General features: G+C 40.9%; 40 protein-coding genes and 2 pseudogenes. 29 read left to right on the forward strand and 13 right to left on the reverse strand.

Features of this window, described 5'->3' with window-relative positions:
• Nucleotides 1-217: 217 nt before the first annotated feature.
• From I4V44_RS13030 to I4V44_RS13045, 4 genes are all read right to left on the reverse strand, one after another.
• Nucleotides 218-805 (reverse strand): hypothetical protein, encoded by a 588-nt coding sequence (locus tag I4V44_RS13030; protein ID WP_195284809.1) that lies wholly within the window; start codon nt 803-805, stop codon nt 218-220.
• A 208-nt stretch (nt 806-1,013) separates the two neighbouring features.
• Complete coding sequence (locus I4V44_RS13035) at nt 1,014-4,892, reverse strand: hypothetical protein (protein ID WP_196002818.1); 3,879 nt, start codon at nt 4,890-4,892, stop codon at nt 1,014-1,016.
• Between the two features lie 447 nt (nt 4,893-5,339).
• Nucleotides 5,340-5,999 carry a hypothetical protein gene (locus I4V44_RS17630; RefSeq protein ID WP_196002819.1) on the reverse strand — a complete coding sequence of 220 codons (660 nt, stop codon included), beginning with the start codon at nt 5,997-5,999 and terminating at the stop codon, nt 5,340-5,342.
• Nucleotides 5,999-7,198: an AAA family ATPase gene (locus tag I4V44_RS13045; protein WP_196002820.1), complete on the reverse strand. Its 1,200-nt coding sequence runs from the start codon at nt 7,196-7,198 to the stop codon at nt 5,999-6,001. Before I4V44_RS13045 ends, I4V44_RS17630 begins: the two co-directional genes overlap by 1 nt.
• A gap of 382 nt (nt 7,199-7,580) precedes the next feature.
• Here I4V44_RS13045 and I4V44_RS18575 point away from each other — a divergent pair.
• The 3 genes and pseudogenes from I4V44_RS18575 to I4V44_RS13055 all read left to right on the forward strand — a co-directional run.
• A pseudogene (locus I4V44_RS18575) lies at nt 7,581-7,721 on the forward strand (helix-turn-helix transcriptional regulator); the annotation flags it as partial.
• Nucleotides 7,722-7,724: 3 nt separating this feature from the next.
• A complete protein-coding gene (locus I4V44_RS13050) occupies nt 7,725-8,435 on the forward strand; it encodes a DUF3990 domain-containing protein (RefSeq protein ID WP_330610637.1) in 711 nt (236 codons plus the stop codon).
• A 15-nt stretch (nt 8,436-8,450) separates the two neighbouring features.
• A complete protein-coding gene (locus tag I4V44_RS13055; protein WP_055059010.1) occupies nt 8,451-8,939 on the forward strand; it encodes a hypothetical protein in 489 nt (162 codons plus the stop codon).
• 108 nt (nt 8,940-9,047) lie between these two features.
• Here the strand turns inward: I4V44_RS13055 and I4V44_RS13060 are convergent, their stop codons facing one another.
• Both I4V44_RS13060 and I4V44_RS13065 read right to left on the reverse strand, forming a co-directional pair.
• A complete protein-coding gene (locus tag I4V44_RS13060; protein ID WP_196002822.1) occupies nt 9,048-9,713 on the reverse strand; it encodes a hypothetical protein in 666 nt (221 codons plus the stop codon).
• Between the two features lie 94 nt (nt 9,714-9,807).
• Complete coding sequence (locus I4V44_RS13065) at nt 9,808-13,770, reverse strand: hypothetical protein (RefSeq protein WP_196002823.1); 3,963 nt, start codon at nt 13,768-13,770, stop codon at nt 9,808-9,810.
• 268 nt (nt 13,771-14,038) lie between these two features.
• Between I4V44_RS13065 and I4V44_RS13070 the strand changes: the two genes are divergently transcribed.
• Entirely contained in the window at nt 14,039-15,088 is a 1,050-nt protein-coding gene (locus tag I4V44_RS13070; protein ID WP_207744257.1) for an Rpn family recombination-promoting nuclease/putative transposase, read from the forward strand.
• Between the two features lie 345 nt (nt 15,089-15,433).
• Entirely contained in the window at nt 15,434-16,684 is a 1,251-nt protein-coding gene (locus I4V44_RS13075) for an ATP-binding protein (RefSeq protein ID WP_196002824.1), read from the forward strand.
• 227 nt (nt 16,685-16,911) lie between these two features.
• Here the strand turns inward: I4V44_RS13075 and I4V44_RS13080 are convergent, their stop codons facing one another.
• The gene (locus tag I4V44_RS13080) at nt 16,912-18,177 is read right to left on the reverse strand and encodes an ATP-binding protein (protein WP_196002825.1); all 1,266 of its coding nucleotides are present in this window, start codon (nt 18,175-18,177) and stop codon (nt 16,912-16,914) included.
• A gap of 297 nt (nt 18,178-18,474) precedes the next feature.
• Here I4V44_RS13080 and I4V44_RS13085 point away from each other — a divergent pair, with 297 nt between their 5' ends.
• Nucleotides 18,475-19,980, forward strand: coding sequence for a recombinase family protein (locus I4V44_RS13085; RefSeq protein ID WP_196002826.1), 1,506 nt, complete (start codon nt 18,475-18,477; stop codon nt 19,978-19,980).
• Here I4V44_RS13085 and I4V44_RS18325 read toward each other — a convergent pair.
• Nucleotides 19,937-20,092 carry a DUF6783 domain-containing protein gene (locus I4V44_RS18325; protein WP_008707738.1) on the reverse strand — a complete coding sequence of 52 codons (156 nt, stop codon included), beginning with the start codon at nt 20,090-20,092 and terminating at the stop codon, nt 19,937-19,939. The genes I4V44_RS13085 and I4V44_RS18325 overlap by 44 nt on opposite strands.
• Here I4V44_RS18325 and I4V44_RS18580 point away from each other — a divergent pair.
• On the forward strand, nt 20,063-20,305 hold the full coding sequence (locus I4V44_RS18580; protein ID WP_420314759.1) for a DUF6783 domain-containing protein: 243 nt from the start codon (nt 20,063-20,065) through the stop codon (nt 20,303-20,305). The genes I4V44_RS18325 and I4V44_RS18580 overlap by 30 nt on opposite strands.
• A gap of 15 nt (nt 20,306-20,320) precedes the next feature.
• Here the strand turns inward: I4V44_RS18580 and I4V44_RS13090 are convergent.
• A pseudogene (locus I4V44_RS13090) lies at nt 20,321-20,872 on the reverse strand (lysophospholipid acyltransferase family protein); the annotation flags it as partial.
• A gap of 253 nt (nt 20,873-21,125) precedes the next feature.
• On the opposite strand from I4V44_RS13090, the gene I4V44_RS13095 reads away from it, so the two are divergent.
• From I4V44_RS13095 to I4V44_RS13135, 9 genes are all read left to right on the forward strand, one after another.
• The gene (locus I4V44_RS13095) at nt 21,126-21,548 is read left to right on the forward strand and encodes a protease complex subunit PrcB family protein (protein WP_022379928.1); all 423 of its coding nucleotides are present in this window, start codon (nt 21,126-21,128) and stop codon (nt 21,546-21,548) included.
• Nucleotides 21,549-21,570: 22 nt separating this feature from the next.
• Nucleotides 21,571-23,121 carry a DUF3794 and LysM peptidoglycan-binding domain-containing protein gene (locus tag I4V44_RS13100; protein WP_196002827.1) on the forward strand — a complete coding sequence of 517 codons (1,551 nt, stop codon included), beginning with the start codon at nt 21,571-21,573 and terminating at the stop codon, nt 23,119-23,121.
• A gap of 159 nt (nt 23,122-23,280) precedes the next feature.
• Nucleotides 23,281-24,159 (forward strand): 4-(cytidine 5'-diphospho)-2-C-methyl-D-erythritol kinase, encoded by an 879-nt coding sequence (gene ispE, locus I4V44_RS13105; protein WP_196002828.1) that lies wholly within the window; start codon nt 23,281-23,283, stop codon nt 24,157-24,159.
• Nucleotides 24,149-24,868 (forward strand): GntR family transcriptional regulator, encoded by a 720-nt coding sequence (locus I4V44_RS13110; RefSeq protein ID WP_196002829.1) that lies wholly within the window; start codon nt 24,149-24,151, stop codon nt 24,866-24,868. The genes ispE and I4V44_RS13110 overlap by 11 nt, the downstream gene beginning before the upstream one ends.
• Before the next feature lie 176 nt (nt 24,869-25,044).
• Entirely contained in the window at nt 25,045-26,538 is a 1,494-nt protein-coding gene (locus I4V44_RS13115) for a spore germination protein (RefSeq protein ID WP_420314760.1), read from the forward strand.
• Nucleotides 26,535-28,220, forward strand: coding sequence for a GerAB/ArcD/ProY family transporter (locus I4V44_RS13120; RefSeq protein WP_196002831.1), 1,686 nt, complete (start codon nt 26,535-26,537; stop codon nt 28,218-28,220). The genes I4V44_RS13115 and I4V44_RS13120 overlap by 4 nt, the downstream gene beginning before the upstream one ends.
• Before the next feature lie 130 nt (nt 28,221-28,350).
• Nucleotides 28,351-28,626, forward strand: a complete 276-nt coding sequence (locus I4V44_RS13125; protein ID WP_118614739.1) for a hypothetical protein — start codon at nt 28,351-28,353, stop codon at nt 28,624-28,626.
• 42 nt (nt 28,627-28,668) lie between these two features.
• Entirely contained in the window at nt 28,669-29,490 is an 822-nt protein-coding gene (gene murI, locus I4V44_RS13130) for a glutamate racemase (RefSeq protein ID WP_008707727.1), read from the forward strand.
• An 81-nt stretch (nt 29,491-29,571) separates the two neighbouring features.
• A complete protein-coding gene (locus I4V44_RS13135; protein WP_020993305.1) occupies nt 29,572-30,018 on the forward strand; it encodes a DUF1934 domain-containing protein in 447 nt (148 codons plus the stop codon).
• Between the two features lie 123 nt (nt 30,019-30,141).
• Here I4V44_RS13135 and I4V44_RS13140 read toward each other — a convergent pair whose 3' ends face one another.
• Nucleotides 30,142-30,597, reverse strand: a complete 456-nt coding sequence (locus I4V44_RS13140; protein ID WP_022379933.1) for a hypothetical protein — start codon at nt 30,595-30,597, stop codon at nt 30,142-30,144.
• 349 nt (nt 30,598-30,946) lie between these two features.
• Here I4V44_RS13140 and I4V44_RS13145 point away from each other — a divergent pair, with 349 nt between their 5' ends.
• The 8 genes from I4V44_RS13145 (at nt 30,947) to I4V44_RS13180 (ending at nt 42,460) form a co-directional block, all read left to right on the forward strand.
• Complete coding sequence (locus I4V44_RS13145) at nt 30,947-32,710, forward strand: polysaccharide deacetylase family protein (protein WP_330610639.1); 1,764 nt, start codon at nt 30,947-30,949, stop codon at nt 32,708-32,710.
• A 36-nt stretch (nt 32,711-32,746) separates the two neighbouring features.
• Nucleotides 32,747-34,201: a polysaccharide deacetylase family protein gene (locus I4V44_RS13150; RefSeq protein WP_195383012.1), complete on the forward strand. Its 1,455-nt coding sequence runs from the start codon at nt 32,747-32,749 to the stop codon at nt 34,199-34,201.
• 18 nt (nt 34,202-34,219) lie between these two features.
• Nucleotides 34,220-35,500, forward strand: a complete 1,281-nt coding sequence (gene tig / locus I4V44_RS13155) for a trigger factor (protein WP_196002832.1) — start codon at nt 34,220-34,222, stop codon at nt 35,498-35,500.
• A gap of 116 nt (nt 35,501-35,616) precedes the next feature.
• Complete coding sequence (locus I4V44_RS13160; protein WP_195303412.1) at nt 35,617-36,969, forward strand: polysaccharide deacetylase family protein; 1,353 nt, start codon at nt 35,617-35,619, stop codon at nt 36,967-36,969.
• A gap of 413 nt (nt 36,970-37,382) precedes the next feature.
• Nucleotides 37,383-39,269: a 1,4-alpha-glucan branching protein GlgB gene (gene glgB, locus I4V44_RS13165; protein WP_195303689.1), complete on the forward strand. Its 1,887-nt coding sequence runs from the start codon at nt 37,383-37,385 to the stop codon at nt 39,267-39,269.
• Between the two features lie 213 nt (nt 39,270-39,482).
• On the forward strand, nt 39,483-39,716 hold the full coding sequence (locus I4V44_RS13170; RefSeq protein ID WP_020993301.1) for a hypothetical protein: 234 nt from the start codon (nt 39,483-39,485) through the stop codon (nt 39,714-39,716).
• Nucleotides 39,717-40,205: 489 nt separating this feature from the next.
• Nucleotides 40,206-41,354, forward strand: a complete 1,149-nt coding sequence (locus tag I4V44_RS13175) for a CobW family GTP-binding protein (protein WP_144136779.1) — start codon at nt 40,206-40,208, stop codon at nt 41,352-41,354.
• A gap of 155 nt (nt 41,355-41,509) precedes the next feature.
• Entirely contained in the window at nt 41,510-42,460 is a 951-nt protein-coding gene (locus I4V44_RS13180) for a TIGR03943 family putative permease subunit (protein WP_008707706.1), read from the forward strand.
• On the opposite strand, the gene I4V44_RS18585 is transcribed toward I4V44_RS13180, so the two are convergent.
• Nucleotides 42,453-42,560 (reverse strand): DUF6783 domain-containing protein, encoded by a 108-nt coding sequence (locus I4V44_RS18585; RefSeq protein WP_420314761.1) that lies wholly within the window; start codon nt 42,558-42,560, stop codon nt 42,453-42,455. The genes I4V44_RS13180 and I4V44_RS18585 overlap by 8 nt on opposite strands.
• 63 nt (nt 42,561-42,623) lie before the next feature.
• On the opposite strand from I4V44_RS18585, the gene pth reads away from it, so the two are divergent.
• The 3 genes from pth (at nt 42,624) to I4V44_RS13195 (ending at nt 47,986) form a co-directional block, all read left to right on the forward strand.
• Nucleotides 42,624-43,205 (forward strand): aminoacyl-tRNA hydrolase, encoded by a 582-nt coding sequence (gene pth, locus I4V44_RS13185; RefSeq protein WP_008707705.1) that lies wholly within the window; start codon nt 42,624-42,626, stop codon nt 43,203-43,205.
• Nucleotides 43,206-43,304: 99 nt separating this feature from the next.
• Entirely contained in the window at nt 43,305-46,622 is a 3,318-nt protein-coding gene (gene mfd / locus I4V44_RS13190; protein ID WP_055152781.1) for a transcription-repair coupling factor, read from the forward strand.
• A gap of 122 nt (nt 46,623-46,744) precedes the next feature.
• The gene (locus tag I4V44_RS13195) at nt 46,745-47,986 is read left to right on the forward strand and encodes a peptidylprolyl isomerase (protein ID WP_243280278.1); all 1,242 of its coding nucleotides are present in this window, start codon (nt 46,745-46,747) and stop codon (nt 47,984-47,986) included.
• A gap of 188 nt (nt 47,987-48,174) precedes the next feature.
• On the opposite strand, the gene I4V44_RS13200 is transcribed toward I4V44_RS13195, so the two are convergent.
• Together I4V44_RS13200 and I4V44_RS13205 are read right to left on the reverse strand one after the other, a co-directional pair.
• Complete coding sequence (locus I4V44_RS13200) at nt 48,175-48,975, reverse strand: HAD family hydrolase (protein ID WP_055058659.1); 801 nt, start codon at nt 48,973-48,975, stop codon at nt 48,175-48,177.
• Nucleotides 48,965-50,161: a DUF4317 domain-containing protein gene (locus I4V44_RS13205; RefSeq protein WP_022379957.1), complete on the reverse strand. Its 1,197-nt coding sequence runs from the start codon at nt 50,159-50,161 to the stop codon at nt 48,965-48,967. Before I4V44_RS13205 ends, I4V44_RS13200 begins: the two co-directional genes overlap by 11 nt.
• A gap of 218 nt (nt 50,162-50,379) precedes the next feature.
• Between I4V44_RS13205 and I4V44_RS13210 the strand changes: the two genes are divergently transcribed.
• Together I4V44_RS13210 and I4V44_RS13215 are read left to right on the forward strand one after the other, a co-directional pair.
• Entirely contained in the window at nt 50,380-50,898 is a 519-nt protein-coding gene (locus I4V44_RS13210) for a nitroreductase family protein (RefSeq protein WP_022379958.1), read from the forward strand.
• A gap of 247 nt (nt 50,899-51,145) precedes the next feature.
• Nucleotides 51,146-51,421 carry an acylphosphatase gene (locus I4V44_RS13215; RefSeq protein WP_196002835.1) on the forward strand — a complete coding sequence of 92 codons (276 nt, stop codon included), beginning with the start codon at nt 51,146-51,148 and terminating at the stop codon, nt 51,419-51,421.
• Nucleotides 51,422-52,367: the final 946 nt, after the last annotated feature.

The following is a 52,367-nucleotide window of genomic DNA, read 5'->3' on the forward strand; positions in this document are numbered from 1 at the left end:
AACCGATTTATTTTGTAGTTTGCATTGGAGGCTATTCGCTAATATGCCCCTAAGTTGACGCTAGGTTGACCACATTGCGGTCAGACCCCTTCAGCAACAGTGTGGCTTTTAGGGAGGGATTCTAAATAATTCAGCAGAAAACTACTGAATTGCCAAAAAGAACTAATGCCAAAAACAGAACAGCCTAGTCAATGCTAAACTAAGAAATTAACAACCTTCAAGAATTAGCAACGCATTTTAAAATTTTCCTCATAAAATCAGTATCCGTATATTCATCAGATGTATCTTTGGGGTTTCCCTCATAGTTTAATAATTCTAAATTTTTTAGTTCCATTTCTTTTTGCTGGCTTGCTAAATATTTATTTTCAATCCAGTTTCCTATAACTATCTCACAATTACTCTCAGATTCAATAACAATATTGTTTTCATTATCATGGTTAATGATTTTTTCATTAATTATATTATCAATGGTTTGAATAATTTTCTCATTGCTCTTATAAAACCAAATACAAGAGACTTTGCCTATCTTATATTTAGTATTTTTTATTGTAAAAATACGATAAAGATATGCTCCATTCAGTAGCTCAGTAATTGTAGTTAGAAGATTATTTATCTTTTCTAAAAGACTGTTAGTATGAAAAATTTCAAACTCAGAGTCTATGATTGCAGTTCTGAATTTAAAAAGAGTTTTTTTAATACTCTGTATTTTATCAACATTACTTCTTGAAAGATTATTATGCATATTATTTATAACACTTTCATAATTATTAATATTTTTTAAATAATACTCATAATCAAACATCATATAAATTCCTCCAGAAAATATTTGTAATGAATCACAATACAGTAATAGTTTGAGAAGAACAGAAAAACTATTGCTGTATAAATACAGTTCTCCCCCTTAGATGCTGGTTTGTTATTATATTCCCTCATCTAGGGGAAAGTACTGTATTTGGCTTATTTAAAAGCCTAGCAATAGTTTTTCTTATTTATATATTTCTTTACCCAAAGGATTACTTAACAGTAGCCTTTTTCAGGTTTGACCATGGGCTGAAGACTTTCTTTCCGTCTTCGGATGTTCTGTTGAATGCATGCATTCCAACTACCCATGTTCCCTTTGGTACGTTCTTGAATGTTGCTGTTACTGTACCTTCCTTGAGGTTCAGTTTCTTGTGAGCACCATAGTTGTATGGACGTGTCTCACCGTTTTCTTTCTTGGAGGATGTTCCAAGAACTACATCGTAACCAGTTGCGTTTGCAGCTGCTTTGTATGTTACTTTGATAGTAGATCCGCTTACTGTTACGTTTGTGATAACTGGAGCGTCCGGTGTGATTGCGGATACAACGAATGGATATGCGCTAGACCAGTCGCTGAATACTTTCTTACCGTTTGCGTCACGTTTCCAAGCGTGGCAGTATGCGTAGTAGGTTCCCTGCTGTACATATTTGAATGTAGTAGAAGTCTGAACCTGATTCTTGCTGATAGAATCATAGTTCTTGTTTGTGATGCAGTCACGGTCTGTAGAGATTACATAGTCGTAACCTGCAGCACCTTCTGTATCACCGGAAAGGATAGCAGTTGCTTTGTTGCCAACAACTTTAACGCTGCTGATCATTGGAGCACCTGGTTTTTCTGTCGGATCTGTCACTACAGCAGAAACAGTCTTAGAGCCTGTATAGTTCTTGTTACCTTTTGTTGCAGTTACAGTAACTTTATTTGCAGCAGCATCCTTTGTCACTGTATATTCATCAGCAGCAACTTCTACTTTTCCGCATTTAACAGTAACTTTGTCACCATTTACAGTAACGTCTGCATTTGTAAGGTCAAATTTGTCAATTCCCCATGAAAGATTTACTAATGTATTGTTTTGTTTTTTATAACCATTTTTAGGTTTAACTGTAACAAGAAGAGTTTGTTTTTCTGTTGCGTTGATCACATCCTTGTTTACAGATACATCTAAATCATAATCTGTACCTTCTACAAGTGTTCTGCCTTTTACAACAATTTTTACAGATGGTTTAACTGGAAGACCTGCTGCATATGTTCCGTTGGAAACAGAAACGCATTTGTCAGTAATCTCTTCCTGATTAATCTTGATTAACTGCATCTTGAATACATTTGTAATCTTGTTTCCAGCAGCATCTGTATAAATACCATCTTTTACATCGATACCTTCAGTTGTATTGGCAGTAGTCAGATTTCCACCAAATTTTCCTTTTGCAACTGCAAGTACGGCAGCATACTGACCATTGAGACCTTTTTTGCCATATACATTATCAACATACTTGATTTCGTAATCTCTACCTTCTTTTAATGCTTTTCCGTCATAAGATAAGATAGTTTTTGCATATGTATGTTCAGTACCATCATAATTGAAAGAAGGAGATGATACTGGGAATCCGTCTCCGTCAACAAATTTGAATGTTGCTTTGGAAGGATCAAGCATTTCACCACTGATCTGGAATGTTAATGTTTTTGTTCCAGTAAAGTTTTTATTCTTTGGTGTTAAAGTTACAGTTCCTTCACCAACTTCTTTATTTTCCCCATATGTTAAAGTAAAGTTGCTTTCAACATCAATCTTATCTCCATTTAAAGTAAGATCAATCTTATCTGCCGGAATTTCAAGAGTATAACCTTTATAATGCTGAGTACCGATTACACCATTTAATTTAGCTGCATCAGCAGACTGGATAGTGTATGTGATACTTGCAGTTCCTTCATAATCTTTACCAGAAACAGCAGTGATTGTTAAAGTTGCAGTTCCAGCATTCACATTATTAGTGTATTTAGTAGTATAGTTAGCCGGATCAATAGTATGTCCACCAATTACAACGTCAAAATCAGGTTTAACTGCCTGTCCATTGTATGTGAAAGAAGTTTCTTTCAGTTTAATATACTCAGATTTTAAAGTAGCATTAGAAATTTTTGAAGTTGCTATCATTTCTGTGGTGCCAGATTTAAATGTAAAGTTACTATTAGATTTAACTTTAACAGTTGCTTTAACAGATGATTTTGTAGCATCTACCCAATCATAATCTACAGTGTAGTCTTTTCCTTCTGTTAAAGTTAATACTTTATTTGTATTTGGAACTTTAGCTGTTACAACAACACCCATTGCTGCTTTATAATCTTCTGGTTTTGCGCCATTGATCTTTTCAACATATTTGCTTGCTGTTACATCTGAAACAGGTGTCTTGTTGATTGTAAAAGTATAATTTTTAATACTGTTTGCATAACTGTCTTTTCCAATTAAGAACATATTTGCAGTACCAGCATTTGTGTTATTTGCATATGTGATTTCATAATCAGTAGCATTTAATGGAGTATTCCCGATTGTCGGAACACCAATTTCATCAGTTGTAAATGTAACTGGTTCTCCAGTATAATATTTTTTTACAGTAGAATCTGGAATTCTATTATTATTATCTTCTTTTGGCGTTCCATTTAATTTAAATACAGCCTGCTTAATATCTGATGTAAAAATAGCTAATTCAGCAGTTGTATTACCTGTCAGTTTGTTACTAGATGTTGTTGCCTTAGGTGTGATTGTTACAGTATATGTTCCTTTAGAAACAGCATTATTTGGTATATCAATATCTACGTAACCATATAAATCATCCAATGGTTTTTTAGTGTCTTTATCGTAAAAATGATAATTTCCCTGAGCAGGTGCTGCCTTACTACCTGTTGCCTTAATTGGATCAATTGTAACTGCAACTGTGCTTAAGTCACGTGCTACAACTTCCGGAACATTTGTGGACTGAATTTTAGCATCCGTAGCAGTAGTATCAATTGTATAGTTTTTATTTCCATTTTCTGGAGTGGCAAGTTCAATCTCTCCACTTCTTGTGACATTTACATAGCCGTTTTTATCAACTTTAAGATAATCGGATAAGTCAATTGTTTTGGTAGCCTTATCAACTAATGTAATGTCTTCTTTTTTGATTTTCACATCACCATTTGTACTGCCATCAAATTTAAAGGATGTATTCTTTAATGTAGCAACCATTTCATCAGCAATCATACTTTTAGTATTTAATGATTTAGCTATGATTTCATAAGTAGCTGTAATAGAGCCCTTATATGCAGGTGACTTAGGTGTTAATGTAACTGTGATCTTTTTACCAGTTACGTTAACAAAATCAGTGTTTTCATCATAACCTAAGTTATAATCGCTAATATCATTTAATTCTTGCGGTAATGCTGCGCCAGAAACCTTTGCAGTAGGAGTGATTGTGTTTTCTGGATTCTGAATACTGCCATTATACACAACATTAGAAGCTGTTGCTTCAACAATATCTGCTGTGTTTTTCGCATTTACAGTAATTTCATCGGAAGTATCACTCCATACAATTTCTCCAGTTGTTTTGTTTTGTGCATATACATATAATGCAACTTTTTTTCCAACCATCCAAGATTTAATATTTTTTTGGCAATTCTTAGGTTGTCCTGCTGTAAGTGATGCAGGACTGCCAGCAACCACTCCATCAATTTTCCAATCTGCCTTTAAGTCAACAGTGCTTGGATCAATGATTCCATTATCAGTTACTGTAACTGATGTAGTTAAGTTTTTATTATCCCATACAACTGCGTTACCTGTTATATCTTTGCCGTCATACTGCATAGGTGTTAAAGTCATACTGTATTCGTTTCTATTAGAAACCTCAGCAACAGCAACATCTGTAGTATCATCCGCAACAGGTGCTGCTGCTTCTTCATCAGCAGTAAATGCTTCTGTAGCCGGAGCTTCTGTAGCAACTGGTGTTTCAGGACCATCGCTGAACTCAGCAGCCCATACCGGCACATTAGAAGTAGCAAGCATTGCAACAACAAGTGACATACTTAATGTCTTTTTTGCCATGCCCTTCTTTGTGTTTTTAATCTTTGTCATGATTATAGTTCCCCTTTGGGTGATGGACAGGTTGATTTTGGAGAAAATTTCGTATGGGGAATTGATTTCAGATTTGAGGAATATCCGGATATTATGATTTATAAGTGGATAATTGTTGATAATCATAGTAAAAACAGACAGTTATTGCAAATAAATCTGATGTTGTATTGAAAAATTCTTCTGGTTTTACGCTGATTGTAGCAAGCAAGTAACGATACATAATGAGACTCATAAAATATAAAATGCTCAGGGGATCTGTCTGAAAAATTGACGGTGTCGGATCAGCGAAAATAGATTTCAATGATTGTATCTATATTTTCTCTATTAGCACAATAAATCGGAACCCGGTTCTGTTTCTGGCGAATGACAAGCTGAGAAATCAGTAACAATTGCATATTTTCAATAAAAGGGGAAGAATAAAATAACTCCTGCCATATAAAACAGGAGCTATTCTATATAAGACTGCAATTGTGGGAATTCTTTACAGTTATCTCTTATGTAGTTTCTTTTAAAGGCGGCAAATGCAGATTCCCGACGGAGCAGTGCCTTTAGTTTTCGCTGTATATATCTGGAATCAGGATTTTTTCTATATGCTTCAAGATTGTCATATAGAAGGTTCATTTCCTTTGTTAGTTCATTGTAGCGCATTGCACTTTTATATGTCCGCATACCAGTGTTGAGAAGATTGAAGGATTCGTAAATGAGCAGAGCAGTTCTTACTGCCATGGAATTATGCTCATCTTTGGCTGAAATTTCAGTTTTTCCATCTTTTAATTTAAACGTCATCATAAGCTCTGGATCATTTTTACAACAGTCTATAATTCCGTCATCATACTTTTTCTGATTTTTTATTCCATTGCAGTGACTGCATGACCAAAACAAATTATTCCAGTCAAATTTTCGTTCAGGGTATTTTCCGTTTTTATGAGGCAAAAGGTGTTCTACCTGAGGATCCTGAAGATTTTTCAGTTCGCAAATGTAGCACTTATCGTGAAAATCTTTTCTCAACCGGGATACAACATCTGGCTGTTCATAGCTTCCGGAAACTTTTTTTGCTTCTGATTCCAAAGAGTCAGGAGCGGGAAAAGAACGTTCTATTTTTACCATCAGATATCCTCCCGTTGTGCCAGTTCTTCTTTTAATTGTTGATATTCTGTGGTGATGTCAAGAGCCAGGTAATCAGGGATTTCATCCAAAAACATTTCCAACTCTGCAATTTTTTCAAAGTCATCATCAGTAAGCTTCGGCTTCTGAACAAGGGTTTTATATTGCTGAAATTTATTTTTTAATGTATCGGATAAGGTATCAACCTGGAAATAACCTTTTACAATTCCATCATATGGTACATCTGACAATCCATTCTCAACAACGATATGATTCTCAAGATCGTAAATTACTACATTATCCAGGCTGTTAAGCACAAACGGAGAATGTGTTGAGACGATAAACTGAATATTTGGAAACAGGCAGGTTAGGATATGCATGATCTGTTTCTGCAGTTCAAGATGAAGATGCGTTTCGATCTCATCTATAAGTACAATTCCGGGAAGGTCAAATTCAAAAATACGTCCTTTTTTCTTGACCATACGAATCATGAGATCCAGAACAATATCCATGATGGCTGAAAATCCACTGGACATACAGTTGAAATCATAAGGTTCTTTTCCACTCTGGCAGATCATAAAGGAAAACGTATCTTCATTAAAATCTAATTTCAACGTAGTATCCTCAAATATTTGTTGCAAAAGCTTTTCAAACTGGATAAACCAATTATTTATAGAATCTGCTTTCGTGTTATTTGATTTTGCTCTTGCCAATGCTTCTGTCACTTTTAGATCTGCAAGATATTTAACAAACAAGTTTCTGGGAGCATCGTTTAGATCATAGGCATCATTTAGAGAAACTTTTTCTATATGTTCAGGTACTTCAGCCTGAAAGTTTCTGTCACATTTATAGTAAGCTAATAAAAAACTTCCATCGGCATATAGTTCTTTTAAATTTATGTCTGTCTCATTATTAAATGACAGTTTAACAGATGGATCCAGCATATTGAAATATGTTGAAAGACGTTTTGCTGAATCCAAAGTATAAGGATCCATCTCTTTTGTTTTTTCTAAATTTAAATCTGATACTTGGAATTTCATTTTCAGATAAGCGGCAATGGCATCTAATACACTTGTTTTACCACTTCCGTTTTTGCCGGTAAAAATCAGGTGTCGGGAAATAGTATCAGATAAATTGATAGTGATATCTTTTAAATGGCGTACTTTTTTAATTTCCAGTTTTGTAACAAATAATTTTTCCATATTTCTTTTTCTCCTGGAGCATTACAGATTAACATGAGTTCATTATAACAAATAACAGGAAGAGTTACTAGAAAAAACTATTGACAAATTAAGACAATCGCTGGATAGATTTTGATAATGTGTGGTACAATTCATTTAATTATCTTCGCAGCAACTGTAGATATACATACAGGGGATGGCAGTATAATTACCCAAATGGATTATTTCACTTTAGCTGTTTCAAGATTGGACCATGGGCTGAATACTTTCTTGTTATCAATGGATGTTCTGTTGAATGCATGCATTCCAACTATCCTAACACACAGGGATTACCAGTTGCAAATAAAATTTTTAATTGAACTTATTTAAGTAATATAATATAAATAAGTTTGAGGTGATGAATATGGAATATAATTTTTCAGAGGATCTGAAGTCTATACGAGAGATTCTGGGATTTTCTCAAAGTGAACTTGCAGAAAAAATCGGAGTAGAGCAGGTGACGATCTCAAGAACCGAGCTGAAAAAAACAGAACCATCGGCAAGGCTTTTGGAAGCAGTATATTCGTTTGCATTTGATAAAAACATAAAGATAAACAAATTAAAGGAAATGTTCTGGAGAGATGATTTAGGTGCAAATGAAAAATTGCTTTTTCATGGCGCTAAAACTGAAATTGACGGAGAGATTGATATTCATAAGGGAAGAAAAAATAATGATTTTGGGCAGGGATTTTATACAGGAGAAAGTTATGAGCAGGCAATATCATTTGTTTCAGGGTTTGGTAATTCTTCCGTATATTATATCAGATTTGATGACAGAGATCTGAAATGCAAGAGATATGAAGTAAATCAGGAATGGATGATGACGACTGCTTACTATAGGGGAACATTGGATGAGTATAAGGATCATCCGGCAGTAAAGGCACTTATAGAACAGTCACGGAACTGTGATTACATAATTGCTCCAATTGCAGATAACCGTATGTTTCAAATCATTAATTCATTTATTGCCGGAGACCTTACAGATAAACAGTGTAAACATTGTCTTGCTGCCACAAATCTTGGGATGCAGTATATTTTTCTGACTGAAAAGGCTGTATCCCAGATAAAATTAACAGAACGATGCTATATATCAAATAATGAAAGGGAATACTATAAAAATATAAGACTTGAAGAGTCAAAACTGGGTGATGACAAAGTTAAATTAGCTAAAAGGCAATATAGAGGGCAGGGAAGATATATTGATGAGATTCTGTCATAAAGGGGTGACCAATATATGAAAAGGATGAATAAGGATGGAGTGCTTTTATGTGAACTTCAGGCAACAGCATTTGAAAAGTCAATTGATAAAATGGAGTCAAGTTCAGAGATTTTTATCAGGCGATTTATGAGGAGTCGAATAGCTAAAAGGCTTGATGATGGATCAGTACTGGAAAGTAATATCCAGGCAGAGGATATCCTGCAGCTGGTTAATGAAGAATATGGGTTTTCTAATTATGGTTCTGTGAAATATACCCGTAACGAAATGTATTGGATTGGATATATTTACAGGTATTTTGTAATAACCTACGAATTAACTTCTATGCAAGTCTATAAGATCGTAAAGCCAAAGGAACTGAAAGGGCTGTTTTTGCCATATCATACAATGGATCCATCTCAGGCTATTGAGCGAATATTGGAAGCAAAAGGCCTGTTTACCGATGAAAAAATGGAATTGGAACGTCAGTATGAAATATTCAAAAGAATACGAAATAAAAAAATATAAGGGACTATCGGAAATTGTAACATACCTCTTTTCCTTCTAACTAAGATTAGATCTTATTAGATTGGTACGTTATAATTATAGTTTATCACAACACTTCCACCCACCGGTCTATATATCCTTTGCAGGACGCACAGCCATACCTTTCGGGCTGTCATCAGGAAATTCTTCAATTACACTTGTAAGCAGTGTAAGCTTAATTGTATTAATTATTTCTTTACATTCGTCCTTACTTTTGGGGACGTCATAATCCGGTTGAGTAACTGCAATAGATTCCATAATATCTTCAAAATAACTGTTATGACAATAATCAGATAAAACTTTATATAAATTATATAAAGAGGTCTCATCTTCAGGAATTTCAAAAATCTGAGATAATTCTCGAAAATTATTTCTATAAAGCGTCATTCGGTTTCCGCCAAGATTTTTTAAGACCTGTTGAGGATTATCATCTGTTGTATTAATCGATTCATAACAACCCAAGTCAACATATTTGCCCAGATAGTCTGCATAAATTTCTGGAACTGTAGAATGCTTTTTGTTAAGTGCCTTAAAAACAATAGTACTCTCTAAAGTATTTCTTAAAATAAGTAGTATATATCTAGGATGCTCTTGGAGGTTTAAATCATCAATAAAATCCATATCCTCTATAAAGTTTTTTAAAAAACCTGATTTAAAAAGCTTTTCATGCATATCTATAGTGGAACTTGTACACAATTGTTCATAAATTGTAAATAAGATATCATTTAATTTTTTGCAATCACTATTTTGGCACATTTTTTAATCCTCCTCTATCTTTTAACAAAGAACCTCCAATTATATTAATTGGAGGTTCTTTGTTTTAGGAATCTGTATTAATTACCCAAATGGATTATTTAACAGTAGCCTTTTTCAGGTTTGACCATGGGCTGAAGACTTTCTTTCCATCTTCGGATGTTCTGTTGAATGCATGCATTCCAACTACCCATGTTCCCTTTGGTACATTTTTGAATGTTGCTGTTACTGTACCTTCTTTGAGGTTCAGCTTCTTGTGATTTCCATAGTGGTATGGACGTGTCTCACCGTTTTCTTTCTTGGAATCTGTTCCAAGTACTACATCGTAACCAGTTGCGTTTGCAGCTGCTTTGTATGTTACTTTGATAGTAGATCCGCTTACTGTTACGTTTGTGATAACTGGAGCGTCCGGTGTGATTGCGGATACAACGAATGGATATGCATTAGACCAGTCGCTGAATACTTTCTTACCGTTCTCATCACGTTTCCAAGCGTGGCAGTATGCGTAGTAAGTTCCCTGCTGTACATATTTGAATGTAGTAGAGGTCTGAACCTGATTCTTGTTTACGGAATCATAATCTTTGTTTGTGATGCAGTCACGGTCTGTAGAGATTACATAGTCGTAACCTGCAGCACCTTCGGAATCACCGGAAAGGATAGCAGTTGCCTTGTTTCCAACAACTTTAACGCTAGTGATCATTGGAGCATCTGGTTTTTCATTTTCAGCTTTACCTTCTGCCTGTACAGTCTTTGAACCAGTATAGTTCTTAGATGTAGATTTGGCAGCTACTGTATAAGTATCATCACTATTCTTTGTAACTGTATATTCAGATACTGGAACTTTGATAGTACCATTAATTACAGTTGCTACACCATCTTTAACAGTAACATCACAATTAGCAATTGTCTGTTTGTCAATACCCCATTTATCCAGATCACTTGCATTAATTGTACCAGATGTTTTGTATCCATTAAGTCCAACAACAGAAACCGTATATTTCTTACCGGAAGTTACTTCTGTATGACTATCATATACTAATTTGTAATCCTTACCTTCTTCAAGAGTCTTTCCACCAAACTGAACGATTACTTCTGGTTTAACTGGAAGACCACCTGCATAGACACCATTTCTAACGGTAACATTTGTCTTATCAAATGTAAGAGAACCAATTGTAAAATCTGTCTTAGCTGCAACACCTGTAACTTTTGTATCATTTACATAATCTTTAACAGTATCTGCACCTGCAAAATTGCTACTATCTTTAGTTACAACAATAATAGAACCATTTCCAGCAGTATCACCGTAAATATTATTTACGTATCTGATCTCATAATCGTCTGCTGTAACTAAATCTGCATAAGTGCCTGTTGGAGCAAATTTTACAGAAGCAAATTCTTTTGCTGTTCCATCATATTTGAATACATTGTTAAGATTACTGATTACTTTTCCGTATTTGTCATATACAGTAATGGTACCTGTTAATGCGGCTTTTTTGATATCAAATGTTCCGGTTGTAGAAGTACCATTAAAGTTCTTGTTATTTCTCAGTTTAGAAATTGTAACACTACCAACGCCCTTACCAGCATTGACATTTGTACCATATGCAGTTACTTCAAACTGGGAAGAAACGGGATTATCGTTTAAAGTAACTGTCAGATTTCCGTTAACTCCGTTAGAAGTTCCAAAGTCTGGACGAACCTGTTTTCCGCCTTTGTATTCTGCACCAGATACAACAATTTTTACATCTTCGATATTAGCCGGTGTAATCTCAAATTTTGCCTTTGCTTCACATCCCTGATATTTTCCGCGTCCTTCAATCTTAAGTGTAGCAGTACCTACATCTACACCTTCATCTACGGCTTTAACAACATAATCTGTACCTTTTTCCAGTTCTAATGTACCAACCATAACTTTGAAGTCAGGAGTGATCTTTCCACCGGTATATACATAAGAAGTTTTATTCATAACAATGTTGCTGTCATTTAATAAGCCAGATACCAGTTCTGTTCCTTTTTCAGATGTAACAACATCTTTTTTCTTTCCTAATGTTCCAACAAAGTTCGGATTAGTAATGGTAACTGTTGCGTAAATCTTATGTCCCGGAGTATTTGAACCAGCTTTCTTTCCGTTCATAAATTTATAATTTACAGTATAGTCGGAACTTGTAAGAGTTGCAATAGTGGTTTTTCTGTCATTGCTCTTAGCAATTACAGTAACCGGCAATTCATATTCAGATGCTTTAGTAAAGCTCTTATCAAGAACGACTTTTTCCTGAAGAGTTACATCAGCACTAGTAATTGTCAGTGGTGTAATTGTATAGTAAAGGTTAAATGTCTGATCTTTTAACGGAGAGCCTTCTTTATTAACTTTGATTGTTGCATAATGTTTGTTTCCTGCGTTAGTTACATCTGCGCTATATCCTGTAATTTCCCACTCGCCACTCTGAAGTACTTCTGATGCAGGTGATGTACTAGTACCGTTATTCACAGTTGTTTTGTAAGAAACTGTAAGTTTTCCAAAGTCTGTAGAAACCGGTTTAATCTCTTTTCCTGTATATTCTTTTGAAACTGCTTTTTCTGCACTAACAGAACTAATTGTAATCACAGAAGTTTTAAAGCTGACAGATTTAACGCTTCCTTTTGTATTATTACCTTTGGCATAAACATCAGCAATAAAAGTTCCTGTAGTCGGAAGAGTATCTGTACCTTTGTATGTTTTACCCTTATCGTCAGTAATAACGAGTTCATAATCAACGTTGTTTCTTAAATTTAACAGAGTATCACCTTTATGGAAAATAGGTGTAATATCCTGTACTTCAGTACCACCAGTTACAGTTGGAACAGTAACTTTGCAATCTGCTAAATCTAACTGTACAATTTCAAATGCACCAGTAATATGTAAATCTGGTACTTTTGACTCAGTAAAGTTTGTTAATTTACTCTTGTCTAAAGTGATTGTGATGTTTTTCTTTCCAACTAAATAGTTGTTAGCTCCACCAGTATTGTCTGTTGTGGCATCTTCAATTGCATAAGATAAATCTGCACCACTTAATTTTCCGTTACCTGTTACCAGTGCTGGATCTTCAGATGCGTTAGATTCTGCAACAGTGATTTTTGAAATTTCAGGCTGAATCGGGTTACCTGTATATGTATATTTTACATCTTTTTCATATGTGGCAACCATATCATCCTTAACATAATCTCTTGTTACAATGTTGATTTTTCTTGTAGTTGTACCTACATATGGATTGTTTTTAACATCATCTCGAGCACTTACTGCAACAATTAAAGTATCTCCGGCATTTTTTGCTTTCTGCTCAGTAGTAACTTTAAAATATTTTTCAAAATCAACAGGACTTACAGCATATGTTCCATATAAACTTAATACTCCAAATTTGATATTTTTTCCATCTAAGGAAAATTCTTTGCCATTGTATCCAAGCTTATCACCGATAGCAGTATTTGATTTATCTATTAAAGTAAATGTAGCCTCTTCGATGGACTGTGCTTCTACTGCAACCTGACCAACAACAACATCATAGTCGTAATTATATGTTGCATCATTTCTCCAGATATGAAGTTCTAATGTTTTTCCAGCATAATCAGGAGCAACATTTGCTATATTAGCAGCTGATACAGATGTAGCAGCTGTTGTATCTGAAATTACATTTTCAGATGTACCAGCGATTCTCCATCCCCAATGGAATGAGTTTACTGCAGCTGGATTTTTTTCACATACTAAGTTTCCTGTAACATTTACAGACTGTCCCCAAATTACTGATTTTGGCATTTTCACACCACTGACATCAATATCGGAGTTGCTGATTGTAGTATCCTCTGTTGCAGCAACTGCTGTATTGTCTTCTACAACTGGAGTTTCTGCTGTTTCATCAGCAAATGTTTCAACAGCCGGAGTTTCTGTAGCTACTGCAGGATCTGTTCCATCGCTGAATTCAGCAGCCCAAACCGGCACATTAGAGGTTGCCAGCATTGCAACGACGAGAGACATACTTAAGGTTTTCTTAGCCATGCCTTTCTTCGTATTCTTAATCTTTGTCATGATTATAGTTCCCCTTTGGGTGGTGGACAGGTTGATTTTTGATTGAAAAGCACATTTTCTGATTAGAAATTTATGCACAACCCTGAAAAAATAGTTATTTATAACTGCCTTTTTTACGCATCATAGCGGTATTTTTATAGTTATATGATCATTTACAGATGACAGAATGAGAAAAAAGAACAAATCAAACAATCAGACTCTGTACTTTTCAGATTTTTAATAATTTTTATAGTTCCTTTCGTGGAAACAAGGTAATAATTATGCTATATTGATAACAGAAATAAATCAACGGGAGGTGCTGGATACGACGGAAAAAAATAAGATCAAACCGGATACCATACTGAAGAACTTCTGGAGAGACAACAGACATTTTGCGGATCTGTTCAATGCAGTATTTTTTAACGGGGAACAGGTGCTGAAGCCGCAGGATCTTACAGAAGCAGATACGGATGTTTCCTCCATGCTGAAATTTAACGGTCATGCAGAAACAGTACAGAAGATTCTGGATGTTGTAAAAAAGACGGCATATGGTGTGGATTTTGTACTCTGGGGACTGGAAAATCAGGCAAAGATCCATTATGCGATGCCACTGCGACATATGGTTGGAGATGCGTTCTCTTACATGAAAGAATATGATGAGATCGCAGCAGTAAATAAGAAAAACGGGGATTTCCATTCAGCGGATGAATTCCTGTCAGGTTTTAAGAAGACCGACCGGCTGCATCCGGTAATTAGTCTGTGTGTATACTATGGAGAAAATGAATGGGATGGCCCGTCTTCCCTGAAGGATATGCTGGAGATTCCCGAAAAGATAGAACCACTGGTATCTGATTACCGTATGAACCTGGTACAGGTAAGATCAAGTGGAGAGCTGTGTTTCAGCGATCCGGATGTGAATATGGTGTTTGACGTGAGCCGCCTGATCTATGCCAGGGATTATACGAAGATCAAAGAAGTCTACAGTGACCATGATATCCCGGCAGATCTGGGCGTTGTGATAGGTGCTATTACAGAATCACAGAAGCTGATCGATCATGCTTTGGAATTGGAGCAGAGAGGAGGGCAGATCAATATGTGTAATGCATTGGAAGAGTTAAGGCAGGAAGGTGTCGAAGAAGGTCGTCAGGAAGGCAGATTAGAAGGTCGACAGGAGGGCCGTCAAGAAGGCAGATGGGAAGGTATCCTTGAAGGCATTCGTGCGACTGTAAGGACTTGCAGGAATTTTAATATCAGTGAGACAGATACAGTCAGAAACATCATGAATGAATTTTCTCTATCACAAGAAGAAGCTGTCAATTATGTAAAAAAATACTGGTAAATGGAAAACTCTATCAGGAAGAGCCTTTGGTCCATATGGTCCGGGGCTCTTTACTTATATCAGAGTAAAATATAATACACTATTTTCAAGATTTCGGTATCTAAATGGATTTTAAAATGAAATGATTTATAACTGTATTATTTACACATAATATTTATTATTTCACAATTATACAATTACGTTGGCTGTTGATCGACGGAATTATATTTGATGATTATATAAATCGTTGCATTCTATATGAAACGAGAAAAGAAATCGTTGCATTTCGATTGGAACGATTTTATACTATATATTATAAATCAATATTGGGTTTCAAAGGGTTGAAAAGGTGGAGGAGAATATATCATGAGGGAAAGCAGAACATTGGAATATAAGGAAAATCTGTCATCTAATACGTTTCTGAAAACAATCAGTGCCTATGCTAATTATGGCGAAGGAAAGATTATATTTGGAATCAATGATCAGGGGAACATCATCGGCATAACAGATCCAGTGAACGGATGCCTGAATCTGGAGAATAAGATCAACGACAGTCTCAGTCCTGTGCCGGAGTTCCGTCTGGAGATACAGGAGAATACGATTGTGCTTACTGTTTATGAAGGCAGGTATAAGCCTTATCTCTATAAAGGCAAAGCTTATAAAAGAAATGATTCTTCTACAGTTGAAGTGGATCGTCTGGAATATAACCGGTTGATCCTGGAGGGCTGTAATCAGACTTTTGAGGAGATTGCTTCATTCAATCAGCAGCTTACTTTTTCTAAATTAGAAACAGAATTTACCCGGGTGATGGGCATTGAGAAGATCAATAAAGATATTTTAAAAACTCTTGAACTGTATTCTGATCAGAGTGGATTCAATAATGCAGCTGCACTTCTTGCTGATGATAATCAGTTTACGGGAATAGATATCATACGTTTTGGTGATACCATAGATGAGATCATGGACAGGGAATCACTGGAAAATATTTCCATACTTTCTCAGTTGGAAAAAACACTTCAGATGTTCCGAAAGTATTATCAGTATGAAAAAATAGAGGGAGCCGAAAGGAAATGTATTGACAAAATCCCGGAAAAAGCCTTCAGGGAAGCAATAGCCAATGCTCTGATCCATCGAATGTGGGATATCCCGGCATCTATAAAAGTCAGTATGTATGCGGACAGGATTGAGATCAGTTCTCCGGGAGGGCTTCCTGCCGGAATCAGCGAAGAGGAATACCTGAATGGTCAGATATCCATACTCAGAAATCCTATTATCGGAAATGTGTTCTTCCGGCTGAAATATATTGAGAAATTTGGAACCGGAATCATGAGGATCAATCATGCTTACAGGAACGCACTGATAAAACCATCGTATCAGTGTTTTTCTAATTCTATCAAAGTAATTCTTCCTGTTATAAGGGAAAACTATGACCTGAACGAAGCCGAACAGATACTGGTCAACATCCTTAAGGGAAAAGAAAAAATGTCAAGATCAGAAATTGAGAAAGCAGCAGAAATGGAAAAGAGTAAAGCAGTACGTACTCTGAACAGCCTGATTGAAAAGAAAATCCTGAAAAAAACAGGTGCAGGCAGGGGAGTCAGATACACCTTGAAATAGCAGAAAGCAATATAAGGATAAGATTCTGTTAGAATATATGGTATAGGTTTATTAAAAAGAAAGATTCCGATCGCAATGACCGGAGCCGATCCTGGATGTTGTAAAGAAGACGGCATATGGTGTGGACTTTGTTCTCTGGGGACTGGAAAATCAGGCAAAGATCCATTATGCGATGCCACTGCGTCATATGGCCGGAGTCTGCTTTTGCCTGTTGTATCTGCCACGTTCTATATGCAAAATACCGCATATAAAGGCACGATCCGATAAACTTCTTTTTGCCTGAAGTCTTCGGCAGAGATTAAATACATTTGTGTGGGTGCAGGAGAGAGGAAAGATTTATTCAGCTGCATAAGGTTCCTGCACTTCTGATGTGGGGTGGTGCGGTAGTCTATGGCAATAAAATGACTGTTTTTGGACAGTAAAAAGGGAACTTCCGCCTGGTTGCCGCTGGACCAGTAGGAGAGGGCATAGCCATTCCGGATAAAGTGCTGTGCCAGAAAGGTTTCGATACAGGCTGTACCGGCGGTGGTTTCTTCTCCTGACAGAAGCTGGAAGGCAGGGATTTTTAGTATGCATGAGCATAATCCGGTGTCAACAGGATACAGATGTAAGGAGGTTTCCGAAGGTTTGCTGCAGACAGCTGTCTGGCAGGGAATGGCAAGTCCGGCGCTGATCAGCCACTGCAGGGGTTCATGATAGACTTTGGCAGTAGCACCTTTTGCAATGCGGGTGTACTGGAATTTACGGCTGGTTCTGCCGAGCTGTGCAGGGATCGAGAGCCAGGCATTGCGGCAGTGGCGGGCGGTTCCTTTTGGAGCCAGAGCAGTAATATCGCTGAGAAAAAGATTAAGGAGCTTTTGCTGGGTGTCAGGTACCAGCAGGAGCTTCTTTTCTTTTTTGTATTCCATAATGGCAGCAGGCATTCCGCCGATGATCAGATAGAGACGGAACTGTGACAGGGCTTTTTCGTGGAGTTTTTTTCCCATTGGGCTGAAATCGGAGAAATGATTGCGGATTTCTCTTGTAAGGGCAAACTCAGCATTGGCCCACAGAAATTCTTCAAAATCCAGTGGATACAGAGTCAGGATATCAAAGTCGTGGACGGAGAAAGAATCAGAGTTAACCACACCTTTATAGATAGAGGCAATGTGATATTGTGGAAAGTCCAGGGCAATAGAGGTAAGAAGTGTGGAAATCTGAGGAATGCACTGGATATTGTCAAGAATCAGAAGGGAAGAGGCAGGGCGCAGTGGTTTTCCTGCACAGGTTTCCAGAAAAAGCAGTACTTCCTGTGGATCATGTGGAACAGACAGATAGTCTGTAGCAGAGCGGTCTGTTTCCAGATTGATGTAGAGTGTATGTTCGTATTGCTTATTTCCGAAGTCCATAAGCAGCCAGGTCTTGCCTGTCTGGCGAAGCCCCTGGAGGATTAAAGGTTTGCGGCCGGGATTTTTTTTCCAGTATATCAGGGAATCGGTACATTTTCTTCTCATATGGGAAATCTCCTTTTAGTCGGTGGCATAGGTATAGAGTGAACGGTAACGGTACAGGACAGTTATAAATGATCAGCAGAGGAACGAGTTGATTGTAGAGGAATGTTTATGACATCATTATACAATGAAAATGTCGGAAAAATCTATACATAAAGATAGAAAAAAGTCGATTTACACATTTTTAAATATTTGTTATCGTAATTGTATAGACAAAATGTAATCGCTCAGGTTTTTCTGAACGGTAACAACATTGCCCGGCAAAACAACAATTATTTCATTTCACAAAGGAGGATCCCTATGAAGAGAATCAATGCAATCTACGCAAGGCAGTCAGTGGACAGAGCAGATAGTATTTCTATTGAAAGTCAGATCGAGTTCTGCAAGTACGAGTTAAAGGGTGGAAGTTTCAAAGAGTACAAGGATAAGGGTTACAGCGGCAAGAATACAGTCAGGCCACAGCTTCAGCAGCTTCTGACAGATATCCGCAGAGGGGAAGTGGAGAAAGTGATCGTGTATAAGCTGGACCGGATCAGCCGTTCTATTCTGGATTTTTCCAATATGATGAATCTGTTTCAGCAGTATCAGGTGGAATTTGTCTCTTCTACAGAGAAATTTGATACTTCGACACCTATGGGACGGGCAATGTTAAATATCTGCATTGTGTTTGCGCAGCTGGAACGTGAGACTATTCAGAAACGTGTCAGCGACGCATATTATTCCAGAAGTCAGAAAGGTTTTCGCATGGGCGGCAAGCCTCCTTATGGTTATCGGCTTGAGGAGATTCTGATGGAGGGAATCCATACAAAGAAGCTTGTGGAAGAACCCGGGGAAGCGGCAATTGTGCGGGAAATTTTTGATATGTACGAACAACCGGACACTTCTTATGGGGATATCACCAGATATTATGCGGAAAAGGGAGTGCAGTTCTACGGAAAGGAACTGATACGTTCCATGCTGGCCCAGCTTCTGAGAAATCCGGTATATGTGCGGGCTGATATGGATGTGTATCGTTTTTTCAGGAGTCATGGAACCAATATAGTAAGCAGTCTGGAGCAGTTTGACGGGATTCATGGATGTTATCTTTATCAGGGGCGGGATGCGCAGACAGATAAGCTGCAGAATCTTAAGGGACATATGCTGGTGGTGGCACCTCATGAGGGGCTTGTGTCTTCGGAGCAGTGGCTGAACTGCAGGATCAAGCTTATGAGAAATAAAACGATTCAGGCCAACCGGAAAGCTGTGAATACATGGCTGGCAGGGAAAGTGAAATGTGGCAATTGCGGATACGCACTTATGAGTATTAAAATACAGTCCGGTAAACAGTACCTGAGATGTACGAAGCGTCTGAACAACAAAGCCTGCCCGGGGTGCGGGAAGGTTTATACTGAAGATGTGGAGAATTATGTATATAAAGAGATGGTACGTAAGCTGCGCGAAGGACAGTCTCCTGCCGCTTATACGAAGTTAAAGGAAAATCCGCAGGTAAAGCAGATTTACAGGGAGATTGAGGAAATGGAAAAGGAGATTTCTCTGCTTGTGGATTCTCTGGCAGGTGCCGGAGAAACACTGACAGATTATATTAATCAGAGAGTGGAAGAAATAGACCAGATACATCAGTTAAAGCTGGAGAAATTATCGGTGCTTGCGGAGAATCATGCGACACCGGAGCAGATGGAAAAGGTAGCATCTAATGTAAGTCTGTGGGGAGAGATTGATTTTGAGGAGAAGAGGTTTACAGTTGATAAGATGATCAGGTCACTTAAGGTATTTCCCGGATCAGTCCAGATACAATGGAAATTCTGATATATAACAGTCCGGCAGAGCGTAAATTTTTGTCTTTACGCTCTGCCGGATTAGAGCGTGTCTGAAAAATCATTCCCGCAATCTGCACGCCCCACTTTGCGGGATATTTCATCCGAATTCAGTTGCCGTAGCCCAGATGGTCTTATTAGTTTTCAGTCAGTGGTTTGTTCTTTATAAGCATTTCGCGAATTACGTTTTGCGTATATTCTCCGACATGCCTCTTATCTTCTTTGCTCAGTTCATCCGGATAGATCGGCTTACCGTATTCTACTACAACTTTTGCAGGAGATATCTTCGGGAAGTGTGCCTCGAAAATGTTGGCTGAATTGCTGATCGCAATTGGGATGATCGGGCAATTGGCCTTGGTAGCGATTTTGAAGCTTCCTTCATGGAAGGGAAGCATGTCCAGCTCATCTTTATTTCTGTTTCGGGTTCCTTCCGGGAAAATACAGATGGAAATTCCGGATTTTACTTTGTCTACTGCGGTCAGGATCGTTTTGAGTCCCTGTTTGATGTCTTTCCTGTCAAGGAAGAGACAGTGGAGATAACGCATCCATGTGGAAAGAAGAGGAATTTTCTCCATCTCTTTTTTGGCAATGTAGCCTGTACGGATCGGACAGCGGGAGTAAGTAAGAAGTATGTCGAAGTAGCTTCTGTGGTTGCCGATATAAAGTACAGGTGTGTCCTTTGGCACATTTTCTTCTCCGATCACAGTAATCTTTGCACCGGTGATCTTAAGGATAAATCGGAATACTGCTTGGATGATCCTAAGGGAGCTGATATCCTTCTTTTCAGGAGAAAATCTGCCGATGATCCATTCGACCAGCAGGATGGGGATGGACAGGATCAGGTATCCGATCACAACAATACAGACGAGGATAAATCGTATCATTCGTTAATTCCTTTCCGGGCATTATATAATGCTGATGCCCATATATAAGTATAGAAGTTATTATAAGGAATTATGAGATATCCTGCAAGAAATAAATCATAGTATAACGATTTTTTGGCATTAAATAAAGCACTGAGGACAGGATTCTTTCCTGCAGAAAAGCAGTTACTGTCAGATATATAGCATAGAGTATGGTAATAACAGGGCTGTATTCGGCATAGAATATTTAGCGAAGAATGAGCAGGGGTGCATTATGGGCAAAAGGACAGGAGGACTGCTCTGTGTGTTGCTGTTGGCTCTTTTGCCGGCGGGCTGTCAGTTTATCAGGATTGAGGAGGGCGAACGTACACCTCTGGAATATACGATCGTAAAGCAGGAGGAAATTCCGGAAGAGATTTCAGAACTGATGGAACAGAAGAAAAAGAAAGTATTTCAGATGACCTATCAGGTGGGAGATATAAGGTATCTGATGAAGGGATATGGAGAGCAGCTTACAGGAGGGTACAGTATTCAGGTGGAGGAGGTTTCTGAATCAGAGAACGCAGTATTCTGCAAGACAAGGCTGATAGGTCCGGAGAAAGCGGATGCAGGCAGTGAACCGTCTTATCCCTGTATTGTTCTGAAAATCAGAGAAACAGAGAAACCGATAGAATTTTTGGGTTTTATCATAAAGTAAACAGAGAAAGGAAGGAAGCAGGTTGGAATTAAAAAAAGAAAGTATTCAGATGCTGCGGATCAAAAATAAAGCGGCAGCGCAGGCGACTTTTGACGAGGACTATAATGTGCCCGATGTGAAACCGGATATCGGGAGACTGGTGCAGAGCAAAGCGGATGTTTCCATGGAGGAAGTGAGGCTGAGTGAAGGAAGAGCGCTTCTTAAAGGGACATTAAATGCAGATTTGCTTTATGTTGGGGAAAAAGAGGGCAGGATTTACAGCCTTTCTGCGAAGCTTCCGCTGGATGAGATGATTAATCTGGAGGGAATCGAAGGGGGAGATAAGCTGTGTCTGAAATGGGAGATTGAGGATCTCAGTGTTCATATGATTCATTCCAGAAAACTGAATATTAAAGCAATTGTAACTTTTTATGCAGTGGTAGATGAACTGGCAGTCGTTGAACTTCCGGTTTCCGCAGAGGATCAGGAAGTCTCTGTGAAAACGGAGAAAGTCCGGCTTATGAGTCTTCGTGTACATAAAAAAGATACTCTGCGCATTAAGGATGATATTACTCTTGCGTCAAACAGACCTAATGTAGAAAACCTTTTGTGGTATATGGCTGAACCGAGGAATCTGGATCTGCGGCCGGGAGAGAACAAACTCCGGGTGAAAGGAGAGCTTGCAGTTTTTCTTCTGTATACAGGGTATGAAGAGGAGAATCCACCTCAGTGGCTGGAGTATACCATGCCTTTTTCCAATGAGATGGAATGCAGTGGCTGTATGGAAGATCTGATCCCACATATTGAGGTGTCTCTTCTTCATCAGGGGATAGAGGTAAAGCCTGATCCGGATGGTGAAGAACGTATCCTGCAGGTGGATGTGGTACTGGAATTAAATATGAAAATGTACAGGGAAGAGGAGCATGAATTTCTTCTTGATGCATACAGCCCACACAAAGAATGTGTTCTTCATCGGAAAAAGGAAATGTTGGAAAGTCTTCTGGTACGGAATTTTTCCAGGTGTCGTCTGACAGACCGGATAGAAGTTAAGGAGAGTCAGGGAAAAGTTTTGCAGCTTTGCCACAGCAGCGGTAAGGTAAAAGTAGATAAGACCAGGATTACGGATAAGGGAATTGTGGCAGAAGGAATTGTGGCACTCAAGATCCTGTATATTATTGGAAATGATGAAATGCCGTTTTATTCTATGGATGCCATGCTTCCGTTTACCCATCTGATCGAGGCAGAAGAGATCGGGAAGGATTGCACATATTTACTTCAGGCTGACCTTGAACAGCTCTCCACTGCAATGGCAGATGGGGATGAGATTGAAGTCAAGGCGGCGGTGGGACTGAATGTGCTTGTGTTCAGACAGTGGGAAGAGCAGCTTATTGAATCTGTGGAAGAACAGCCGCTGGATCGTAAGAAACTGGAAAGTATGCCGGGAATTACGGTCTATATTGTAAAGGCCGGAGATACTCTGTGGGATATTGCAAAGAAATTTTATACAACTGTGGATGAGATTTCGGGTGTGAACAGTCTTACGGAAAAAGAGGTAAAGCCGGGGCAGTCGTTAATTCTTGTCAGGCAGGGATGATAATGAAAAAAATTTCCGGAAAAAATGAAAACTCCTATATTGAAAACTAAAAAAAAATGATTTAAAATATGCGCAAAGAGTTTTATTGTATACAAAGTACAAATATAATTGCGAAAGTACAGTTATATACGGATGATATTGTTGGAAACGGAGGATTTTATGCGTTTACGTGCATTGGCGAAGATAAATCTGGGACTGGATATTCTCAGAAAGAGAGAGGATGGCTATCATGAAGTCCGGATGATCATGCAGACGATACAGATGTATGATGTTCTGGAGATGAAGAGGGTGAGGAAGCCGGGGATTTCCCTGTCTGTCAATTATTCCTATATTCCGAATGATGAACGAAATCTGGTGTATAAGGCGGCGAAGCTTCTGATGGATGAATTTCAGGTTAAGGGTGGTGTGGATATCCATCTTGAGAAATTTATTCCTGTGGCAGCAGGTATGGCAGGCGGAAGCTCGGATGCGGCAGCTGCACTGGTGGGGATCAACCGGCTTTTTAAACTGGGACTGAGCCAGAAGGAGCTGATGGATCGTGCTGTGAATATCGGGGCAGATGTTCCGTACTGTGTGATGAGAGGAACTGCCCTGGCAGAGGGAATCGGGGAGAAACTGACCAGGATCACTCAGGTGCCGGACTGTTTTGTACTGATCGGTAAGCCCGGAATCAATGTTTCCACCAAAGCTGCCTATGAGAGCCTTCAGTTGGATAAGATTTCTTCTCATCCGGATATTGACGGGATGATAGGAGATATAGAACGTGGAGATCTTCTGGCAATGACACAGAAGATGGGAAATGTTTTTGAGCCGGGAATTATAGAAAAATATCCTGTAATTGGCGAAATCAAAGCACTGATGGAGAGTCATGGTGCGTTAAAGGCGATGATGAGTGGAAGTGGTCCTACAGTGTTCGGAATCTTTGATGATCGTGAGAAGATGGATGCGGCAGCAGAGGTTCTCAGAGAGAGCCGGCTGGCGAAGACGGTTTTTGCCACAGAAGTAACGAAAGCAGGAGGGAATACAAATGACAAGTGATTTTTCAGTAAATATGAATGAATATCTTCCATTAAGGGATGTGGTTTTTAATACGCTGCGTCAGGCAATCCTGAAGGGCGAACTGAAACCTGGTGAGAGACTGATGGAGATTGCGCTGGCAGAGAGACTTGGCGTGAGCAGAACTCCTATCAGAGAGGCAATGCGTAAGCTGGAGCAGGAAGGTCTGGTAGTGATGATCCCGAGACGTGGTGCCCAGGTTGCCAATATCACAGAGAAGGATCTGAATGATGTTCTGGAGGTTCGTATTGCTCTTGAGAATGTAGCTATTGAGAAAGCTTGTGCCCGTATGACTGAAGAAGAAATGAGGAGACTCTGGCTTGCTGCCAAGGAGTTTGAACATACGATCGCAGAGGGAAATCTTGTTAAGCTTGCGGAGGCTGACGTTGCATTTCATGAGGTCATTTATCAGGCTTCTGATAATAAGAGACTGATCCAGGTGCTCAATAATATGCGTGAGCAGATTTATCGTTATCGTGTGGAATATCTGAAAGAAGGTGAAACACGAGATGTTCTGGTGAAGGAACATGAGGAACTGACAAAGGCGATCAGAGAGCGCGACATGGAACGCGCGAAACAGCTTTCTTTCCAGCATATCGAGAATCAGAGAATGGCTATCATGCGTTCTATTGAGGCTGAGGATGCAGAACGTGAACGTGCAGAGAAAGAGAAATCCAGGGGACACAGATAAGAATGGTATAATATCTGAATATCGGGAAATTCTAAGAGAGGCGGGATGCCTCTCTTTTTTTGCGCATCCATGTGTGTATAAGTGAGTTTATGAATATTGCCGACTGGCAACAGATCTGTCTGGTACATCGAAAACGATATACTGGTATGAAACGAGGTGGGAAATTATTGAAGAAGCTGGAAGAATCCCGGAAAGTATCTGCAAATCTGAGGGAGAATGAGAAATATCTGCGAAGCAGGCTGGAAAACTGCAGTGATATTCTGATCCGTCCCATGCGTCTGGGAGATAAACATAAGGTGGACTGCCTTATGGTCTATATAGAAGTTGCGGTTTCCAACATGATGCTGGATGATTCTGCTCTTGGAAAGATGATCAATCATTTCTGGGAGATTTCGCCGGAGGATATTCAGGAATTTGTCAGGCATAACAGTCTTGGGATCGCAGATGTAAAGAAACTGGAGAATCTTGACGAGTCCATAGATGCCATGCTTGCAGGGAATGCAGTGTTTTTCATAGATGGATATGACAAGGCGATGAAAATCTCCAGCAAAGGTTATCCATCCACAGGTGTGATGGAGGCAGAATCGGAAAAGGTGCTGCGGGGTTCCAGGGAAGGATTTTCGGACAGTGTGAAAAGTAACAGTGCACTGATAAGAAAAAGGCTTCGTGATACCAGACTCAAGGTGGAAGAATATAAAATCGGTGTGCGCTCTCATACCTTAACGCAGGTGTTATACATGGATGACCTGGTACATGAGGGACTTCTGGAGGAAGTGAAGGAACGGCTGGAAGAATTTCAGATTGACGGAATCCTTGACAGCGGTATGCTTGAACAGCTGACAGAAGATGTGTGGTATTCTCCTTTTCCTCAGTATCAGACAACGGAACGTCCGGATCGTGCTGTGCAGGAAATCCTGAAAGGTAAGGTTGTGATTCTGTGTGATAATTCTCCGGAAGCATTGATCCTTCCGGGAAATTTTAGCAGTTTCATGGAGAGCAGCGAGGATTGGTATCACAGGTTCGAGATGGCTTCCTTTCTCAGAATACTGCGATATCTGGCTGTGATCATGGCGACTGTTCTGCCGGGACTTTACCTGGCAGTGATACGTTTCCATACACAGATTCTGCCATCTGCACTGATACTGTCTTTTGCGGAGGCGAGGGAAGGAGTGCCCTTTTCCAGTGTGGTGGAACTGATTTTTCTGGAACTGGCTTTTGAACTGATTCGGGAGGCTGGGGTGAGAGTTCCGGGATCTCTGGGAAATGCTATTGGCATTGTTGGCGGACTGGTGATCGGACAGGCAGCGGTAGAGGCAAATCTTGTGAGTCCGATCGTGGTGATGATCGTGGCGTTGACTGCGCTTGGCTCTATGACTGTTCCAAATGAAGAGTTTGCAGCAGCATTTCGGCTGGTGAAGTATGGGTTTCTGATCCTGGGAGGTTATCTGGGAATTTACGGAATCGTGCTGGGAGTATATCTGGTTATAGGGCATCTGGCAGGCCTGATAAGTTTTGGTATTCCTTATCTGGTTCCTTTTGTAAAGAAAGAACAGAAGGGCAGCAAAGGAGACGGGGTTCTGAGAGTTCCGCTGCGCAAGAGAGTATTACGACCGCTTTATGCAAGAGAGGAGCAAAAGATCCGTTTGAAGAGAAAGGAGTCCGGTTCATGAGATTTGCAGAGAATAACAGAATTTCCCACAGGCAGCTGTACAGGCAGATGATACTGGCATTACTGGCACCATTTATGCTCTGCATTTTCGGAAAGGGTGGAATGAACGGGATCAGTGCAGTGGCGGGAATGATTTTTGCGCTGATACTGCTTGGATTTTATGTAATCTGGCTGATACGGCTGACACCTTCATTTGAAGATCCGGTAAAGTCTGCAGGTGCTTTTGCGGGAAGGCTGATCGGGATTTTTTTTCTGATCTATGTGTTGATGGCGGGAGGATATCTGCTGGCACTTCTCAGGAGGCTGGTTCCTGTAAAGCTGATCACAGGAGTATCCGGCCGATGGATTGCATTCTGGGCGGTTCTGGTATGTTCTGTCGGAACCTGCAAAGGTGTACAGAGAAGAGGAAGAATGGCGGAAGTATCAGGTGGTCTGCTTCTTGGCGGGATTATGATAATGATGATACTTTGTGTGCCACAGGCAAAAACGGAATATCTCATGGGAGAAATCCGGTGGGAGGAGCTTACAGTGAGAAATGTCAGTCAGTCTTTTTATGGAACTCTGTGTGCTTTTTCGCCGGTTGCATTGCTACCATTTCTGTTGGGAAATGTGGAGAAATACGGAAGTGCGGGAAAGACGGTGGCAGGAGGAATCCTGACACTTGGCGGGATTCTTATTGGAATGGAGCTTCTGCTTCCGGCAGTTCTGGGATATGACAGGGTAGCGGCGGAAAGTTATCCGGTCCTGCCTCTGCTGGCAGGCGCAGATCTTCCGGGAAATGTACTGGCCAGATTTGACATCCTGTGGATGGGATTTCTGCTTTACAGCCTGCTTTTTGCAATAGGGAGTCTGCTGTATTATGGAAATCAGATTATCGGGAAATCTCATCCTGGTAGGGGGAGGTTCTGGCTTCCGGCACTGGTTTTCCTGATTTCGCTTTTGGAAGAAGAGGGAAAAGGAATACTGGATTATTTTGGATGGTGTCTGGCGCATATTTTCGTCCCGGGAATTCTCATCTGTCAGTTTTATATGTTTATCAGAGGAAAGGGACACCGCAGGAAGCAGAGGAAAAGGGCAGTCGGTGTGGTGACCGGGATTTTGTCAGTCAGTCTTTTTATGAGCGGATGTGGTGCGGCTGTGGAACCGGAAAAGAGAATGTATCCTATGGCACTTGGCGTGGATGCCTCAGAAGAAGGAATCTGTCTTACCTATGGGATGCCGGATCTTTCTGAGAGTACGGGGCAGGGAAAAGAGGAAGAAGATGGCGGTTCCCGGGTTCTGCAGATCAGTGGTGCTGATTTCACCCGGATTGAAAAAATGTATGATCAGTCACAGGAAAAACTTCTTGATATGGGGCATCTGCAGGTTTTGGTCATGGGGAGAACACTGGTGGAGGACGGAAGATGGAGAATGGTGCTGGATTATCTGAAACAGGAGACTTTTGTGGGGGAAGATCTTTATGTGTTTGAAGCGGAGGACGCAGAGGAGATCCTGAACTGGCATGGGGAGGATAATTCATCAGCAGGAGAATATATTACAGGACTGATCCGAAACAGAATGTCAGGAGGAAATATTACGGCTGTGACACTCAGAGAGCTTTTCTATGAAAAATATAAAGAAGATAAAATCCTGCGGCTTCCGATTGTGAAGATCAGAAATGGAAGTCTGGAAGTGGAAGTATAAATCAGGAAAATATTGGCATAATCCAAATATTAAAGTGCTGCCTGGAAATTCCATATAAAATAAGAAAATATATAGGAAAATAACAAAGGCAGATATGGTAACTGATAAGATATAACAGGAGAGAGGGACAATGATGAATAAAAAGAGTAAGAACAGAAAATTAAGAAGAAAACTGTCGTTTGTTCTGTTCGTGGCAGCTGTTGGTGTTCTTATGATGAGAGCAATGCCGGGAATGTCCGGGAAGATAGCAAAAATCGCTGAAAGACGACAGGAACAGGCTGCAGTTACTGCATGGTGGGGGACATTGTACCCGAAATTCTGCTTCTCGCAGTTCCCTGAGGAAAATAAAGGACAGAAAGATGACATAAAGATATCCTTCTGGCTTGCACAGGCTCTTGATTGGTGATAGAATAGTGAGACAATCAATAGAGATGGAGAATAGAAATCAATGAAAATAGACAGAGAGGCACCGATAGGAGTATTTGATTCCGGTGTGGGAGGGCTGACTGTTGCGCGTGAGATCATGCGTAATCTTCCTTCAGAAAAAATCGTATATTTTGGTGATACGGCGAGAGTGCCTTACGGAAGTAAATCGAAAGAAACTATCATCCGGTATTCCCGGCAGATCATTCGTTTTCTTCAGCAGCAGCAGGTAAAGGCGATTGTGGTTGCATGTAATACAGCCAGCGCTTTTGCCCTGGATGCAGTGAGGGATGAGTTTGACATTCCCATCATTGGCGTGATAGAACCGGGTGCGAAGGTGGCGGCTGCCCAGACCAGAAATAAGAGGGTAGGAATCATTGGTACTGTGGGAACTGTAGGAAGTGGGATACATGCAGAGTATCTGAAGCATCTGGACCCGGAGATCACTGTTTTCGGCAAAGCATGTCCGCTGTTTGTGCCACTGGTAGAAGAAGGGTGGCTTCATGATCCGGTGACTGATGAGGTCGCTGCCAGATATCTGAAGGAACTTCAGGATAAGCAGGTGGATACACTGATATTGGGATGTACTCATTATCCATTGCTTCGTTCCACCATCAGAAAGATCATGGGAGACGGAGTATGTCTGGTGAATCCGGCTTATGAAACTGCACTGGAGCTGGGAAGGCTTCTGGAGGAAAAAGGACTTGCCGGTGAAGGTACAGAGAAGAATGAATTTCCGTATCGCTTCTATGTGAGTGATCTGGCAGATGAGTTTAAGGCATTTGCCAATTCGATTCTTCCATATGATGTGGAGATGACGAAAAAAATAGATATTGAGAAGTATTAAAAACAGCAGATTGCTGAATGGTTATAATATAGATACATAAAAACAGGTTTTGAACAGTATAAAAACAGGAGTATGAGAAGAATGGATAAAGAAGTGCTGATTCATGTAAGGGGACTTCAGACAATGGATGCAGACGGTGAACAGGAACCTCTGGAGATTGTTGTACCGGGACAGTATTATTTCCGGAACGGAAGTCATTATCTGCGCTATGAGGAAGTCATGGAGGATTTTGCAGAACCTACCGTCAATTACATAAAAATTTCCCGAAAGGGAATGGAGGTCCGCAAGAAAGGTGTGGTCAATGTTCATATGGTTTTTGAACAGGGTAAGAAGAATATGACTTACTATACCACTCCCTATGGAACTATTGAAATGGGGATTGCGGCGACGAATCTGAATCTGCAGGAGAGTGATGGCGGTCTTGACATGAAAGTGGATTATGCGCTTGATATGAACCAGGAGCATGTGGCAGACTGTTATCTTGCGATTAAGGCACAGCCAAAGGACTGTAAGAATTTTACAATTTGATCAGATCCGGTAAGTTCTCTGCTTCGCTGCAGATATCTGTCTGATCCAAACAGAAAAAGGTCAGTGATCTGTGTGTATGGATGACACGATTCACTGACCTTTAGTTTATATGTCTGACTGCATTTATCTGGCAGTTTTGTCTTTCTTGAATTTTGCAAAGAAACCTTTCTTTTTGGGAGCCGGTGTCTGAAGGGAACCGCGGATTCCTTTTACGCCTACAATATAAAGACCGCTTACTTCGGCTTTGATTTCTTTCTTAAGCGGGATCAGGTCGAAAACCTTCTCATCTGCGATCATAATCGCAATCTTTGGTCCGATTTTAGCTTTAACGATTGGAAGCTTGGAACGGCGCATAAGTTTAGGTGTCTGTTCAATTACCATCTGAGGAAGTCCGGATTCTTTCAGTGGCATCCTCTTTTTATCGATAACCAGCATGGAAACGGTTTGTTTAGTTGCTTCAATCTGAGCCTGCTGTTCTTCCTGTTTCTTCTGGGCTTTTTTTCCGAAGAAATATAAACCGATCAGTGCAGCGATCAGGATAACAAGAATGACCAGAAGGACTATTGTTACTGTACTCATTTGCATCCTCCCTAATGTATGTGTTTTCACAGGGACTGTTGGTACGGACAGTCCATTGCATAAAAATTATTTTATCATTAAATAAGGTAAAACGCAATTGCAAAAAAAGAATTAATGGATGGAAAGCGGTAGAAATTTACATTATGAAAGGTTATAATTGTAGCAAAACTGTAATGCGACAATATTTGCCGGAGCGAACAGTAGTGGGAAATATGCGGAACAGTTAAAGACATTTTTACAGGATGGAATCATAATGTGTGGTTATAATATATGTAACGGGAATTGTGGAGTTATTTTGTGACAGAATAATTTGTGAGTAAAAAACGGATATGATAAAAAGGAGAAAAGCATGAGCGAATTAAAGCCCGACTCTGAGAAGAAAGAGGAGCGACTTTCAGATAAGGAAAAAGTGAATACAGAAAAGATAAATGCAGAAGAGCTAAATGCAGAAAAACTAAATGAAGAAAAACCAGATACAGAAAAACCAAATACAGAAGAACTAAATGCAGAAGAGCTAAATGCAGAAAAACTAAATGAAGAAAAACCAAATACAGAAGAGATAGACGAAGAACCTCCGGCAGCAAGCGAGGACGAAGATTTCTTTTTTGATGATAATAAAGCTTATGAAGCCCGTAGGGCAGCCAGACTGGAACGCCGCAATAAACTTCGCCGCAGAAAAAAAAGACTGCGTATCGCAGGCTGCATAGTGGTGGCGGCAGCCGCTGCAATTGGGATTGGAATAGGATTTTACGGGGAAGAACTGCAGAATTTTGTCAGTGAGCAGCAGGTTAAGATTGCGCAGATGGTGAAATCTGCAGACAGGAAAACAGAAGAAGAAAAAACAGCTCAGCAGACAAATGCAGAGGCAGAAGCTGAGAATGCGGTGACACCTGAAGTTCAGGATACGGATGGACTGAGTGAAGAGGACAAAACTCTTTACAGGCAGGCAAAGTATGCTGCAAAACAGTATGATTATGATAAAGCCATAAGTATGCTGCAAAACAGTGAGACTTATCAGACAAGTGAGAAGTTTCAGCATGCGGTTAAGGTTTATCAGAAAAAGAAGGAATCCTGTGTTTCCTGGCCGTTAGACCAGGTGACACACGTCTTTTATCATACTCTGATCAAAGATACCGGTAAGGCTTTTGACGGGGATTACAAGTCAGGAGATTACGATCAGGTTATGACAACGATTGATGAATTTAACCAGATTACTCAGAGCATGTATGATAAGGGATATGTCATGGTCAGCATTTATGACATGGCGACAGCGGATGAAAATGGGAATATGAATGCAGGGGAGATTCTCCTTCCTCCGGGTAAAGTACCGTTTGTGCTTTCGCAGGATGATGTGTGTTATTATCATTATATGGACGGGGACGGATTTGCAACCAAACTTATCGTAGATGAGGAAGGAAAAATCCGCAATGAATATGTGGAAGATGATGGCAGTATTTCTGTAGGCGATTATGATATGGTTCCTCTGATCGATCGTTTTGTAGAGGAACATCCTGATTTTTCTTACAGAGGTGCTAAAGGAATTGTTGCCCTTACCGGTTACAATGGAATTCTTGGTTATCGCACAGACAGCAGTTATGAAACCCGTCCGGATGATCTGGATGCAGATAAAGTAAAATGGCTGGATGAGCATCCGGATTTTAATCTGAATACAGAGAGAGAAAATGCAGCCAGAGTAGCGCAGGCTATGAAAGATGAAGGCTGGTTGTTTGCAAGCCACACTTGGGGACATCAGAATGTAAGTCAGATCAGTCTGGAGAGATTACAGGCAGATACACAGAAGTTTAAAGAGAATGTTGATCCTCTGATAGGCGGAACAGATATTATTATTTTTGCATTTGGAGCAGATCTTACCAGTGTTGAAGATTATTCGGGGGAGAAGTTCGAATATCTTAAGAGCCAGGGCTATAATTATTACTGTAATGTGGATTCGAGCCAGTATTTTGTGCAGATCCGCAGTAATTATTTCCGGCAGGGAAGAAGAAATCTGGACGGATACAGAATGTACTATAATCCGGAACTTCTCTCAGATCTGTTTGATGCACAGTCTGTGTTTGATTCTTCCAGACCGGTGCCGGTTCCAACTATGGGGTGAGTATGATCTCTGTGCATAACTGAAAGGGGACAATATATGAGAAAAAGGATAGCATGTGTAACAGCAGCTATTTTGAGTATTTCGTTAGGAGTAAGCGGATGTGGGCTCATTCCGTTTGAACAGGATATTCCATTTCTGAGTTCCAGAGCTGAAAATGCGGAAACTGAGAAAAAAACAGAACAGCAGACAATTGATGAACAGGATGCTGATACAGAGAAAAGTACAGAAGATACACAGCAGGATGATGGTCTGAATGAGGGAGAGCAGACTGACAACGAAGATACAGAAGAGGCAGATGAGAAACAGGAAAATCCTATGGAGCAGGCAGCGCTTATGGCTGTACAGTATGATTATGATGGTGCCATAGAACTGCTTAAGAGTCAGCCGGATTACGAAAGTAATACGGATATGCAGAGTGCAGTTTCGGATTACGAAAATACGAAAGCCACCTGTACAGAATATCCGCTGGAGCAGATCACGCACGTGTTCTTTCATACACTGATCAAAGACACTGCCAGAGCATTTGACGGGGATTCAGACAGTAATGGATATAACCAGTATATGACAACAATTGATGAGTTTAACAAAATCATACAGAGTATGTATGATAAGGGATATGTCATGGTCAGTCCGCACGACATGGCGGTTATCAATGAGGACGGAACTATGTCCAGAGGCAGTATTATGCTGCCGCCGGGAAAAATTCCATTTGTGCTTTCTCAGGATGATGTAAGTTATTATCACTATATGGACGGAGATGGTTTCGCATCGAAACTTGTAGTGGATTCCAATGGTGAGGTTAAGAACGAATATATTGAGGATGACGGAAGTGTTTCCACAGGGGATTATGATATGGTTCCGCTGATCGATACTTTTGTAAAAGAACATCCGGATTTTTCCTATCATGGAAGAAAGGGAATCCTTGCAATGACAGGTTATGACGGTGTTCTGGGATATCGTACGGATATTGCATATAAGACCGGAAAAAAACTGCAGGATGATCAGAAAAAATTCCTGGAAGAACATCCGGATTTTAACTATAAGCAGGAGGTGAAAAATGCAAAAAAGGTAGCTAAGGCTATGAAGGCAGAAGGCTGGGAATTTGCAAGCCATACATGGGGACATAAGGATGTGGCTGCCACTTCTCTGGATGATCTGAAAAGAGATGATAAAAAATGGAAGAAATATGTGGCTCCCATACTTGGAGAAACAGATATGATCATTTTTGCATTTGGTGCGGATATCGGAAGCTGGGAAGGATATTCGGCAGACAATGAGAAATATGAGTTTTATAAGAGTCAGGGATACCGCTATTTCTGTAATGTAGATTCCAGTCAGTATTTTGTACAGATTACAGATGATTATTTTCGACAGGGAAGAAGAAATCTGGATGGATACAGAATGTATTATAATCCGGAAATGCTCAGTGATCTTTTTGATGTATCGGAAGTATGGGATTCTTCAAGACCAACTCCGGTACCTGGAATGTAGAAGGGAGTATTGATTATTATGAAGAAAAAAATATATCTTGCCATGCTTGCAGTTTGTTTTGCACTGACAGCATCTGCGTGTGGTGATGGCGGTGCTGTTATCACAGACAGTACAAAGACAGAAGGAGCTGCTGACGGGAAGAAAGCAGAGACAGGAACTACGCGTCTTGTTTCTGTTGAGAATGTAGAGAAATATATTACGATCGGAGAATATAAAGGACTGACTCTGGACAATACGGTGGATGCGATCACTGATGATGATGTACAGGCGCAGATCGATGAGGATCTGAAAGATAAGGCAGAACCTGTATCTGATGCAGCGAAAGAAGGGGATCTGGTGACTGTAAATTATACAGGCACTAAAGACGGACAGACTTTTGACGGTGGTACTGCCAATAATTATGACTTTGTGATCGGCGACGGACAGATGTTTGAGGAGTTTGAAAATGGTGTGATCGGGATGAAGAAGGGTGACACAAAGGAGATTAAAATTGATTTCCCGTCAGACTATGCGGACGAAACTTTGGCAGGTAAGGAAGTTATATACAAGGTTACGGTGCAGAACGTGCGGCGTGAAGGAGAACTTACAGATGAATGGGTTGCAAAGAACACTGATTATACAACAGTAGATGATTATCGTGAGAGTATTCGCAGTGAACTTGAGAAAAACGCAAAGGAATCTGCGCAGGAGGTTCTTAAGAATACTGCATGGAGTACAGTGCTTGAGAACTCTGAAGTAAAAGAATACCCACAGGAAGATGTGGATAAGGCTGTTTCTGAATTTAAGAAGAGTATGGAAGTTTATGCAAAACAGGCCGACATGACTCTGGAAGAGTTTACAGACAGTCAGGGTATTTCGCAGGATGATTTTGATGAACAATGTCAGCAGTATGCAGAGGGTAAGGTTAAGCAGAACCTGATCGTGCAGGGGATTATGGATGCAGAGGGACTGTCACTTGACGACAAAGAGAGCCTTCAGCTGCAGGATAAACTGGTAGAACAGATGGGTGTTTCCAGTATTGCAGAGCTGGTTGGAACTTACGGACAGGATTATGTAGATGAATCAGTCGGACTTCTCAGAGTGGAGGAGTTCATTATAAAAAATGCGAGTGTGAGTGAGAAAGTCGCAAACGGTGATGTGCTGGCAGATGATGCAGATGCTGCGGCAGAAAATGCAGAACAGGACAGTGATCAGAATGTATCAGATGAAGATACTGATGATTCCGGACAGGACAATTCAGATGTAGATGAGAATCTGGAAGAGGAATTAGGTACGGAAGATGTTGATCAGAGTGAATAATTGGCATTGTATTTACCTGATAAATGAGTTATGATTATTGATAAAAGTGGATTACTCCGTACTGTGATGTACGCTGTCAGGGACTAATTAACAAAAAGAAGCGGGGAAAGGAAACCATGGATAAGAGGGTGTTGCGCGAAAGAATGCGCAGAAAAAAACGCCAGATGATGATCAGGCATTATACAAAGATCGGACTTTGTGTTATTGGCATGATTCTGGCGGTGGTGTTTGTGGTGAGAGGAATTATTATTCCGATCGCACATCATGTAGCCGGAGGCGGAAGCAGTGATCAGACTGTGCAGGCTCAGGCAGATACAGAGGAAGTTCAGGCAAATTCCGATGCTGCGGTGAGACAGCCATTGAAGGGTAAATCAGATACAGATAAGATTGCCGCGATGACAGCCGGATGGCATGAGGATGCTAACGGAAAGTGGTATCAGAATACAGATGGTACATATTTTTCAAATGGATTTCAGGATATAGATGGTGTTACCTATTCTTTTGACGAAAACGGATATATACAGACAGGATGGGTAGAAAAGGGAGTGAAGGATTATTACTTTAATGAAGACGGATCTTATGATCCGAGTAAGGTACGTCCGATGCTGGCACTGACTTTTGATGATGGTCCGGGAGAGTATACAGATGAACTGCTGGATTGTCTGGAACAGAATAATGCTCATGCAACATTCTTTATGCTTGGTCAGAATGTCAGTTCATATCCGGATGCGCCAAAACGTATGCTGGAACTTGGCTGTGAGATTGGAAGTCATTCATGGGATCATACACAGTTGACGACAATTGATCTTGACGCAGTTGCAAAGCAGTTCTCTGATACAGATGATGCATTGATTCAGGCATGTGGCCAGGCTGCGAGTGTGGCGCGTGCGCCTTACGGGGACGGAAATTCAGATATTTATAATACTGTAAATAAGCCATTCTTTATGTGGTCGCTGGACACAGAAGACTGGAAACTTTTGGATGCAGATGCGGATTACAGTGCAGTAATGAATGGAGATCTGACAGATGGAACTATCATCCTGATGCATGATATTCATGAGCCATCTGTAAAGGCTGCTTTGAGATTGATACCGGATCTTATTGCACAGGGATATAAGCTTGTAACAGTAAGTGAGATGGCAGAAGCCAAGAATGTGACCTTACAGAATGCATGTTATGTGGATTTCTGGCCGAGTACACTCAGTAATGGAGATGTGCCGGGATATCAGGGCGGTTCCGATGCAGCAGCTTCTGCAGACGGAACAGATGGTACATCTGATGCAAGCACAGATTCTTCTGACGGAAGCACAGATTCCTCAGACGGAAGTGAGGATTATTCGGATGGAAGTTCAGACGATGGAAGCTATGATGATGGAAGTTCGGATGACGGAAGTTATGATGATGGAAGTTCAGATGATTCGGAAGATTACAGTGATGATTCTGTAGATTACGGAGATGGAACGGAATAAAAAACATATGCAATCCTGCAGTGTGGATCATACAGAGTAATTACGAACATACGAAAGAGCAAAGAAGAGAGCAAAGGTACTTCTTTGCTCTTTATGTTTTTTACAAAAAACACATAAAATATATAAAAAAATTGTTAAATATACACATATTTTTAATTGACGTATGGAATGTCCGTTGGTATAATAAGGCTTATAGAATGACTAAAAGTCAGTTCGTATTCCTGATTGAACTTGCTGTAAGATAGTTACTGTTCATACGCCAAAATTCCATTGCCGCAGGCAATCTGGAACGAACTTTGGCTACGTTACTGAGAATGGAGTGAACAGTAACGTAAGATATCCTGTTACAGTATTATTTTATGGAATCAGTATCTGCAAAAAAGATAGAAACCGAAGTTAAGGGAGGACTCCAGATGGGTGTGAGTATGAAATTTACAGATTTGGATCAATATTTATTTGGACAGGGAACCAATTATGAAGTATATAAGAAACTGGGTGCCCATCCGACTACATACAGACGAAAAAAAGGTGTATATTTTGCGGTCTGGGCACCGAATGCACAGTCTGTTTCTGTAATCGGTGAATTTAATGACTGGGAGGAAGAAGCAAACCCGATGGAGAAGGTTGGGCCGATCGGTGTTTATGAAGTGTTTGTTCCGGGGGCAAAGATCGGGCAGCTGTATAAATTCTTTATCGTGGGTGCGCATGGAGAGAAGCTTTATAAGGCAGATCCCTATGCAAATGAAGCTGAACTCCGTCCGGGTACAGCCTCCAGGATCACAGATATCACAGACTATAAATGGAAGGATGCCACATGGATCAAGAACAGAGAAAAGTTTGATGAGCAGGTAGAGCCTATGGCAATCTATGAGGTTCATCCGGGTTCATGGAAGAAACATCCGCAGTCAGAGGAAAATGAAAAAGGATTTTATAATTACAGAGAATTCGCACATGCCCTGGCAGCTTATGTGAAGGAAATGGGATATACCCATGTAGAGCTTATGGGAATCGCAGAGCATCCTTTTGACGGTTCCTGGGGATATCAGGTGACCGGATATTATGCACCGACTTCCAGATATGGAACGCCGCAGGATTTCAAGTATATGGTGGATTATTTACATCAGAATAAGATTGGAGTTATCCTTGACTGGGTACCTGCACATTTTCCGAAAGATGCCCATGGTCTTGCGAACTTTGACGGAACCGCAGTGTATGAGCACGCTGATCCGAGACAGGGAGAACATCCGGACTGGGGTACCAAGATTTATAATTACGGACGCCCGGAGGTTAAGAACTTCCTGATCGCAAATGCCCTTTACTGGGTGGAGGAGTGCCACGTAGACGGACTTCGTGTGGATGCTGTTGCTTCCATGCTTTATCTTGATTATGGTAAGAAGGATGGAGAATGGATCGCAAATAAATATGGCGGAAATCAGAATCTGGAGGCTATTGAATTCTTTAAGCATCTGAATACAGTAGTTCTTGGAAGGAATCATGGAACTGTGATGATCGCTGAGGAATCTACTGCATGGCCGATGGTTACAGGGGATGCAGAGAAGGACGGACTTGGTTTTAGTCTGAAGTGGAATATGGGATGGATGAATGACTTCCTGGAATATATGAAGCTGGATCCGTATTTCCGTAAATTTAATCATAATAAGATGACTTTCTCCATGTCATATGCATACAGTGAGAGATATGTATTAGTTCTTTCTCATGATGAGGTAGTTCATCTGAAATGCTCCATGCTTGAGAAGATGCCGGGAGAATTACCGGACAAATTCAAGAATTTAAAGGCTGCCTATTCATTTATGAACTGCCATCCGGGTAAGAAGCTTCTGTTCATGGGACAGGAATTCGGACAGCTTCGTGAATGGAGTGAGGAGAGAGAACTTGACTGGTTCCTTCTGAATGAAGAGCCACACAAGGAACTTCAGAATTATGTGCATGATCTCCTGACTATTTATAAGAAATATCCGGCACTTTATGCCGGTGATAATAATCCGGAAGGATTTGAGTGGATCAATGCGAATGACGGGGACAGAAGTATTTTCAGCTTTGTGAGAAAGTCTCCTACAAAGAGAAACAATATTCTTTACATAGTTAACTTTACACCTGTTGACCGTCCGGATTACAGAGTTGGTGTTCCGAAGAAAAAACAGTACAAGCTGATCATGGATGAGAATGGACTTCTGGAGCAGCCAAAGACATTTAAGGCAGTGAAACAGGAATGTGATAACAGAGAGTTTTCCTTCGCATATCCATTGCCGGCTTATGGGGTTGCGATTTTTACATATTAATTTTTCGGGATGATTTCGGGATATATGTAAATATCTGAGAGAATTATTGTCAGGGGTATGTTATTTATTTGACAATATTGCAGAGTAAGCATGATAATATATGAAAAATTCGTGAAATATAAATAATTGCTTTTGAAATTTATCTGCGTTATAATTATCGCGAACACAAGGAATAGAGAGAATAATGGTTTCCATGTTGAAAGGAGAATGAACATGAAAGTATCTAACATTAAAGACATCGATAAATTTTTTGCTGTAGTTGACAGCTGCGAAGGCAGAGTAGAATTAGTAACAGGCGAAGGTGACAGACTGAACCTTAAATCTAAATTATCCCAGTATGTATCTCTGGCAAACATTTTCTCAGGCGGAGAGATTCCGGAACTTGAGATCGTTGCTTATGAGAAAGACGATATTGATAAATTAATGAGCTTTATGATCAACGGTTGATCATTAGTGTATACAGGCGGGGGCATGATGGTGGATCATGCCCCTTTCTTTGATGTGAACAGGCAGGTTGTTCTGAAGGTATTGAACAGCTGCAGGATATTTGTAAACCAGGGGGCACAGGCGTTACTGTTCACTGGTAACATCCCGCGAGGTGTTTTTTGTGAGCGAAGGTCACAGAAAACCCGAGACATACTGCGCGAATTTATGCGAGTAGCATAAATTCTGTGCATCGCGAAGCGTGTTGCTGAGAACGGAGTGAACAGTAACGCACAGGCGTTTCCTGGTCAAAGTGCGTTGATGGCAGACTTGAATACATTGGACATCTTATGTATAATGAGTACGTTATAGGTAAATATATAAACAGACAGATAATGATGGCAGTTCCAAAAGTTATTCTGTTTGTTCATAAAAATGGCAGAATATAAAAAATGACGGCTATATGGCAGTTATTCAGAAATATAAATTTTAACGAAGAGGAGAAATAAGACAATGGCAACTAAGATTGATATTATTTCCGGTTTCCTTGGAGCCGGTAAAACTACATTGATTAAGAAACTTCTGAAAGAGGCTTATGCAGATGAGCAGGTTGTACTGATCGAGAATGAATTTGGTGAGATTGGTATTGACGGTGGTTTCCTGAAGGAAGCGGGAATCCAGATCCGGGAAATGAATTCCGGATGTATCTGCTGTTCATTAGTGGGAGATTTCGGCACTTCTCTGAAAGAGGTTGTGGACAAATATCATCCGGACAGAATCCTGATCGAGCCATCAGGTGTTGGTAAACTCTCAGATGTTATTAAGGCAGTACAGGGTGTTCAGGGAGATGTGGATATCGTTCTGAACAGCTATACGACTGTAGTTGATGCAAAGAAGTGCAAAATGTATATGAGAAATTTTGGTGAGTTCTTTAACAATCAGGTTGAATATGCAGGAGCGATCATCATGAGCCGTACAGATATCATTGATGAGAAGAAAGCACAGCAGGCAATGGAACTTCTTCGTGGAATTAATGCGAAAGCTGCTATCATAACCACTCCGATTGAGAAACTGGACGGAAAGAAAATCCTTGAGGTTATGGAGAAACCGGTATCTCTTGAGGAAGAACTGATGTCTGAGGAAGAGGTATGCCCGGAGTGCGGACATGTACATGAACATGGAGAGCATCATCATCACGATCACGACCATGATCATGAATGTGGCTGTGGACATGATCACGAAGAACATGAACATCATCACCATGACCACGACCATGAATGTGGCTGTGGACATGATCATGAGGAACATGAGCATCATCACCACGATCACGACCATGAATGCGGCTGCGGACATGATCATCATGATCATCACCATCATCACGCAGATGAGGTATTTACAAGCTGGGGACGTGAGACGATCAAGAAATACACAAGAGAAGGTCTTGAGAAGATGCTTGAGGCTCTTTCCGCTTCTGAAGATTACGGTATTATTCTTCGTGCAAAGGGAATGCTTCCTGCAGAAGACGGAACATGGATTTATTTTGACATGGTTCCGGAGGAAACAGAGATCCGTGAAGGTGCACCGGAATACACAGGCCGTCTCTGCGTAATCGGCTCTAAACTGAAAGAAGATAAACTTGCAGAATTATTTGGGCTTGCATAATGATCATGAGGAAGCAGTGATTTATGGCAATCCTCTAAAATACTGCATCTGGATTCGGCTCATCAGAGTGTGAAATCTTCGTCATAGATGCGAGACTGAATGATTTCGGCAGATAATAACAGAATCAGAATAAAGATAAAGGAATAAATTATATGATGGATGATATCAGAGTTCCCATTTATTTGGTTACGGGATTCCTGGAAAGCGGAAAGACTACTTTCCTGGATTTTACACTGCAGCAGGAGTACTTTGCCATTGACGGCAAAACTCTGTTGATCCTTTGCGAAGAAGGCGAAGAAGAATATGATATGGATAAACTGAAACTTACAAACACAGTTGTGGAAGTGATCGAGGATGAAGAAGATCTGACACCACAGCGTCTGGCTGCCATGGATATCATCCATCAGCCGGAGCGTGTTGTGATCGAGTATAACGGAATGTGGCTTGTAAGTAAGTTTGAGCAGATGGAGCTTCCGGAAGGCTGGGGCATTGAGCAGGAGATTACCTGTGTGGATGCAACTACTTATCAGGTTTATATGGCAAACATGAAATCTCTGTTCATGGATATGATCAGAAATACAGATATGGTTGTATTTAACCGCTGTAAAGAGGGAGATCCGCTTCCTGCATACAGACGAGGGATCAAGGTCGCAAATCAGAGTGCAGAGGTTATCTTTGAAAATGAAGAGGGCGAGATGGATGACATTTTCCAGGATGAGATGCCGTTTGATATCAATGCACCGATCATTGAGATTCCACCGGAAGATTATGGTATCTGGTTTGTGGATGCCATGGATAATCCGGATAAATATGTAGACAAAATTGTCCGCTTTAAAGGACGTGTCATGAAACCACGTGGAATGGGAAGTAAATTCTTTGTTCCGGGACGTGTGGCAATGACCTGCTGCGCAGATGATACCACTTTCCTTGGATACGTGTGCAGAAGCGATTATGCACCGCATATCAAAGAGGGCAGCTGGGTAGAAGTAACAGCGAAGGTCGCATTTGAGAACCGTACAGAATATCAGGGTGAGGGCATTGTTCTTTATGCAAGTGATGTGAAAGAATGCGAGCCGCTTAAGGAAGAGATGGTATATTTTAATTAATTATCTTAGCGTGTGTTTGAAAAATGCTTTCCGCAAGACGTGCGTTACAATTTGCAGGATTGGTTTTTTGAACACACTTTAGAGGATGTAAAAAATAAATTTGACATCAGGACAGGTATGGTAATTCCGGGAAATGGTGTTAAATTAAGCAGGAGACACATATATGTATTTAGTAGTTGGCCTGGGAAATCCCGGGAAACAGTATGAAGCAACACGCCATAATATGGGATTTGATACCGTTGACCGTCTGGTAGAGGATTACAATGTCCCTCAGGGTGGTGTGAAATTTAATGCCATGTACGGTAAAACCATGATCGGCGGAGAGAAAGTGATTCTTATGAAGCCGCTTTCTTTTATGAACCTGAGTGGCGGTCCTGTTCGTGAGATGGCGAATTATTTTAAAATTGATCCGGAATCAGAGCTTATTGTTATTTATGATGATATTGATCTGGAACCCGGGCAGCTTCGCATCCGCAAGCAGGGAAGTGCGGGTGGACATAACGGGATCAAAGATATTATCCGCCAGCTTGGCACAGAGAAATTTCTCCGTATCAAAGTAGGAGTTGGTGCAAAGCCGAAGGGATGGGATCTGGCAGATCATGTACTTGGCAGATTTTCCACAGAAGACAGGAAACTTGTGGATGAAGCAATAGCAAAGGCGGCAAAGGCTGTGGATATCATAATCTCACAGGGTACAGATGCAGCCATGAACGAATATAACAGAAAAGTACCTGTACAGAAATAAGCAGACAGGAAACAGATGATTGTTCAGCAAAAGGTATAGAAAGCGGTAACTGGAAACAGAAGCCGCTTTTATTACGTCGAAGGATCATGAGGGGTGAAGATGAAAGCATTTTTAACACCTCTGCAGGGGCTTGCAGAGTTTGAACAGATTAAAGAAAAAAGCAAAACGAATAAGGGAATCCTGCAGGTTTCGGGGTGTATGGAATCGCAGAAATCTCATCTGATGTACGGACTTTCCGGGATTGCACCTTATCGTCTGATCCTGGCGGAGGACGAACGCCGCGCCAGAGAAATTTATGAAGATTACAGATTTTATGACAGAAAAGTGTATTCTTATCCTGCGAAAGATCTTCTGTTCTTTCAGGCAGATATCCATGGAAATCTGCTGATACGTCAGAGGATGAAGGTCATTAAGGCGTTATTGGAAGAGAAAGAACTGACAGTTGTTACAAGTATTGACGGATGTATGGATTTTCTGGAATCTCTGGAAAAGATAAAAGAACAGCTGATTCATTACGAAAGTGACAGCACCGTAGACACAGAACAGCTGAAGAACCAGCTGGTGGCTTTAGGTTACGAGCGGGTAGGACAGGTGGAAATGCCGGGGCAGTTCTCTGTGCGTGGCGGTATTGTGGATATTTACTGTCTCACTGAGGAAAATCCATGGAGAATCGAGCTTTGGGGAGATGAGATTGATTCTATCCGGAGTTTTGATCCGGAGAGTCAGCGTTCTCTGGAAAATCTGGAAGAACTTACGATCTATCCGGCGGTGGAGCATATAGGGGACAAGGATATGGTTTCCTTCCTGGATTATTTTCCGGAGGAAAGAACCATAATCTTTCTGGATGAACCAAACCGACTGACTGAGAAAGGCGGGGCTGTAGAAGAAGAGTACAGACAGAGCCGTATGCACAGAGAGGAAAAAGGCAGCCGGAATCTGCCGGAAAACTGGCTTTGTTCTTTTGAACAGCTTCAAAAAGAACTGAATAAACGCAACTGTATTTCTGTATGTGCGCTGGAACCGAAACAGGCAGGCTGGAAAGTGCGGGAGAAATTTTACCTGGAGGTAAAATCAATCAGCGCTTATAACAACAGTTTTGAACTTCTGGTAAAAGATCTTCATCAGTATAAGAAACAGGGATACAGGATCGCGTTGCTTTCCGGTTCCCGCACAAGGGCCGAGAGGCTGGCAAAGGATCTTCAGGAAGAGGGACTGGCAGCCTTTTATGGACAAGATTATGACAGGGAGATCTGTCCGGGCGAGATCATGGTGGTTTATGGCCATGCAAAGAAGGGCTTTGAATACCCGTTGATCAAGTTTGCGGTAATGACAGAATCTGACATTTTTGGACAGGAACAGAAAAAAAAGAAGAAAAAAAATTACAGTGGAAGCCGTATTCAGGATTTTGCGGAGCTTTCTATTGGCGATTTTGTTGTCCATGAAAAGCATGGTCTTGGTATTTACCGAGGAATTGAAAAAGTTGAAGTAGACAGGATCGTTAAAGATTATATTAAAATTGAATACAGAGGCGGGAGCAATCTCTATATTCCTGCTACTCAGCTTGACTGTCTGCAGAAATATTCAGGGGCAGATGCTTCAAAGGCTCCGAAGCTGAACAAACTTGGTACTCAGGAGTGGAATAAAACAAAGAGCAAGGTTCGTGGGGCAGTTAAAAATATTGCAAAAGAACTGGTAGAGCTTTATGCAGTGCGTCAGGAAAAGGAAGGATATGTCTGTGGTCCTGATACTGTATGGCAGAGAGAATTTGAAGAAATGTTTCCATATGAAGAGACAGAGGATCAGCTCAGTGCTATTGAGGATGCCAAACGTGATATGGAGAGTACCAGGATTATGGACCGGCTTATCTGCGGGGATGTGGGATACGGCAAAACAGAAGTGGCGCTGCGTGCCGCATTTAAGGAAGTACAGGAGAGCAGACAGGTAGCTTATCTTGCACCTACAACGATCCTTGCGCAGCAGATTTATAATACCTTTGTGCAGAGGATGAAGGAATTTCCGGTACGTGTGGAACTATTGTGCAGATTCCGGACCCCGGCACAACAGAAGAAGGCAATCGAAGATCTGAAAAAAGGTCAGGTGGATGTGATCATTGGAACGCACAGAATCCTTTCCAAAGACGTACAGTTCAAAAATCTTGGCCTGTTGATCGTTGATGAGGAACAGCGGTTTGGAGTTACGCATAAGGAAAAAATCAAGCAGTTAAAGAAGGATGTGGATGTCCTTACACTGACTGCAACGCCCATTCCCCGTACTCTTCATATGAGCCTGATCGGAATCCGGGATATGAGTGTCCTGGAGGAGCCTCCTATGGACAGAATGCCGATCCAGACATATGTTATGGAATATGATGAAGAGACAGTCCGAGAGGCTATCAACAGGGAATTGCGCAGAGGCGGCCAGGTTTATTATGTTTATAATCGAGTGACGGATATTGCAGATGTTGCCCTGCGTATTGCGAAGCTGGTGCCGGACGCAAGGGTGGATTTTGCTCATGGCCAGATGAGTGAGAGGGAACTGGAGAATGTGATGTATTCCTTTGTAAACGGGGATATTGATGTGCTGGTTTCCACCACGATCATTGAGACAGGGCTGGATATTTCCAATGTAAATACTATGATTATCCATGATTCAGACAGATACGGGCTTTCTCAGCTTTATCAGCTTCGGGGAAGGATCGGGCGTTCCAACAGAACTGCCTATGCGTTTCTGATGTACAGAAAGAATGTGATGCTGAAGGAGACGGCTGAGAAGCGTCTGGCTGCGATCCGCGAGTATACGGATCTGGGAAGCGGATTTAAGATTGCAATGAGAGATCTGGAACTTCGAGGTGCCGGAAATCTGCTGGGTGCGCAGCAACATGGACATATGAATGCGGTTGGATATGATCTTTATTGTAAGATGCTCAATGAAGCAGTGAAAGAGGCGAAGGGTATTCATACAATGGAGGATTTCGAGACATCGGTTGATCTGAATGTTGATGCGTATATTCCTGATTCCTACATCAGTAATGAATTTCAGAAGCTGGATATTTATAAAAGAATTGCGGGGATTGAGACACAACAGGATTATGATGATATGCTGGAAGAACTTCTGGACCGTTTCGGAGAACCCGGAAAGGCAGTGCTGAATCTTCTGGCGATTGCGAAGTTAAAGGCGATTGCTCATCAGGGGTACGTAACGGAAATAAAGCAGACTGGAAAAACAGTCCGGTTTACCCTTTATGAGAAAGCAAGACTGAATACAGAAGGCTTTCCGGCTCTTATGCAGAAATACAGAAGAGGTCTGCAGTTTAAGAATGAGCAGGAACCGAAATTTATCCTGGAACCACAGGGGAATCTGATCCTGGCATTGACGGAATTTGCAGAGGAGCTTAAGAGCATGGCGGAAAATATGTGAAATATACTACATATTTTTCGATTTGCCTTGCCCTTCGCAGGAAAAAAGTTTATACTCTAATAACAGTACATTCTGGGAAAGTGGTATGGAAGAAAGACCAGATTGATAATATGGAGGAAGAAATGAAAAAAATGGTAAAGAGAACAGCCGTTGTGACACTGGCAGGTGTGATGTCAGTTGGTATGCTTTCCGGCTGTGGAAGTAAAACATTAGATGGAACAAAGACAGTGGCTACTGTTGACGGAACAGATATTCCGCTTGGAGTTGTAAGTCTTTATGCCCGCGAACAGCAACAGCAGACAACAACCATGTATTTAAATTATATGGGAAGTGCAGATAATATCTGGGATCAGACAGCAGGTGATGATTCAGATGAGACTTATGGTGATCAGGCAGTGACAAGCAGTCTGGAGTCTGTTGAGAAGATGTATATTCTCAAAGAGAAGGCTGCGGATTATAACATAGAGCTTACAGATGATGATGAAGCAGCGATCGCAGATGCAGCATCACAGTTTATGGCTGCAAACAGTGAAGAGACAATTAAGGAACTTGCGGTAACGGAAGATCAGGTAAAAACACTTCTGGAGCTTCAGACAATTCAGAAGAAGATGTATGATCCGGTTGTAGCAGAAGGAAAGATCACAGTTTCTGATGATGAAGCGAATCAGACAACCTTCACTTATGTAAGTATCTCTACAAGCGGTGATGATATAACTGATGAGGAGAAAAAGACTAAGAAAGAACAGGCTCAGGAGATTCTGGATAAGATGAAAGAGGATCCTACAGCAGACATGAGTGAGATTGCCAAAGGTGTAGATGACAGTTATTCTGCAGTACAGGGTAATTTTACAACAAAAGAGAGCGAAGACGAGGATGAAGATTCCGGCAGCGAGGCATATCCGGATGAGGTTCTGAAGGTTCTGAGAGGACTGAAAGACGGAGAAGTTGCAGACAATATTATTGAGACTGACACAGGATACTATGTAGTAAGACTTGACAAGATCAATGATGAAGATGCCACAGCTTCCAAGCGAGAATCTCTTCAGAATTCCAAAGAAAGTACCTATTTTACAGATACAACTGCTAAATGGCTGGATGAGGCAGATGTAAAGGTAGTTAAGAAAGTCATTAAGACACTTAAGATCACTGACAAACATACCTTCATGGCACCGACTCCTACCCCGGTTCCGGAAACACCGACACCTGAAGTGACAGAAGAGGCAACTCCAACACCGGAAACAGAGGAAGTTACAGAAACACCTGCAGCAGAGGATACAGAGACAACAGAGACTCCGGCGGCAGAGGAAGAAGCAGCAGAAACTACTGAAACACCGGAAGCAACACCGACAGAAGCAGCTAAATAAGAAAATCCGAACTGTCAGTAGCTTGCTGATAGGAATTGAGTATTGTAAATTAAAACAGCTATGATGAAAACCTGAGTGTTTTCACATAGCTGTTTTTAAGTTTAAATAAATCCGAAATCATTCTCCTAAATATGCAAAAATAACACAGATAAATAGAGATATGATAATACGTTATTTTGTATGTTCTGCTAAATGAGATGGAAATGCTTCAAAGCATTGGCAATTCCGTTGTCCTCTATATCGGTTGTCTGGTAAGTGCAGTGAGGCAGGATCAGGGGATCCGAGTCGCCCATTGCGATGCTGTTTCCGGCGAACTGCAGCATAAGAAGATCGTTCGTGCTGTCGCCGAATGCATAGGTGTCTTTGACCGGAACCCCAAGGCGGTCTGCCAGAAACCGGATTCCGGTTGCTTTGCTGAGATTTTTCTGAGTCAGTTCCCATGCCTTGTCTTCATGTATGAAACACAGAAAATGTTCATCTGCAAATTTGCGGAAAGTTTCCATATCAGAATCAGCAGACGGAAAAGCCAGAAACTTGTCAAATGTAAAATGGTTGTATGTTTCGGGCGGGTAGAGAGCCAGATCTTCTACTATAACTTCTGCTTTCAGCTTCTGAACAGTTTCAGGAACAGCACATGAACTGCTGTCATATAAAATCTTATCCGGGCGTTCAAAAAACGCAGGAATTCTGCATTCCCGCAGTAATTCTGTTGTTTTACGGCAAAGCGGATTTGGAATAGAACTGGAAAACAAAAGCTCTTCATTCATATAAATCTGGCTGCCGCATCCGCATACATAGCCGTCGAATCCCATTTCTTTAATGATTTCCGGAATCATTGTATAGGTACGTCCGGAATTGATGAAAAGGAGATGACCATTATAGCGTGCTTCTTTTAAAGCCTGTTTCGCACTGTCCGGAACTGTCCATGGGTAAGGGGTTAACAGGGTTTTGTCAATGTCAAAAAATAAGAGTTTACGATTATTCTCCATCAGATGTCTCCTCTGTCTCAGTATCTGTATTGTCATAAAATTCGTCATCAGAAGGATTTTCATTTCCTGTATGTACGCGGATTCCGTTCAGTTCAACTTCGCCTTCCATTGGGATCACAAGGCACTTGCGTCCGTCAATTACGCGTGTTTCCACAAGATCGGCACGTTCAGGATCTACGTGGACTACAACATCCGGGGTTTTGATCTCGAATCTTTTTGTATTGGTGATGTTGGAAGCAACCAGAGAGGATTTTTCCCCGGCTGTGATCTCGTATTGTTCATCAAATGACTGTAGTTTTTCATCTTCTACGCCGCATTCTTCAAAGAGGCGTTTTACCTCAGATTTGGTCAGAACTACAGGTTCCGGCTCATCCTTCTGTGATTCGATCAGGTCGTTTAATTTCTCGTGAATGCTTAATACAGTGTCATATCTGCAGTCGTCGCCCAGAGTATCTTCAACCAGTGCGTTAAAGGAATCACGCTGTCCTCCTGCAGAAAGAGGTGCTGTACATCCAAGCAGTTCATCGATAAAAATATCCCGAAGCTCGTTTGCATTTTTACTATAATAAAGGACACCATGGATGTCAGTGCTGCGGTCGTTAAACTGCGGGAAAAGGAAAGCAACATCCGGAAGTTCCACGATCCAGTCGCGGATACGGTCCTGGATGCTGTTGGTTTCGGCATTGTAGCAAAGACCTGCCTTAGAGAGTTTTACAGGACAGATACAGCACATGATGTGCTCATAAATCTCATCAGATGCATCAAACATTTCTGCACCGTCGGAAGACTTTCCGGGGATATCATATACTCCATGGATCAGGATGATGTAGTAGTTTTCGGGATAATCATAGTTTTCAATGATCTTATCGTAGAAACTTTCTACCAGTGCATCATCGGTCAGTTTGCTTTCTCTCAGTTTCATAAGAAAATGTTGAGTTCCGCCCTCAGTTTCCTGCTCGAGAGGAAATTCCATGTTCATCAGATTTTTTCCTATTGTTCCGGAAAGGGATTTGCGGAAAATTTCAAAGTATTTGAACATTTCTTCTTCTGATAAAGAGAGAAATGCTTCTTTCAGTTCGGTTTTTTTATTCTTTTCTCCGTCAACGTAACATCCGCAGATGCGGGTGAGAGAACAGTTCTCGGGAGTGAACTGTTTCTTGATTTCAGAAATTTCTTTTTTGTTCATATAGTTTATACCTCATGTTAGTCTGTTCTTTATTATAGACCAGTTGTGATGCAGGGGCAAGGAAAATTGCCTGAAAATTATGGGAAATACAGGTGAGTTTTGGTAGATGTAGTGCTATAATATAGGAAGATATTGTTGCCTGGCTGTGTTGCTGAGAACGGGGTGGACAGTAATGTTGCTTTGACAGTGATGAAAATAAATACAGGAGGATATGAGACATGAATGAAACAATAAAAAATCTTTTGGAGCGAAGAAGTGTACGTGGTTATAAAGAAGATCTGGTGCCGGAAGAAGTGTTGAATGAAATTCTTGAAGCAGGGGAATACGCACCAAGCGGAATGGGACAACAGGGTACACTTATGGTAGTAACACAGAATCCGGAACTTGTTGCGAAGCTTTCTAAAATGAATGCGGATGTGATGGGGACTGAGAGTGATCCGTTCTATGGGGCACCGACAGTTGTTGTGGTCTTTGCAGACAGTAATATGCCTACATGTGTGGAAAATGGAAGTCTGGTTATGGGAAATCTGATGAATGCTGCTCATGCCCTTGGGGTTGATTCCTGCTGGATTCATCGTGCAAGAGAGGTGTTTGCTTCTGAAGAAGGAAAGGCATTGAAGGCAGAGTGGGGTGTGCCGGAGTCTTATGTTGGAATTGGTCATTGTGTGCTTGGTTATCGCTCCGGGGAATATCCGAAAGCGAAAGCGAGAAAAGACGGATTTGTGATCAGGGTGTGATTGTAGTGTGGCGGCAGAGTGATTCCTGAAACAGGCTGGCAGGAAAGATATGAGAATGTTCGGGAAATCAAGTTGCCGGCACAGTAGCTGTGAGAGAGGGTTGCTGTTGAGTATATTTGATTTTAAGAGAAAGAAGTACAGAACGTTTCTGCAGGATTCTGAGACAGGTGAGGAGATTGCTGAGGAGTATGAGAAAGCCCGGGGAGTCTGGAAAAAGCATGATGTTCAGGATGGGAAGGGTTCGGAGATGAGAGAGAATCTGATAAGGAAGCATTATTGGTTTTCGGGGAGAGTGCAGGGAGTTGGATTTCGCTATCGGGCCTGTTATATTGCCAGTTCTCTGGGGGTTACCGGTTGGGTGAGAAATAACTGGGATGAGCGCGTGGAGATGGAGGCGCAGGGGAGCAGGGAGCTGCTTGCGCAGATGGTGGAGATGTTGGGGAGACAGAGGTTTATTGAGATTGAGGGGATTGAGGAGAGGGTGATTCCGGTGGAGGTTGAGAGTGGGTTTTATTCCAGATGAAAGGGACGCAAGCTCAAACAATTCTCTTTGGCTTGGTTTCGGATCTTAAGAAAAGCTAAACCTCAGGAAATCTGCTAAAGGGGGACGCAGCCCCAAACAATTCTCTTCGGCTCGGTTTCGGGTCTTAAGAAAAACTAAGCCCGGGAAGATCAGCTAAAAGCATTCGCAGATAACTCAAACTCGCCGCGAAGCGGCTCAGACAGTGAGTGATCTGCGAATAACGCTGATCTTCCCGGGCTAAGATTTTCTAAAGGCCCTGCAAATGTCGCCGAAGAGAATTGTTTGGGGCTGCTGGCTGTTGGCTGTGACTGGTGGCTGAAAGAGAAGAGAGATGGTGGTCTGTTAGTTTTGCGGAATAGAAAAGTTTCCTATATATAGTATGAAGGGGAAGGAAAAACTGGGGTGTTGTGTATATATGGTATATGGATGCTGCATGATATAGGAAGGATAGATGGGGAGGATGGTTGGAATTCCGGTGTCAGATAGACTGGATGTCTGTTGGGAATTTAGTGGAGATTAGGGTGAAAATATAAAAAGTTTGTCAAATTATGAAATTAACTGTTGACATAGTGAACTTTCGGTGTTATATTAGTTGAGCTGTCGGAAATAATTGTTTCTTGAAAAGAGACAATTTAAGACAATTTCTGAAAGAAAAAAGAAATTAAAAAAAGTGCTTGACAACTTAAAATGAATATGTTAAAGTAACCAAGTCGCTTGAACAGAGCCGACAATCACTGATCGGAAGAACAGTTCGGAAATCCGGAAGAGTTCGAAAAACTTTGAAAAAAACTTGAAAAAAGTGCTTGACAAAGAAAAAGAGATGTGATAAAGTAAACAAGCTGTCGCAAGACAGACAACCTTGATAACTAAACAGTGAAACACATACGATTCTCGAAAATTCTTTACATTTTTAAGAACGGTTTGAAAAACCAAAAACAGTAAAACG

This window comes from Blautia sp. 1001283B150304_161114_C9, from assembly GCF_015668165.1.
Lineage (GTDB): Bacteria > Bacillota > Clostridia > Lachnospirales > Lachnospiraceae > Blautia_A > Blautia_A wexlerae.

Coding starts and splice junctions, on each gene's coding strand:
- I4V44_RS13080 (WP_196002825.1), bottom strand. CDS start 18,177: ATGAGAAGAAAATGTACCGATTCCCTGATATACTGGAAAAAAAATCCC.
- I4V44_RS13145 (WP_330610639.1), top strand. CDS start 30,947: ATGAGCGAATTAAAGCCCGACTCTGAGAAGAAAGAGGAGCGACTTTCA.
- I4V44_RS13135 (WP_020993305.1), top strand. CDS start 29,572: ATGGATAAAGAAGTGCTGATTCATGTAAGGGGACTTCAGACAATGGAT.
- I4V44_RS13030 (WP_195284809.1), bottom strand. CDS start 805: ATGATGTTTGATTATGAGTATTATTTAAAAAATATTAATAATTATGAA.
- I4V44_RS13085 (WP_196002826.1), top strand. CDS start 18,475: ATGAAGAGAATCAATGCAATCTACGCAAGGCAGTCAGTGGACAGAGCA.
- mfd (WP_055152781.1), top strand. CDS start 43,305: ATGAAAGCATTTTTAACACCTCTGCAGGGGCTTGCAGAGTTTGAACAG.
- I4V44_RS13160 (WP_195303412.1), top strand. CDS start 35,617: ATGGATAAGAGGGTGTTGCGCGAAAGAATGCGCAGAAAAAAACGCCAG.
- I4V44_RS13205 (WP_022379957.1), bottom strand. CDS start 50,161: ATGAACAAAAAAGAAATTTCTGAAATCAAGAAACAGTTCACTCCCGAG.
- I4V44_RS13150 (WP_195383012.1), top strand. CDS start 32,747: ATGAGAAAAAGGATAGCATGTGTAACAGCAGCTATTTTGAGTATTTCG.
- murI (WP_008707727.1), top strand. CDS start 28,669: ATGAAAATAGACAGAGAGGCACCGATAGGAGTATTTGATTCCGGTGTG.
- I4V44_RS17630 (WP_196002819.1), bottom strand. CDS start 5,999: ATGGTAAAAATAGAACGTTCTTTTCCCGCTCCTGACTCTTTGGAATCA.
- I4V44_RS13055 (WP_055059010.1), top strand. CDS start 8,451: ATGAAAAGGATGAATAAGGATGGAGTGCTTTTATGTGAACTTCAGGCA.
- I4V44_RS13110 (WP_196002829.1), top strand. CDS start 24,149: ATGACAAGTGATTTTTCAGTAAATATGAATGAATATCTTCCATTAAGG.
- I4V44_RS13060 (WP_196002822.1), bottom strand. CDS start 9,713: ATGTGCCAAAATAGTGATTGCAAAAAATTAAATGATATCTTATTTACA.
- I4V44_RS13200 (WP_055058659.1), bottom strand. CDS start 48,975: ATGGAGAATAATCGTAAACTCTTATTTTTTGACATTGACAAAACCCTG.
- I4V44_RS13195 (WP_243280278.1), top strand. CDS start 46,745: ATGAAAAAAATGGTAAAGAGAACAGCCGTTGTGACACTGGCAGGTGTG.
- I4V44_RS13215 (WP_196002835.1), top strand. CDS start 51,146: ATGAGAGAGAATCTGATAAGGAAGCATTATTGGTTTTCGGGGAGAGTG.
- I4V44_RS13180 (WP_008707706.1), top strand. CDS start 41,510: ATGGATGATATCAGAGTTCCCATTTATTTGGTTACGGGATTCCTGGAA.
- glgB (WP_195303689.1), top strand. CDS start 37,383: ATGGGTGTGAGTATGAAATTTACAGATTTGGATCAATATTTATTTGGA.
- ispE (WP_196002828.1), top strand. CDS start 23,281: ATGCGTTTACGTGCATTGGCGAAGATAAATCTGGGACTGGATATTCTC.
- I4V44_RS18325 (WP_008707738.1), bottom strand. CDS start 20,092: ATGAAATATCCCGCAAAGTGGGGCGTGCAGATTGCGGGAATGATTTTT.
- pth (WP_008707705.1), top strand. CDS start 42,624: ATGTATTTAGTAGTTGGCCTGGGAAATCCCGGGAAACAGTATGAAGCA.
- I4V44_RS13175 (WP_144136779.1), top strand. CDS start 40,206: ATGGCAACTAAGATTGATATTATTTCCGGTTTCCTTGGAGCCGGTAAA.
- I4V44_RS13170 (WP_020993301.1), top strand. CDS start 39,483: ATGAAAGTATCTAACATTAAAGACATCGATAAATTTTTTGCTGTAGTT.
- I4V44_RS13065 (WP_196002823.1), bottom strand. CDS start 13,770: ATGACAAAGATTAAGAATACGAAGAAAGGCATGGCTAAGAAAACCTTA.
- I4V44_RS13035 (WP_196002818.1), bottom strand. CDS start 4,892: ATGACAAAGATTAAAAACACAAAGAAGGGCATGGCAAAAAAGACATTA.
- I4V44_RS13210 (WP_022379958.1), top strand. CDS start 50,380: ATGAATGAAACAATAAAAAATCTTTTGGAGCGAAGAAGTGTACGTGGT.
- I4V44_RS13125 (WP_118614739.1), top strand. CDS start 28,351: ATGATGAATAAAAAGAGTAAGAACAGAAAATTAAGAAGAAAACTGTCG.
- I4V44_RS13075 (WP_196002824.1), top strand. CDS start 15,434: ATGAGGGAAAGCAGAACATTGGAATATAAGGAAAATCTGTCATCTAAT.
- I4V44_RS13120 (WP_196002831.1), top strand. CDS start 26,535: ATGAGATTTGCAGAGAATAACAGAATTTCCCACAGGCAGCTGTACAGG.
- tig (WP_196002832.1), top strand. CDS start 34,220: ATGAAGAAAAAAATATATCTTGCCATGCTTGCAGTTTGTTTTGCACTG.
- I4V44_RS13095 (WP_022379928.1), top strand. CDS start 21,126: ATGGGCAAAAGGACAGGAGGACTGCTCTGTGTGTTGCTGTTGGCTCTT.
- I4V44_RS13140 (WP_022379933.1), bottom strand. CDS start 30,597: ATGAGTACAGTAACAATAGTCCTTCTGGTCATTCTTGTTATCCTGATC.
- I4V44_RS13045 (WP_196002820.1), bottom strand. CDS start 7,198: ATGGAAAAATTATTTGTTACAAAACTGGAAATTAAAAAAGTACGCCAT.